This is a genomic window from Streptomyces sp. NPDC039424, assembly GCF_055639495.1.
In genome coordinates this window covers 168717-225572 of sequence record NZ_JBVKAI010000005.1, presented here as the reverse complement: position 1 = coordinate 225572, position 56856 = coordinate 168717, and the positions used below count along the sequence as shown (strand labels likewise).

The 56856-nt window shown below is 69.9% G+C and carries 50 protein-coding genes (2 of these 50 running past the window's edge); 22 read left to right on the top strand and 28 right to left on the bottom strand.

What is annotated here, in order from left to right:
• The 7 genes from trxA to ACZ7L0_RS15300 form a co-directional block, all read right to left on the bottom strand.
• Positions 1 to 115, bottom strand: the 5' end (the start) of a protein-coding gene (gene trxA, locus ACZ7L0_RS15330; RefSeq protein ID WP_471242934.1) for a thioredoxin. It extends 215 nt beyond the left edge of the window; the window shows 115 of its 330 coding nt (coding positions 1-115); the start codon lies at positions 113 to 115; its stop codon lies beyond the left edge, outside the window.
• 41 nt (positions 116 to 156) lie between these two features.
• Positions 157 to 1125: a thioredoxin-disulfide reductase gene (gene trxB / locus ACZ7L0_RS15325; RefSeq protein WP_471242933.1), complete on the bottom strand. Its 969-nt coding sequence runs from the start codon at positions 1123 to 1125 to the stop codon at positions 157 to 159.
• 183 nt (positions 1126 to 1308) lie between these two features.
• Positions 1309 to 2166, bottom strand: a complete 858-nt coding sequence (locus tag ACZ7L0_RS15320; RefSeq protein ID WP_471242932.1) for a hypothetical protein — start codon at positions 2164 to 2166, stop codon at positions 1309 to 1311.
• Positions 2163 to 2852: an RNA polymerase sigma factor SigM gene (sigM, locus tag ACZ7L0_RS15315; protein ID WP_471242931.1), complete on the bottom strand. Its 690-nt coding sequence runs from the start codon at positions 2850 to 2852 to the stop codon at positions 2163 to 2165. Before sigM ends, ACZ7L0_RS15320 begins: the two co-directional genes overlap by 4 nt.
• Before the next feature lie 52 nt (positions 2853 to 2904).
• Positions 2905 to 4599: a protein kinase family protein gene (locus ACZ7L0_RS15310; protein ID WP_471242930.1), complete on the bottom strand. Its 1695-nt coding sequence runs from the start codon at positions 4597 to 4599 to the stop codon at positions 2905 to 2907.
• A gap of 117 nt (positions 4600 to 4716) precedes the next feature.
• The gene (gene murJ, locus ACZ7L0_RS15305; protein ID WP_471242929.1) at positions 4717 to 7089 is read right to left on the bottom strand and encodes a murein biosynthesis integral membrane protein MurJ; all 2373 of its coding nucleotides are present in this window, start codon (positions 7087 to 7089) and stop codon (positions 4717 to 4719) included.
• Between the two features lie 46 nt (positions 7090 to 7135).
• Positions 7136 to 9502: a DUF6049 family protein gene (locus ACZ7L0_RS15300; RefSeq protein WP_471242928.1), complete on the bottom strand. Its 2367-nt coding sequence runs from the start codon at positions 9500 to 9502 to the stop codon at positions 7136 to 7138.
• A 258-nt stretch (positions 9503 to 9760) separates the two neighbouring features.
• On the opposite strand from ACZ7L0_RS15300, the gene ACZ7L0_RS15295 reads away from it, so the two are divergent.
• Positions 9761 to 11203, top strand: coding sequence for a CCA tRNA nucleotidyltransferase (locus tag ACZ7L0_RS15295; protein WP_471242927.1), 1443 nt, complete (start codon positions 9761 to 9763; stop codon positions 11201 to 11203).
• 130 nt (positions 11204 to 11333) lie between these two features.
• Here ACZ7L0_RS15295 and ACZ7L0_RS15290 read toward each other — a convergent pair whose 3' ends face one another.
• From ACZ7L0_RS15290 to ACZ7L0_RS15275, 4 genes are all read right to left on the bottom strand, one after another.
• A complete protein-coding gene (locus ACZ7L0_RS15290) occupies positions 11334 to 11816 on the bottom strand; it encodes an LppU/SCO3897 family protein (RefSeq protein WP_471242926.1) in 483 nt (160 codons plus the stop codon).
• A gap of 135 nt (positions 11817 to 11951) precedes the next feature.
• Positions 11952 to 13214, bottom strand: a complete 1263-nt coding sequence (locus ACZ7L0_RS15285; protein WP_471242925.1) for an MFS transporter — start codon at positions 13212 to 13214, stop codon at positions 11952 to 11954.
• 93 nt (positions 13215 to 13307) lie between these two features.
• The gene (locus tag ACZ7L0_RS15280) at positions 13308 to 14390 is read right to left on the bottom strand and encodes an inositol-3-phosphate synthase (RefSeq protein ID WP_471242924.1); all 1083 of its coding nucleotides are present in this window, start codon (positions 14388 to 14390) and stop codon (positions 13308 to 13310) included.
• 43 nt (positions 14391 to 14433) lie between these two features.
• Positions 14434 to 15117, bottom strand: coding sequence for a PadR family transcriptional regulator (locus ACZ7L0_RS15275; protein ID WP_471242923.1), 684 nt, complete (start codon positions 15115 to 15117; stop codon positions 14434 to 14436).
• A gap of 362 nt (positions 15118 to 15479) precedes the next feature.
• Here ACZ7L0_RS15275 and ACZ7L0_RS15270 point away from each other — a divergent pair, with 362 nt between their 5' ends.
• Both ACZ7L0_RS15270 and ACZ7L0_RS15265 read left to right on the top strand, forming a co-directional pair.
• On the top strand, positions 15480 to 18077 hold the full coding sequence (locus tag ACZ7L0_RS15270; protein WP_471242922.1) for a transglycosylase domain-containing protein: 2598 nt from the start codon (positions 15480 to 15482) through the stop codon (positions 18075 to 18077).
• Between the two features lie 128 nt (positions 18078 to 18205).
• Positions 18206 to 19723: a glycosyltransferase family 87 protein gene (locus ACZ7L0_RS15265; RefSeq protein WP_471242921.1), complete on the top strand. Its 1518-nt coding sequence runs from the start codon at positions 18206 to 18208 to the stop codon at positions 19721 to 19723.
• Positions 19724 to 19815: 92 nt separating this feature from the next.
• On the opposite strand, the gene ACZ7L0_RS15260 is transcribed toward ACZ7L0_RS15265, so the two are convergent.
• From ACZ7L0_RS15260 to ACZ7L0_RS15250, 3 genes are all read right to left on the bottom strand, one after another.
• The gene (locus ACZ7L0_RS15260) at positions 19816 to 20847 is read right to left on the bottom strand and encodes an alanine racemase (RefSeq protein WP_471242920.1); all 1032 of its coding nucleotides are present in this window, start codon (positions 20845 to 20847) and stop codon (positions 19816 to 19818) included.
• Between the two features lie 67 nt (positions 20848 to 20914).
• The gene (gene femX, locus ACZ7L0_RS15255) at positions 20915 to 22036 is read right to left on the bottom strand and encodes a peptidoglycan bridge formation glycyltransferase FemX (protein ID WP_471242919.1); all 1122 of its coding nucleotides are present in this window, start codon (positions 22034 to 22036) and stop codon (positions 20915 to 20917) included.
• A gap of 178 nt (positions 22037 to 22214) precedes the next feature.
• Complete coding sequence (locus ACZ7L0_RS15250; RefSeq protein WP_471242918.1) at positions 22215 to 22529, bottom strand: hypothetical protein; 315 nt, start codon at positions 22527 to 22529, stop codon at positions 22215 to 22217.
• 264 nt (positions 22530 to 22793) lie between these two features.
• Here ACZ7L0_RS15250 and rpsF point away from each other — a divergent pair, with 264 nt between their 5' ends.
• From rpsF to rplI, 4 genes are all read left to right on the top strand, one after another.
• On the top strand, positions 22794 to 23084 hold the full coding sequence (gene rpsF, locus ACZ7L0_RS15245) for a 30S ribosomal protein S6 (protein WP_471242917.1): 291 nt from the start codon (positions 22794 to 22796) through the stop codon (positions 23082 to 23084).
• Between the two features lie 75 nt (positions 23085 to 23159).
• Positions 23160 to 23741 (top strand): single-stranded DNA-binding protein, encoded by a 582-nt coding sequence (locus ACZ7L0_RS15240; RefSeq protein ID WP_471242916.1) that lies wholly within the window; start codon positions 23160 to 23162, stop codon positions 23739 to 23741.
• Positions 23742 to 23798: 57 nt separating this feature from the next.
• Positions 23799 to 24035, top strand: coding sequence for a 30S ribosomal protein S18 (gene rpsR, locus ACZ7L0_RS15235; RefSeq protein ID WP_003949403.1), 237 nt, complete (start codon positions 23799 to 23801; stop codon positions 24033 to 24035).
• Positions 24036 to 24053: 18 nt separating this feature from the next.
• The gene (gene rplI / locus ACZ7L0_RS15230) at positions 24054 to 24500 is read left to right on the top strand and encodes a 50S ribosomal protein L9 (protein ID WP_471242915.1); all 447 of its coding nucleotides are present in this window, start codon (positions 24054 to 24056) and stop codon (positions 24498 to 24500) included.
• 104 nt (positions 24501 to 24604) lie between these two features.
• Here rplI and ACZ7L0_RS15225 read toward each other — a convergent pair whose 3' ends face one another.
• Positions 24605 to 25942: an MATE family efflux transporter gene (locus tag ACZ7L0_RS15225; RefSeq protein ID WP_471242914.1), complete on the bottom strand. Its 1338-nt coding sequence runs from the start codon at positions 25940 to 25942 to the stop codon at positions 24605 to 24607.
• A gap of 459 nt (positions 25943 to 26401) precedes the next feature.
• Here ACZ7L0_RS15225 and dnaB point away from each other — a divergent pair, with 459 nt between their 5' ends.
• Entirely contained in the window at positions 26402 to 27877 is a 1476-nt protein-coding gene (gene dnaB / locus ACZ7L0_RS15220; protein ID WP_471242913.1) for a replicative DNA helicase, read from the top strand.
• Between the two features lie 68 nt (positions 27878 to 27945).
• Positions 27946 to 29331, top strand: coding sequence for a serine hydrolase domain-containing protein (locus tag ACZ7L0_RS15215; protein ID WP_471242912.1), 1386 nt, complete (start codon positions 27946 to 27948; stop codon positions 29329 to 29331).
• A gap of 52 nt (positions 29332 to 29383) precedes the next feature.
• Here the strand turns inward: ACZ7L0_RS15215 and ACZ7L0_RS15210 are convergent, their stop codons facing one another.
• Together ACZ7L0_RS15210 and ACZ7L0_RS15205 are read right to left on the bottom strand one after the other, a co-directional pair.
• Positions 29384 to 29839, bottom strand: coding sequence for a GNAT family N-acetyltransferase (locus ACZ7L0_RS15210; protein ID WP_471242911.1), 456 nt, complete (start codon positions 29837 to 29839; stop codon positions 29384 to 29386).
• A 9-nt stretch (positions 29840 to 29848) separates the two neighbouring features.
• A complete protein-coding gene (locus tag ACZ7L0_RS15205; protein ID WP_471242910.1) occupies positions 29849 to 30307 on the bottom strand; it encodes a MarR family winged helix-turn-helix transcriptional regulator in 459 nt (152 codons plus the stop codon).
• 144 nt (positions 30308 to 30451) lie between these two features.
• Between ACZ7L0_RS15205 and ACZ7L0_RS15200 the strand changes: the two genes are divergently transcribed.
• Complete coding sequence (locus ACZ7L0_RS15200; protein WP_471242909.1) at positions 30452 to 31660, top strand: MFS transporter; 1209 nt, start codon at positions 30452 to 30454, stop codon at positions 31658 to 31660.
• A gap of 53 nt (positions 31661 to 31713) precedes the next feature.
• Positions 31714 to 32133 (top strand): GlcG/HbpS family heme-binding protein, encoded by a 420-nt coding sequence (locus ACZ7L0_RS15195; RefSeq protein WP_471242908.1) that lies wholly within the window; start codon positions 31714 to 31716, stop codon positions 32131 to 32133.
• A gap of 24 nt (positions 32134 to 32157) precedes the next feature.
• Here ACZ7L0_RS15195 and ACZ7L0_RS15190 read toward each other — a convergent pair whose 3' ends face one another.
• On the bottom strand, positions 32158 to 33024 hold the full coding sequence (locus tag ACZ7L0_RS15190) for a GNAT family N-acetyltransferase (RefSeq protein WP_471242907.1): 867 nt from the start codon (positions 33022 to 33024) through the stop codon (positions 32158 to 32160).
• A 193-nt stretch (positions 33025 to 33217) separates the two neighbouring features.
• On the opposite strand from ACZ7L0_RS15190, the gene ACZ7L0_RS15185 reads away from it, so the two are divergent.
• On the top strand, positions 33218 to 33850 hold the full coding sequence (locus ACZ7L0_RS15185) for an HAD family hydrolase (protein WP_471242906.1): 633 nt from the start codon (positions 33218 to 33220) through the stop codon (positions 33848 to 33850).
• Between the two features lie 306 nt (positions 33851 to 34156).
• Positions 34157 to 35590, top strand: coding sequence for a globin domain-containing protein (locus ACZ7L0_RS15180; protein ID WP_471242905.1), 1434 nt, complete (start codon positions 34157 to 34159; stop codon positions 35588 to 35590).
• A gap of 4 nt (positions 35591 to 35594) precedes the next feature.
• Here the strand turns inward: ACZ7L0_RS15180 and ACZ7L0_RS15175 are convergent, their stop codons facing one another.
• The 5 genes from ACZ7L0_RS15175 to ACZ7L0_RS15155 form a co-directional block, all read right to left on the bottom strand.
• The gene (locus ACZ7L0_RS15175; protein WP_471242904.1) at positions 35595 to 36077 is read right to left on the bottom strand and encodes an NUDIX domain-containing protein; all 483 of its coding nucleotides are present in this window, start codon (positions 36075 to 36077) and stop codon (positions 35595 to 35597) included.
• 86 nt (positions 36078 to 36163) lie between these two features.
• On the bottom strand, positions 36164 to 37069 hold the full coding sequence (locus tag ACZ7L0_RS15170) for a LysR family transcriptional regulator (RefSeq protein WP_471242903.1): 906 nt from the start codon (positions 37067 to 37069) through the stop codon (positions 36164 to 36166).
• A gap of 227 nt (positions 37070 to 37296) precedes the next feature.
• Entirely contained in the window at positions 37297 to 38493 is a 1197-nt protein-coding gene (locus ACZ7L0_RS15165; RefSeq protein WP_471242902.1) for a cystathionine gamma-lyase, read from the bottom strand.
• On the bottom strand, positions 38490 to 38981 hold the full coding sequence (locus tag ACZ7L0_RS15160) for a low molecular weight protein-tyrosine-phosphatase (protein WP_471242901.1): 492 nt from the start codon (positions 38979 to 38981) through the stop codon (positions 38490 to 38492). The genes ACZ7L0_RS15165 and ACZ7L0_RS15160 overlap by 4 nt, the downstream gene beginning before the upstream one ends.
• Before the next feature lie 7 nt (positions 38982 to 38988).
• Positions 38989 to 39366 carry a phage holin family protein gene (locus ACZ7L0_RS15155; protein WP_471242900.1) on the bottom strand — a complete coding sequence of 126 codons (378 nt, stop codon included), beginning with the start codon at positions 39364 to 39366 and terminating at the stop codon, positions 38989 to 38991.
• Between the two features lie 59 nt (positions 39367 to 39425).
• On the opposite strand from ACZ7L0_RS15155, the gene ACZ7L0_RS15150 reads away from it, so the two are divergent.
• The 4 genes from ACZ7L0_RS15150 to ACZ7L0_RS15135 all read left to right on the top strand — a co-directional run bounded on the left by ACZ7L0_RS15150 (position 39426) and on the right by ACZ7L0_RS15135 (position 41704).
• The gene (locus ACZ7L0_RS15150; protein WP_471242899.1) at positions 39426 to 39743 is read left to right on the top strand and encodes a cupin domain-containing protein; all 318 of its coding nucleotides are present in this window, start codon (positions 39426 to 39428) and stop codon (positions 39741 to 39743) included.
• 149 nt (positions 39744 to 39892) lie between these two features.
• The gene (locus ACZ7L0_RS15145; RefSeq protein WP_471242898.1) at positions 39893 to 40105 is read left to right on the top strand and encodes a DUF5326 family protein; all 213 of its coding nucleotides are present in this window, start codon (positions 39893 to 39895) and stop codon (positions 40103 to 40105) included.
• A gap of 195 nt (positions 40106 to 40300) precedes the next feature.
• Positions 40301 to 41167, top strand: a complete 867-nt coding sequence (locus ACZ7L0_RS15140; protein ID WP_471242897.1) for an IclR family transcriptional regulator — start codon at positions 40301 to 40303, stop codon at positions 41165 to 41167.
• A 99-nt stretch (positions 41168 to 41266) separates the two neighbouring features.
• A complete protein-coding gene (locus tag ACZ7L0_RS15135; protein ID WP_471242896.1) occupies positions 41267 to 41704 on the top strand; it encodes an SsgA family sporulation/cell division regulator in 438 nt (145 codons plus the stop codon).
• A gap of 93 nt (positions 41705 to 41797) precedes the next feature.
• Here ACZ7L0_RS15135 and ACZ7L0_RS15130 read toward each other — a convergent pair whose 3' ends face one another.
• Positions 41798 to 43171: a YibE/F family protein gene (locus tag ACZ7L0_RS15130; RefSeq protein WP_471242895.1), complete on the bottom strand. Its 1374-nt coding sequence runs from the start codon at positions 43169 to 43171 to the stop codon at positions 41798 to 41800.
• 255 nt (positions 43172 to 43426) lie between these two features.
• Here ACZ7L0_RS15130 and thiC point away from each other — a divergent pair, with 255 nt between their 5' ends.
• Positions 43427 to 45211 (top strand): phosphomethylpyrimidine synthase ThiC, encoded by a 1785-nt coding sequence (thiC, locus tag ACZ7L0_RS15125; protein ID WP_471242894.1) that lies wholly within the window; start codon positions 43427 to 43429, stop codon positions 45209 to 45211.
• 54 nt (positions 45212 to 45265) lie between these two features.
• Here thiC and ACZ7L0_RS15120 read toward each other — a convergent pair whose 3' ends face one another.
• The 3 genes from ACZ7L0_RS15120 to ACZ7L0_RS15110 all read right to left on the bottom strand — a co-directional run bounded on the left by ACZ7L0_RS15120 (position 45266) and on the right by ACZ7L0_RS15110 (position 48780).
• The gene (locus ACZ7L0_RS15120; protein ID WP_471242893.1) at positions 45266 to 46126 is read right to left on the bottom strand and encodes a hypothetical protein; all 861 of its coding nucleotides are present in this window, start codon (positions 46124 to 46126) and stop codon (positions 45266 to 45268) included.
• 183 nt (positions 46127 to 46309) lie between these two features.
• A complete protein-coding gene (locus tag ACZ7L0_RS15115; RefSeq protein WP_471242892.1) occupies positions 46310 to 47389 on the bottom strand; it encodes a metallophosphoesterase in 1080 nt (359 codons plus the stop codon).
• A 278-nt stretch (positions 47390 to 47667) separates the two neighbouring features.
• Positions 47668 to 48780: a LacI family DNA-binding transcriptional regulator gene (locus ACZ7L0_RS15110; protein WP_471242891.1), complete on the bottom strand. Its 1113-nt coding sequence runs from the start codon at positions 48778 to 48780 to the stop codon at positions 47668 to 47670.
• 440 nt (positions 48781 to 49220) lie between these two features.
• Here ACZ7L0_RS15110 and hisC point away from each other — a divergent pair, with 440 nt between their 5' ends.
• The 4 genes from hisC (at position 49221) to cydD (ending at position 56511) form a co-directional block, all read left to right on the top strand.
• Positions 49221 to 50300: a histidinol-phosphate transaminase gene (hisC, locus tag ACZ7L0_RS15105; protein ID WP_471242890.1), complete on the top strand. Its 1080-nt coding sequence runs from the start codon at positions 49221 to 49223 to the stop codon at positions 50298 to 50300.
• 133 nt (positions 50301 to 50433) lie between these two features.
• Positions 50434 to 51942 carry a cytochrome ubiquinol oxidase subunit I gene (locus ACZ7L0_RS15100; protein WP_471242889.1) on the top strand — a complete coding sequence of 503 codons (1509 nt, stop codon included), beginning with the start codon at positions 50434 to 50436 and terminating at the stop codon, positions 51940 to 51942.
• A gap of 27 nt (positions 51943 to 51969) precedes the next feature.
• A complete protein-coding gene (cydB, locus tag ACZ7L0_RS15095; protein ID WP_471242888.1) occupies positions 51970 to 52974 on the top strand; it encodes a cytochrome d ubiquinol oxidase subunit II in 1005 nt (334 codons plus the stop codon).
• 12 nt (positions 52975 to 52986) lie between these two features.
• Positions 52987 to 56511, top strand: coding sequence for a thiol reductant ABC exporter subunit CydD (gene cydD, locus ACZ7L0_RS15090; RefSeq protein ID WP_471242887.1), 3525 nt, complete (start codon positions 52987 to 52989; stop codon positions 56509 to 56511).
• On the opposite strand, the gene ACZ7L0_RS15085 is transcribed toward cydD, so the two are convergent.
• Positions 56480 to 56856, bottom strand: partial view of a Cof-type HAD-IIB family hydrolase gene (locus ACZ7L0_RS15085; protein ID WP_471242886.1) — the 3' end only. It continues 511 nt past the right edge of the window; the window shows 377 of its 888 coding nt (coding positions 512-888); its start codon lies off the right edge, out of view; its stop codon occupies positions 56480 to 56482. The genes cydD and ACZ7L0_RS15085 overlap by 32 nt on opposite strands.

Genomic DNA, 56856 nt, shown 5'->3' with positions numbered 1-56856 from the left:
CGATCTGGCGGCAGGGACCGCACCAGGCGGCCCAGAAGTCCACCAGGACGGGCTTGTCGCTCTTGAGGACGTCCTGCTCGAAGGAGTCGTCGGTCACGTTCTTCAGGTCGGCCACGGGGGGCTCCTAACTGGCTCGTGCGGTGGGGCAGAAGGGGGTCAGACGGCGGTCTTCTCGGGCTCGGCCTGCTCCTCGTCCGCGAGGGCGGAGAGGAAGCGTTCGGCGTCCAGGGCGGCGGAGCAGCCGGTGCCGGCGGCGGTGATGGCCTGGCGGTAGGTGTGGTCGACCACGTCACCGGCGGCGAAGACACCGGTCACGTTGGTGCGGGTGGAGGGCGCGGCGACCTGCAGGTAGCCCTCCTCGTCCAGGTCCAGCTGTCCCTTGAAGAGCTCGGTGCGCGGGTCGTGACCGATCGCGATGAACAGACCCGTCACCGGCAGGTCGGCGAGCTCACCGGTCTTGAGGTTGCGCAGCTTCAGTCCGGAGAGCTTGGGGTCGCCGTGGATCTCAGCGACCTCGCTGTCCCAGATGAACTTGATCTTCGGGTCGGCGAAGGCGCGCTCCTGCATCGCCTTCGAGGCGCGCAGGGTGTCCCGGCGGTGGACGATCGTCACGGACTTGGCGAACCGGGAGAGGAAGGTGGCCTCCTCCATCGCGGTGTCACCGCCGCCGATCACGGCGATGTCCTGGTCCTTGAAGAAGAACCCGTCACAGGTGGCGCACCAGGAGACGCCGCGGCCGGAGAGGGCGTCCTCGTTCGGCAGGCCGAGCTTGCGGTGCTGCGAGCCGGTGGTGACGATGACCGCCTTGGCCTTGTGGACCGTCCCCGAGGTGTCCGTGACGGTCTTGATCTCGCCGGTGAGGTCGACCGAGACGATGTCGTCCGGGATGAGCTCGGCACCGAAGCGCTCTGCCTGGGCGCGCATGTTGTCCATGAGCTCGGGGCCCATGATGCCGTCGCGGAAGCCCGGGAAGTTCTCCACCTCGGTGGTGTTCATCAGCGCACCGCCGGCGGTGACGGCGCCCTCGAACACGAGGGGCTTCAGCGACGCGCGCGCGGTGTAGAGCGCCGCCGTGTAGCCGGCGGGCCCGGAGCCGATGATGATCACGTTACGGACGTCGCTCACGGCTTGATTCCTTGTCTCTGGTCTGCGTCATTCGACCGGTGGGAGCCCCTTTCAGAACTCTCACCCCACCCAACGGATCCTAAGGGGCGCGCATTCCCGGTGTGTCCGGGCACACGGGGATCACCCACGGTACGGAATACCGCGCTGGGGGGAGACGAAGCACAACTGGGTGCGGGGACGTGTTCAGGGACGCGCGAGGGACTGCTTCAGCAGGACCTTGCCCGGCGAGACGGGCTGTCGGCCCACACAGGACGCGTCGACGACATAGGCCGTGACCCGGGTGCGGTCGGAGGTGTCGGACAGCACGACGAGGAAGGCGCTCTTTCCTTCGTATGTGCCTGTCTTGGCGCCGAGGACGTCTCCGCCGCCGTGGATGCCCAGCCGGATGCAGTCCGGGACGGGGACGGAGGTCTGTATCAGGGTGTTGGGGCTTTCCGCCGAACCGGGACTGTTGGGCTGGGACTCGATCCCCTTGCGTGGCTTCTCCGAGCCCCGCTGCGAGCTCTTGCCGGTGGAGAGAAGGCCGTCCACCTGGCTCTCGAGGTCGCTCCCGGAGAAGGTACCGGCGGAGCTGGTCGTGCCGTGGGCGGTCGTGCCGGGCTTGTTGTCGTGGCCGAGTGACTGCAGGAACAGGGTCCCGGCGCCCAGGACGGCGGCCGTGAGGACGGCGCCCAGGACGGCGGTCCTGCGGCGACGCCCACGCCCGCGATCCTTGCGGCCCGGGCCGGTCGCCGCGTGCGGGCGTCCGGCGGGGCGGTCTGCCGGGGCCGGTGTTTCACGTGAAACATGAGTCGGCGGAGCCTCGGCGGCGAGGGCCGCGTCAATGCGGGCGGCGACATCGGCGGGCATGGAGGTCGGCTCCGGCAGGATGCCCAGCAGCCCCCGGATCTCTTCCAGGGAGGTGTGGACGTCGGCACACAGCCCGCACTCCTCAAGGTGCCGCCGTATGTCCTCGGTCCGGGACGGCGGGAGAAGACCCTCGGTGAGGTCGGAGATTTCCGCGACGTCCGGGTGCCCGGCCGTGTCTGTCGTGGAAGTCACGCTCGACCACCTCCGTCCTTCACAGTGTCCTGAGATCCCGCTGCGGGTGGGACGGATGTCCCCTGCGTCCGGTTCCGCTCCTGGACCGGCTCTTTACCGTCCCCGGAGTTTTCCGGCCGCAGGTGGGAGAGGAGTGGCAGGAGTCTGGCTCTGCCTCGGGCGCAACGGCTCTTCACCGTGCCGGTCGGCACGTCCAGGACGCGGGCGGCCTCCGCGACGGGGTAGCCCTGCATGTCCACCAGGACGAGGGCGGCGCGCTGGTCGGGAGGGAGGGTGCCGAGGGCTTCGAGGAGCTGGCGGTGCAGGTCGTTGCGCTCGGCCGGCGCGGAGGCCTCCTCGTGCGGTTCCAGCAGTTGTTCCAGGCGTTCGGTGTCGTCGACGGGAGCGGTCTTGCGTGACGCCGCCTTGCGGGCGCGGTCCAGGCAGGCGTTCACCGTGATCCGGTGCAGCCAGGTCGTGACGGCCGACTGCCCCCGGAAGGTGTGCGCGGCCCGGTAGGCGGACACCAGGGCGTCCTGGACCGCGTCAGCGGCCTCCTCGCGGTCCCCCAGCGTCCGCAACGCCACGGCCCACAGCCGGTCCCGATGCCGCCGCACGATCTCGCCGAAGGCATCGGGGTCACCTCCAACGTGGCGGGCGAGGAGATCCTCGTCCCGTGCGTCGCCGTATCGGGCGCCATCTGCCATCCGCCCCTCCCCTCGGGGCAAACCTTACGGACTTCCCGGCAGGAATCCAGCCTCAGCTGGCCACCTTGATGTCCGCCACCCTGCCACGCCACTTGCCGTCGTCCGGCTGCAACGGCAGCTTGGTCAACCACACGAGGAGGTACCGCGACTTGAGGGACTTACCGGGCTTGAGTTGCACGGTGGTCCCGGATCCCTCGGCGACCTTGGTGAAGGCGTCGAAGGAGGTCGGCCGGGAGCCCGCGTCCGCGCCCGCGCTACGGAGTTCGACCGAGGTGTCCCCCACGAAGGTGACGGTCACCTTCCCGACCTGCTGGACCTTGCCGAGGTCGAGGATGACGCCGACGCCCGACTTCAGGTTGCCGAATTCCGGGCTCAGGTAGAAGTCCGTCTGCCAGTAGGTGGCAGTGCTGTTGTCGTAGACCTTCCCTATGTCGGCCGGTTTCTCGGACTGGTCGGCGAAGGGGTCGAAGTCCCAGGCCTTGCTGATGGTGATCGGCTTGCTGGGCGTCGGCTTCTTGGGGCTCTTGCCGCCCCCGTCCGTGGTCTGCGTGGTCGGCGTGTCCTCGGACTTGTTGCCGTGCATCAGGGCGTCCGCGAGCTGCCAGCTGCCCAGGCCCAGAGCGGCGATGAGAAGGGCGGAGACCGCCCACTTCAGGGCCTTGCCGGTGCGGCTCTGGAGCGGGGGCGGCGGGGTCGTCATCGGCTGGGGGGCGCCGGGGTGCGGGGACGGGCGGCCGTACGTGCCCTGCTGGTAGGTGGTGCGCTGGTACTCGGGCGGCGCCGTGAACGCGGGCTCCGGCGGGCGGATGCGCGGCATCTCGCCGATCGCCTTCACCAGCTCCTCCGGTGTCGTGCACGGCGACTCGTGCCGGGAGGCGGTGGCCCCGTCGTTGGCGAGCGCGCGCATGGCGAGCTCGGACAGCCCGCGGTGGACCCCGGCGCGCACCTGGTCCGGCGGGATCAGACCGATGTCCTTGGGCAGGCCGGACAGGCCGTACGCGTCGTTCTCGTAGGGCCAGCGCTGGGTCAGCGCCGCGTACAGCAGGGCGCCGATCGCCTCGGTGTCGGTGCGCTGCGGGGTGTCGGAGCTGATGCCGCGCAGCGCCGCGTTCACCGCCAGGCCACGGATGCGCCACTGACCGGTCGAGGCGCGCAGCACGGCGTTCGGGTTGAGGCGCAGATGGGCGAGGCCCTCCCGGTGGGCGGCGGCCATGGCGGAGGAGACCTGGCTGACCATCTGGTAGGCGTCGTGCGGCTCCAGCGGCCCGGCGGACAGGAGCGTGGACAGCTCGGTGGCGTCGGGCAGCCACTCGTGCACGACGTACACGAGGTCGTTCTCCTCGACGGCGTCCAGGACCTGGACGAAGCGGGGATCGCCGAGCAGTGCCGAGGAGCGGGCCGCGGCCAGCACCGAACGGGCCCGCGCGTGGTCCGCGGGCAGGACATGGACGCCGACGGCGCGACGGAGTTTCTCGTCCACCGCTCGCCAGCTGCTGAATCCGTCCAGACGGGTGAGGCACTCCTCGAGGCGGTAGCGTCTGGCGAGCTTGTGACCGCTGTGCAGTTCTGGAGGCGATGCCTTTCCAGGACCGTCCGTCCCGCCGTTCACCTCCGCCTCGTCGCTGTCCGTGTCCCGCTCCGGGTCTTGGGCCACCCCGTCGGCCGTGGACTGGTCCGCCTTGGCGGTCAGCGGCTCGTCACCGCTGTTGCCTGCCACGTCGACGGCAGCCGTGCTCCGTTCCGCCACCGTCGTTCCCTGCCTCCCCATCGTTGCACCCTGTCCGACGCCGAAACCAATTGTGCCCACAGTCCGCCGCTATGCACGACACACGATGGCGGACGATGGTTGTGCGCGTACCCCTCCTCAGCGCCCCAGACGCCCGCGCACCATACCCACGAGGGAGTTGAGCTCCTCGATGCGCATGCGTCGGGCGGCCACGAAGAAGACGCCGAGCAGGACGACTCCGCCGGCCAGCAGCGCGGCGAAGGAACCGATGACGCCCTGGCCGAGAGTGTGGCCGATTCCGTAGCAGGCCGCACCACTGAGCAGGGCGGCCGGTACGGAAGCGATGCACAGCCTCGCGTAGGTCCGCAGGACGCGGGCGCCGTCCAGGTCGCCGCCGAGCCGCTTGCGCAGCCGCTTCCAGGCGACGCCCACGCCGATCGCGTAGGCGAGACCGTATGCGGCGGCCATGCCGGCCACGGCCCAGCGGGCGGGAAGCACGAAGTAACAGGCCGCCGACACGCCCGCGTTGACCGCGGCCACGATGACGGTGTTGTAGAAGGGGGTGCGGGTGTCCTCGTAGGCGTAGAAGGCGCGCAGGACGACGTACTGCACCGAGTACGGGATCAGGCCGAGGCCGAAGGCCATCAGCATGTAGCCCATGTTGGTGGCCTCGCTGGTGCCCGAGGAGCCGAAGATCAGCGTGCACATCGGGATGCCGAGCGAGAGGAAGCCGAAGGCGATGGGCACGATCGCGACCGCGGTCGTGCGCAGACCCTGGGAGATGTCGTCGCGGACGGCGCCGCCGTCGCCCTCGGCGGCCGAGCGCGAGATGCGCGGCAGCAGGGCGGCCATCAGGGAGACGGTGATGATGGCCTGCGGCAGGCCCCAGATCAGCTGGGCGTTGGCGTAGGCGGCGAAGCCGGTGCCCGCGACCCCGGCGTCCTTACCGGCGGCGGTGGACAGCTGGGTCACGATCATGGCGCCGGCCTGGTTGGCGAGGACGAACAGCACCGTCCACTTGGCGAGCATCGCGGCCTTGCCCAGGCCGTGGCCCTTCCAGTCGAAGCGCAGCCGCAGCCGGAACCCGGTCTCGCGCAGGTACGGGATCATGGCCAGGGCCTGGACGACCAGACCGAGCAGCACGCCGACACCGAGCAGCCGCTGGCCCTCCGCCGGGATGTTGGTGACGGTCATGTGGGAGTTGGCGGCGCTGCCGTACACCCAGATGAACATGCCGAGCGTCACGATGATGACGATGTTGTTCAGGACCGGGGTCCACATCATCGCGCCGAACTTCCCGCGCGCGTTGAGGATCTGACCCATCACCACGTGCACGCCCATGAAGAAGATCGAGGGCAGGAAGTAGCGGGTGAAGGTGACCGCCACATCGTTGGCGGCCGGATTGGTGGCGACCGGGTTGGACAGCATCCGCACCAGCAGCGGAGCGGCGAACATCGCGAGCCCGGTGAGCGCGGCCAGGGCCACCATGACGAGCGTCAGCAGGCGGTTGGCGTACGCCTCGCCGCCGTCGTCGTCCTCCTTCATCGCCCGCACCAGCTGCGGTACGAAGACGGAGTTGAGGCCACCGCCGACGGTGAGGATGTAGATCATGGTCGGCAGCTGGTAGGCGACCTGGAAGGAGTCGCCGAGGAAGCCGAGGCCCAGTGCGGAGACGATCAGCGCGGAGCGGACGAAGCCGGTGAGCCGGGAGACCATCGTGCCCGCCGCCATGACGGCGCTGGACTTCAGCAGACCGGCGGCCTTGCCGCCCTTCTTGGCGGGCGGAGCGGCGGGAGCGGCGGCCTCGGAGGCGGCGGGGCCGGTGGGGCCGGACGGGCCGGTGGGAGCGGCATGAGCGGGCCCGGACCCGGAGGCGTCGGCCGTGGGCGGAGCCGGGGGGTACGAGGCCGAGGCGTAGGGACCCGCGGAGTGGGCCGCGGCGGGGTACGGGGACGCCGGGTGCTGCCCCATGGGCTCCTGGGTACCGCCGGCACCGCCCGGCGCGGCGGCCGGGCCGGGTACGGACGGGGAGTCCATCGAGGGCTGCCCGCCGCCCTGCTGCTGGTCGCGGAAGAGGTGCGCGAAGGCGTCCGGCTCGTGGTACTCCTCGCCGGAGTGCGAGACCAGGTCGTCGACGCCCACGAACTGGGTCGTACGGGGGTCGTCGCCGTACGGCAGGTACTGCGTCGGGCCCGACGGCTCCGGCGGCGGGGTCTGCGCCCACACACGCGGGTCGGGGGCGTACGGCGACTGGGCCGGCTGCGCGTACGGCTGCTGCTGCGGGTACGTGCCGGGCGGCGGCGGGGGATGCGCGGCACGGTCGTAGAGCGCCTCGGCGACCGGGTCCTGGGCGGAGAGGTCCTGCGCCCGGTAGGGGTCCTGCTCGTAGGCGTCCTGGAGGTACATGTCCGCCGCGTGCTGCGGCGGCACCTGGCCGGGCTCGGGCGGCGGCTCGGGGTAGCCCGAGCCGGCCGCGGCCTGGCCGCGGTCACCGTCGTACGGCGAATTCATGGTTACCCCACCTCATCGTCCCCGGGCCCACCGGCCACGACATCGCTCAACGGTCCACTCTCTCACCCGTCGAGGACGGGTCGGTGCTTTCCGGTGCGGTGTCCGGTGTCGGGTCACTCGGCTGCTCCGGGTCGCCTGCCCGGGAGCGGGCGTCGGACTCCTGCGTGAGACGGTCGCCGGGGCCCTCGGGGTTCTCCGGTCCGTCGGTGTCCTCGCCCGCCTCGTCGGGGCCGTCGTCCTCGGCCTGCCGGGCGGCGGCGCGCTTGCGCTGGGTGTACATGCGGAATCCGGCGAGGACGAGCAGCAGGACACCGCCGCCGATGACCAGCATCACGGTGGGCGTGACCTCGGTGACCTTCACGTCGAACTGCACCGCTTCGCCGTACTCCTGCCCGTCCTCCGTGTACAGCTGGGCGATCACCGTCACCCGGCCGTTGGCATTGGCCGCGGTGGTGAACTTCACGGACTGGGCGTGTCCGCCGGAGACCTCGACGGGCTGCTCCATATAGGCCTTGCCGCCGATCTTGAGGCGGGTCGGCATCGTGGAGGTGAGCCGCAGGCGAAGGTGGTCGACACCCTGCACGAGGTTGTTCTGGACGGTCACCGGGATGGTGGCGCTGCGGCCGGAGAGCTTCGTCTCCGACTTGTCGATCAGCTTGACCTGCTCGGCGAGGTCGTCGAGGTAGGTCTCCACGCCCTGCCGGAAGCCGGCCGCCGAGCCGCTGCGGTCCCGCCACGACGTGGACATCTCACGGTTTATGGCCCGTCCGAAGGGGGTCACCACCCGGGACTCGTCGGTGAGGATCACCTTGAAGTTCTCGAGCTTGTCCTCGGTGCGCGCGATCTGCTCGAAGGCCGACCGCGGCAGCTCGCGCTTGCGCAGCGCGGAGGGGTATGCGGATGTCGACGGGATCCTGGTGGTGGCGCCGGGGTCCGGTTTGGCCTTGGCGGCCGCGGTGAGCTCCTGCGACTGCGTCCAGTTGCCGCCCTGGAGCGCCTTGACGGCCTGGGCCATGGCCTGGGCCTGGGCGGCGGACGGCATGCGCTGCGGGGCGACGACGACGCTGCGCTGCTTGTCCGTCTGGTGGTCGAGCTCCAGGCTCTGGGCCAGGAACTGCTGCACGGCGAGCGTGGCCGAGCCCGCCTTCGTCAGGTCGCCCTCGAACGCCGTGGACATCCGGGCGTCCGCGTCCACCGCCGTGGTGCCCCCGCCGACCGGGCGGGCCGCGGAGGGCGTGTAGGGCAGGCCACCGGTCTCCCGGAGGCTGTCGCTGCGGGCGATCACTTTGTCCGCGCCGGCCGAGGTGGCGACCTTCATGATCGAGGGGTCGACGGCGCCGTCCACGGGCCAGGCGAAGTCGTTGCTCGGTGTGACGTGCAGCACGGACTTCACCGTGGTGGCGGCGACGTCGGTGGCGTCCTTGAGGTGACTCAGCGACCCGGTGACGCTCGTGCCGGTGTGGGCGAGGGAGGCCAGGTCCGGGTCGGCGAACGGCAGGGCGACGACCTCCTTGCCGGCGACGGCCTTCTGCAGGTCGGCGAGCCACTGCTTGGCGACGGCCTGATGGGTACCGGGCGTCGTGGTGTCGCCCGCGCCCTGGACCTTGTAGGTACGCGTCATCGCGTCGACGGAGGCCAGCAGGTCCGGGTCGATCACCCAGGTGACGTCGAGGTCCTTGCCCAGCGCCAGCATCTGAGCCAGACGGCCGCCCGGGGCGATGTCCGTGGCCAGATCGTCGTTGAGGAAGACGGGCGGCTGCTGATCCCCGGCGCCCGTCCTCGCCGTCACATGGGCGGTGGAGACCAGCGGCCAGAGATACGTGGTCCTGGTCCTGGTGTCGGCCTCGTCCGGCTGCCACGGCAGGAACGTCCGCTGGATGCCGAGCACCTGGTCCCACGGCCGGGCGGAGGTCCGGCCGGAGAGCGAGACACCGAACTCGTAGACGCCGTCCTGACCGAGGTCGAGCTTGTCGACCGGTACGGAGATGCTGAAGTGCTGGGCGACGCCCGGGGTGAGCTTGGGGAACTTCTGGACGTACTTGCCGCCGACCTCGGAGGCGACGGAGGTCTGGAGGTCGTCGGAGTGACTGGCGGTGGTGTCGATCGCCGACCTGGTGTCCAGCAGGGAGCCCACCCGCAGACCGACGTGGGCGTCGGTGACCGCCTGCTTGCCGTGGTTGGTCACCGTGCCGGAGACGGTCAGCGTGTCCCCGTCGGTGGGGGCGTTGGGGCTGAGGGTGTCCAGGGAGACGTCCACCGTGTCCGAGGCGGCGGCGGCCTGGGCAGGCGCGGCGGCGGGCAGCTGGAACAGGCCGGCCAGCAGCGGCGCCCCGGCGAGCAGTGCTCCGGTGCGCCGCAACCAGCGGCGGGCAGGTGAGGGAGTCATCCCCTGGAAGTCTGCCGCCTCGGCCACGCGCTCGCCCGTCCCTCGTCGTCGTCAGTGGTCGTCGGAATGTGCGTCCACGCATGGTAACGATGTGCGCTGAGGGGAAGTGCCGCGGTCTGGTCCGCAAGATCGGCGGGAGAGCCTCGGACGGCCCCGTATTTCCGGTATAGAGAGGAGAACGGACGTAAATGCCGAAGGCGGGCTTTGTGAGGAAACGCATGCCTCTGTTCTCGTGCGCTTAATGGGGGCGCTGCCGGGCGCCCGGGCCACGTACCCTCTTCTGTTGTGCCGAACGCCAACGAAGACACTCCCAACGCCCTGAGTCAGGCGCAGCAGCGCGCGGTGAGCGAACTGCTGCGGGTGGCTCCCGTCGCCGACGACCTCGCCCGCCGCTTCCAGGAGGCCGGGTTCTCGCTCGCTCTGGTCGGCGGCTCGGTGCGGGACGCGCTGCTCGGCCGACTCGGCAACGACCTGGACTTCACCACCGACGCCCGCCCCGAGGACGTACTGAAGATCATGCGGCCCTGGGCGGACGCGGTCTGGGAGGTCGGGATCGCCTTCGGCACGGTCGGGGCGCAGAAGGACGGCTACCAGGTAGAGGTGACCACCTACCGGTCGGAGGCGTACGACCGCACCTCGCGCAAGCCCGAGGTGTCGTACGGCGACTCCATCGAGCAGGACCTCGTCCGTCGAGACTTCACGGTGAACGCGATGGCCGTCGCGCTGCCGGAGAAGGAGTTCGTCGACCCGCACGGCGGACTGCAGGATCTGGCGGCGCGGGTGCTGCGCACCCCGGGGACACCCGAGGACTCCTTCTCCGACGACCCGCTGCGGATGATGCGGGCCGCGCGCTTCGCCGCCCAGCTCGACTTCGAGGTGGCCGACGAGGTCGTCACCGCGATGAACGAGATGGCCGGGCGTATCGAGATCGTGTCGGCCGAGCGGGTCCGGGACGAGCTGAACAAGCTGATCCTCTCCACGCAGCCGCGCAAGGGACTGTCCCTGCTGGTCGACACCGGCCTCGCGGACCGTGTGCTGCCCGAGCTGCCCGCCCTGCGCCTGGAGAGCGACGAGCACCACCGGCACAAGGACGTCTACGAGCACACGCTGATCGTGCTGGAGCAGGCGATCGCGCTGGAGGAGGAGGGCCCCGACCTGACCCTCCGCCTGGCCGCGCTGCTGCACGACATCGGCAAGCCGCGCACGCGCCGCTTCGAGAAGGACGGACGGGTCTCGTTCCACCACCACGAGGTGGTCGGGGCGAAGATGACCAAGAAGCGCATGACGGCCCTGAAGTACTCCAACGAGCTGGTGAAAGACGTCTCCCGGCTGGTCGAGCTCCATCTGCGCTTCCACGGCTATGGCACCGGCGAGTGGACGGACTCGGCGGTCCGGCGCTACGTCCGCGACGGAGGCCCGCTCCTGACCCGTCTGCACAAGCTGACCCGTTCCGACTGCACGACACGGAACAAGCGCAAGGCGGCCGCACTGTCCCGCGCCTACGACGGTCTGGAGGAGCGCATCGCCCAGCTCCAGGAGCAGGAGGAGCTCGACGCGATCCGCCCGGACCTCGACGGCAACCAGATCATGGAGATCCTGGGGGTCGGCCCCGGCCCGGTCGTGGGCAAGGCCTACAAGCACATGCTGGAGCTGCGCCTGGAGAACGGGCCCATGAGCCACGACGACGCGATGGCGGCGCTCAAGGAGTGGTGGGCCGAGCAGAGCTGAGGCCATGGAGGAGGAGCATGTTTCACGTGAAACACGCTCCTCCGATGCGGCCGGCACATGAAGAGGGGCGGTGTTTCACGTGAAACACCGCCCCTCTCGGCATCGGCATGGTTGCCGGCCTTCCTCGGTCTTACTTGTCCTTCAGGCAGAGCAGGAAGTCGCTGCCGTCACCGGACTCGGTGTACGTGTACTGGAAGTCCTTCGCCGCGGCCTCGCACTTGCTCGAGGCCATGGTCTCCGTCGCGTACAAGCCCTTGATCTTGGCGAGCACGACGTACTGCGCCTTCGACGAGCCGCAGTCCACGACCTCGAGGTCCGGGTCGGTGTCGCTCGTGCTGCCGCGGTGCATGCAGTCGCCGACCTTCGCCGTGTCGGCGTCGTCCTGGCTGGCTATGTAGCCGCCGATGGCCATCCCGGCGACGGCCAGCACGAGGACGATGTTCTTGATCGTCTTAAAGCTGACCTTGCGCTTCGGGGCCTCCGGCGGCACCGGGGCGTAGGGGGCGGTGGCCTGCTGCGGGAAGCCGGGCTGGGGCGGGTACGGGGCCTGACCCTGCTGCGGGCCGCCCTGCGGCGGGTACGGAGCCTGGCCCTGCGGCGGCGGAGTAGTCACTCGGGGTCCCCCTGGAACGTGGATGCGCATGGCTGGAACGTGGATGCGCATGGCGCGAAATAAGACCCACGTAAGTTAGCGGCTCCCACTGACAACTCTCTAACCGAGAGGGCCTCTGTGTCCTTGATGTGACACTCACCGGCACCCAAAGCGGGCCATAGTCGCAGCAACCACTCCGTAGATCAGGGCGACCAGAACCACCAGGACCGCTGAACGGCCGTCCGGTGGAAGCATCAGGGCGGCCACCCCCGCGGCGCCGACGAAGGCGACGTTGAAGAGCACGTCGTACACGGAGAAGATCCGCCCCCGGAAGCCGTCGTCGACGGACGACTGGACGACGGTGTCGGTGGCGATCTTCGCGCCCTGCGTGGTCAGCCCCAGGACGAAGGAGGCGGCCAGCAGGGGCACGGTGGCGAAAGGCAGGCCGAGAGCCGGTTCCAGGAACGCGGCGGACGCGGCGCACACCACGATCCAGCGTCCTGGGCCGAGCCGTCCGGCCGCCCAGGGGGTCACCACGGCCGCCGCGAAGAAGCCCGCACCGGAGATCCCCAACGCCAGCCCCAGCAGGCGCAGTCCGTCTTCCGGGTTCGAGGAGAGGGCGTACCGGCACAGCATCAGCAGCATGACCAGGAGCGCGCCGTAGCAGAAGCGCATCAGCGTCATCGACAGCAGCGCCCAGGCGGCCTCCCGGCGCGGGGGCGACGCGAGGTGGCGCACCCCCGCCAGCAGCTCCCGCGCGGTGCCGGCGAGCACCGCGCCCAGGTGTTGCCGTGGCACCTTCCGATCGGGGCCGAGCAGCCCGGCGGCCATGGTCAGCGACGCGAGGGCCGCGCACAGGTACAGCAGGGCACCCAGCAGGACCACCGCGGCATCGGAGTCGGACACCGCCAGCCGTACGGTGAAGGCGAGGCCGCCGCCGGCGGTCGCGGCGAGCGTTCCGGCGGTCGGGGAGAGGGAGTTGGCCATGACCAGGCGCTCGGCGTCGACCACACGGGGCAGTACGGCGGACAGGCCGGCGAGGACGAAGCGGTTGACGGCGGTGACGCACAGCGCGGAGACGTAGAACAGCGCGTCCGGGACGCCGTCGAGCATCAGCAGGGCGGTGGCCGCCGCCAGCAGGGCGCGCAGCAGGTTGCCGTACACGAAGACCTGGCGGCGCCGCCAGCGGTCCAGCAGGACCCCGGCGAAGGGGCCGACCAGCGAGTACGGCAGCAGCAGTACCGCCATCGCCGAGGCGATCGCGGCGGCCGAGGTCTGCTTCTCCGGGGCGAAGACGACGTAGGTGGCGAGCGCGACCTGGTAGACACCGTCGGCACCCTGGGAGAGCAGGCGTACGGCGAGCAGGCACCGGAAGTTCCGCAGGCGCAGCAGGACACGCAGGTCACGCACGACGGGCATGGGGCCCAGCCTCACACAAGGGAGGGTCCCCGGGCCGTAGAACCCGGGGACCCTCTCAGCCCTGGCAGGAGCGTTTTCGGCGTGGCCGGTCGGCTAGCGCTCGACCTCGCCGCGGATGAACTTCTCGACGTTCTCGTACGCCTCGTCGTCGAAGTACTGAACCGGCGGGGACTTCATGAAGTACGAGGAGGCCGACAGGATCGGGCCGCCGATGCCGCGGTCCTTAGCGATCTTCGCGGCGCGCAGGGCGTCGATGATGACACCGGCGGAGTTCGGGGAGTCCCAGACCTCGAGCTTGTACTCCAGGTTCAGCGGGACGTCGCCGAAGGCACGGCCCTCGAGGCGGACGTACGCCCACTTGCGGTCGTCCAGCCAGGCCACGTAGTCGGACGGACCGATGTGGACGTTCTTCTCGCCCAGGTCACGGTCCGGGATCTGCGAGGTGACGGCCTGGGTCTTCGAGATCTTCTTGGACTCGAGGCGGTCGCGCTCCAGCATGTTCTTGAAGTCCATGTTGCCGCCGACGTTGAGCTGCATGGTGCGCTCGAGACGGACACCGCGGTCCTCGAACAGCTTCGCCATCACACGGTGCGTGATGGTGGCGCCGACCTGCGACTTGATGTCGTCACCGACGATCGGGACGCCCGCCTCGGTGAACTTGTCCGCCCACTCCTTGGTGCCGGCGATGAAGACCGGAAGGGCGTTGACGAAGGCGACCTTGGCGTCGATGGCGCACTGGGCGTAGAACTTCGCCGCGTCCTCAGAGCCGACGGGCAGGTAGCAGACGAGGACGTCGACCTGCTTGTCCTTGAGGATCTGGACGACGTCGACCGGCTCCTCGGCGGACTCCTCGATGGTCAGGCGGTAGTACTTGCCGAGACCGTCGAGGGTGTGGCCGCGCTGGACCGTGACGCCCTTGTTCGGGACGTCGCAGATCTTGATGGTGTTGTTCTCGCTGGCACCGATGGCGTCCGAGAGGTCGAGGCCGACCTTCTTCGCGTCGACGTCGAAGGCGGCGACGAACTCGACGTCACCGACGTGGTAGTCGCCGAACTGGACGTGCATCAGGCCGGGGACCTTGGACGCCGGGTCGGCGTCCTTGTAGTACTCGACTCCCTGAACCAGCGACGCCGCGCAGTTGCCCACGCCGACGATGGCTACGCGAACCGAACCCATTCCGGTTGCTCCCTGTGTGTACGAGTGAGGCCCTGAGTGGGACTCACGTGGCGGTGTCGCCGGACGGATCCGGCCGGGGGTCGTCCCCCGGCCGGGGCAGGCCGCCCGACGCTCCAGATGTGGTGTCCTGCTGAGCGGTCCCCCCGGAGGCGGAACCCTTGAGGTCCCGTCCGGCCCGCTCGCTCTCGATGAGCTCGTTCAGCCAGCGCACTTCGCGCTCCACGGACTCCATCCCGTGGCGCTGGAGCTCGAGCGTGTAGTCGTCGAGGCGCTCCCGGGTGCGCGCCAGGGAGGCGCGCATCTTCTCCAGGCGCTCCTCCAGTCGGCTGCGGCGGCCCTCCAGCACGCGCATGCGTACGTCGCGCGACGTCTGCCCGAAGAAGGCGAAGCGTGCGGCGAAGTGCTCGTCCTCGTACGCGTCGGGGCCGGTCTGCGAGAGCAGCTCCTCGAAGTGCTCCTTACCTTCCGCCGTCAGCCGGTAGACGATCTTGGCGCGGCGTCCGGTGAGCGAAGCGGCGAGGGCGTCCTCGGGCGTGCTGCCCGGTTCCTCGATCAACCAGCCGTTGGCGACCAGCGTCTTGAGGCAGGGGTACAGCGTTCCGTAGCTGAAGGCGCGGAACACACCCAAGGACGTATTGAGTCGTTTGCGCAGCTCATAGCCGTGCATCGGTGATTCGCGGAGCAGACCGAGTACGGCGAACTCCAGGATCCCGGAACGCCGGCTCATGGTCGCCTCCCCTCTCCGCTTCTCGCTTATCTCGCGCTGATGTATCGACTCGATACATCCAGACGATAGAACGGCCTTCCGCATGCGACAAGAGGGGGGACGGTGAACGGGATCACATCACCGATTCGTAGGAGGCGAGTTGCCCGGTTTGGTATGAACTTCGGGGCTAGACGGGTTTTGACGGTGCGTAGTCTGTGCGGCATGGATACCGCCGGGAACCAAGTGACGCCTGGGGAGTGTCATCGTCCTCGGTGCGGTACGGATGAATGCAGGAACCACCGCATCCGTACTTCGGGGGGACCGGAAACCAGCCGCCGTTTCCAGGCGCGCACGGGTGCGCCTGCCCGAGGAGTAATCGTTCGATGAGCGAGCACCGTCGCAAACAGCCGCAGCCGCAGGAGGGCGGACGTGCCGCGGCCCGACGCGGCCAGTCCGGCTCGTCCTCCGGCCGCCGTGCGGCTCCGCGTGGCGCCACCGGGTCTCCTTCCGACGCCTATGGGCCGGGAGGTGATGACCGCCAGTACGGGAGCCGCGCCGAGGCCCGCCGGGCGGCGCAGAGAAGCCAGGGCGGCCGCCGCAGAACCCCGGACGCCGCGGGGGCGGCCGGTCCCGGGCGGGGCCGGGCGAGCGGACCACCTCCCAAGAAGCGGTTCATCGACTACCCCCGAGCGGGCAAGTGGGGCTGGCGCCGCTGGACGCCCTCCTGGAAGCTCGTCTCCGGGCTGTTCATCGGCTTCGTCGGCAGCCTGGTCGCCCTGTTCGGCGTCGGCTACTTCATGGTGGGCGTCCCGAGCGAGAACATCGCGGCCCAGTCGCAGAACAACGTCTACTACTGGTCCAACGGCAAGCAGATGGTGGCCACCGGTACGGGGGTCAACCGGCAGAACGTCACCATCGACCAGATCCCCGAGGCCATGCAGTGGGCGGTGATCTCGGCCGAGAACAAGAGCTTCTACTCGGACTCCGGCGTGGACCCCATGGGTATCGCCCGGGCCCTGGCCAACATGGCGCGGGGTGGTGATACGCAGGGTGGTTCGACGATCACCCAGCAGTTCGTCAAGAACACGTATCTCAGCCAGGAGCAGACGGTCTCCCGGAAGTTCAGGGAGATGCTCATCTCCGTCAAGGTGGGGACGAAGTTCAAGAAGAAGCAGATCCTCCAGGGCTACCTGAACACCTCGTACTACGGCCGCGGCGCCTACGGCATCCAGGCCGCCGCCCAGACGTACTACGGCAAGGACGCGGTCAAGCTCACGCCGAGCCAGTGCGCCTTCCTCGCGGCGCTGCTCAAGGGACCGACGTACTACGACCCGGCGGGCAACCCGGACCTCGACAAGGCGGCGTCGCAGGAGGCCAACACCAAACGCTCCGAGTACCGCTGGCGCTGGATCCTCGGTGAGATGCACAAGGACAAGCACCTCAGCGATGCCGACTACCAGGAGGCGGTCAAGGAGTACCCCAAGCCCCAGGGCCGCAAGGCGACCAAGGGCATGACCGGCCAGATCAGCTACCTGGCCGACACGGCGAAGAAGTACGTCCTGGCGCACTCCGACATCACGGAGGCGCAGTTCGACAAGGGCGGCTACCAGATCTACACGACCTTCGACAAGGACAAGGTCAACGCCCTGAGCGCGTCCGTGAAGAAGATCGAGAAGCAGCGCCTCGACCCGAAGACGCGGAAGCTCGACAAGTACGTCCAGTTCGGCGCGGCCTCGGTGGTGCCCAAGGACGGCGCGATCGTGGCGCTCTACGGCGGTGCCGGTTACGAGAACGAGCACTTCACCAACAACGCCGACACCCAGGGTGTCCCTGTCGGTTCGACGTGGAAGCCGTTCGTGCTGGCAGCGGCCATGGAGTACGGCACGTACAAGACCGACGGCGTGGGCGTCTCGCCGCTGAGCAAGTACAACGGCAATGACCACCTCAAGGTGAAAAAGCCGGACGGCTCGTACTACCTGAACAAGGACAACTCGTACTTCTTCCAGAACAACGAGAGTGACCACCCCTGGGGCTACATCTCCCTGCGCAAGGCGATGGAGCAGTCCATCAACACGCCGTTCGTTCAGCTCGGTGTGGATGTGGGGATGACGCACGTGCGCGATGTCGCCAAGGCGTCCGGCATCCTGAGCGACACCATGGCGCAGGATCTCAATCCGTCGTTCGCCATTGGTACGTCGACCCCCAGCGCGATCCGCATGGCCGACGCCTACGCGACCTTCGCCGCCTCCGGCAAGCACGTGGACCCGTACTCGGTGACCGGGGTCAAGAAGGACGGGCAGGAGCTGCCCGGCTTCACGAAGCCGAAGATCAGCACGGCCATGGACCCGAACGTGGCGCACAACATCACGGACACGCTGGAGAACGTCATCCAGAACGGTACCGGTCAGAACGCCAAGGCCCTGGGCCGTACGGCGGCCGGCAAGACCGGTACCACCGACAGCAACAAGTCGGCCTGGTTCGTCGGCTACACCCAGCAGTTGTCGACGTCGGTCGCGATGTTCCGGGAGAACCCCAAGGACCACAAGCTGCTGTCCATGAACGGCACGGCGGGAGCGGACTCCATCCACGGTGGTGACATCCCGACCTTGGTGTGGACCGAGTACATGAAGGCCGCGCTCAAGGGCAAGTCCGACCCGGGCTTCCCGGAGGCGGAGGAGATCGGTGAGATCGCGGACGAGGCGGGTGTTCCGTCGCCGACGCCGTCGGTCAGCATCACGCCGCCGAGCGAGACCCCGACCCAGTCCCCGAGCCCCACGCCCAGCGAGACGCCGACCACCGCGTCGCCCACGCCGACCGAGTCCTGCCAGTTCGGCTGGGGCAACTGCTCCGACACCGGCGGCACCGACGGGGGCAACACGGACGGAGGCGTGACCTCCTCGCCGACAGCCACGGAAACCACCGGAAACGGCAACACCAGAGGCAACGGCAATGGAGGCATCTTCGCCGGGCAGACCGGCTAGACCGGAGCTCCGACCGGTTGGCGGTCATTTCGCCCGCCAAGGGTGTTTCACGTGAAACACGGGCCGCCGCACCACCAGGTGCGGCGGCCCTCGGCGTATTCCTAGGCTGGTACGGCAGGATGTGCCCCATGCCCAGCGCAGAGACGACGCCCGCGAGCGTGCACGAGTCCGAGCCGGTGCGGCCGACCAAGGAGGACGAGGTCGCCGCGGCCGGCAGTGAGCTGATCGGCGGCCCCCTAGGGCGGCGCGCCCTGCTCGGGACGTCCTGGTGGACTCCCGTACGGGTCGTGGCGCTCGTGGCGATCGGCATGTTCGCCCTCGGCCTGGTCCAGAAGGCCCCCTGCTACAACGGCGCCTGGTTCTTCGGCGCCAGTTCGCAGTACACGCACGCGTGCTACTCGGACATCCCGCACCTCTACCAGGGGCGTGGCTTCGCCGACGGACTGGTGCCGTACTTCGACAAGCTCCAGGGCGATATGCAGTACCTCGAATACCCGGTGCTGACCGGTGTGTTCATGGAGGTGGCCGCATGGCTCACGCCCAGCAGCGGCAGCATCCAGCACCAGGAGCAGTGGTACTGGTTCGTCAACGCCGGGATGCTGATGGCGTGCGCCGCCGTCATCGCCGTCTGCGTCGCCCGCACCCACGCCCGGCGCCCCTGGGACGGCCTGCTGGTCGCCCTGGCGCCCGCGTTCGCGCTGACCGCCACCATCAACTGGGACCTGCTGGCGGTGGCCCTGACGGCCGCGGCGATGCTGATGTGGGCGCGGGGACGCTCCGTCGCCTTCGGTATCCTCCTGGGGCTCGCCACGGCCGCGAAGCTGTATCCCGTCTTCCTCCTCGGCCCGCTGTTCGTCCTGTGCTGGCGCGCGGGCAGGTGGCGGGCGTACTTCACTGCGGTGGGCGGCGCGGTGGTGGCCTGGCTCGCCGTGAACCTGCCGGTGATGTACTTCGCCTTCGACGGCTGGTCGAAGTTCTACACCTTCAGCCACGACCGGGGCGTCGACTTCGGCTCCTTCTGGCTGATCTGGGCCCAGAACTCGAGCAACCCGCCCAGCACCGACACGGTCAACTTCTTCGCCACGCTGCTGGTGGTGCTGTCGTTCCTGGGTATCGCGGTGCTCACCTTCACGGCCCCGCGCCGGCCGCGCTTCGCGCAGCTCGCCTTCCTGATGGTGGCGGCCTTCATCCTCACCAACAAGGTCTACTCACCGCAGTACGTCCTGTGGCTCGTCCCCCTGGCCGTGCTCGCCCGGCCGAAGTGGCGGGACTTCTTGATCTGGCAGGCGTGCGAGGTCGCGTACTTCCTGGGCATCTGGATGTACCTCGCGTACACGACCAGCGGGGACGCTCACAAGGGCCTGCCGACGCACGGCTACCAGTGGGCGATCGCGCTTCACCTGCTGGGCACCCTGTACCTGTGCGCCATCGTGGTGCGGGACATCCTCATGCCGGAGCGGGACGTGGTGCGCCGCTCCGGCGACGACGACCCCTCGGGCGGGGTGCTCGACGGTGCGGAGGACGCGTTCGTGCTCGGTCCGGCGGCCCACCCGCCGCGGCACGCCGCGCACCTCGACGGGCCGTACGGCGCCCAGGTGGAGTGGGGCAACCGGGAGCAGCTACCTCCTGGAGGCAGTTCGCTCTGAGCGAACAGGGCGTGGGCCAGGCGCGCGAAAGGCCGTACACGGACGGGTCCGGGAGGACCCCGTGTACGGCCTTTCGGCTGCCGGGGGGCTGGTCAGCGGTCGACGATCCGGTCGAACTGGGTGGTGGTGTGCCGCAGATGGGCCACCAGCTCCTCGCCCACCTTCGGCTCGGGCGCGTCCGACGGAACGAACAGGATCGACACCTGCATGTGCGGCGGCTCCGCGAACCAGCGCTGCTTGCCGCCCCAGACGAACGGGGAGAGGTTCCGGTTCACCGTGGCGAGACCGGCCCGTGCGACGCCCTTGGCACGCGGCATGACGCCGTGCAGGGCCTTCGGGGCCTCCAGGCCCACCCCGTGCGACGTACCGCCCGCCACGACCACCAGGAAGCCGTCCGAGGCCGCCTTCTGCTGGCGGTAGCCGAAACGGTCACCCTTGGCGACGCGCGTGACGTCCAGGACCGCTCCGCGGTACTCGGTGGCATCGTGGTCCCCCAGCCACAGCCGCGTGCCGATCCGGGCGCGGAAGCGGGTCTGCGGGAACTGCTGCTGGAGCCGGGCGAGGTCCTCGGCCTTGAGGTGGCTGACGAACATCGTGTGCAGCGGCAGCCGGGCCGCGCGCAGCCGGTCCATCCAGCCGATGACCTCCTCGACGGCGTCCGAGCCGTCGGTGCGGTCCAGCGGCAGGTGGATGGCGAAGCCCTCCAGCCGGACGTTCTCGATGGCGGAGTGGAGCTGCGGCAGGTCCTGCTCGCTGATGCCGTGCCGCTTCATCGAGGACATCACCTCGATGACCACACGGGCGCCCACGAGGCCGTACACGCCGTCGATGGACGACACCGAACGGATGACCCGGTCGGGCAACGGGACGGGCTCCTCGCCCCGTCGGTACGGCGTCAGCACCAGCAGGTCACCGCCGAACCAGTCCTTGATGCGCGCGGCCTCGTACGTCGTGCCGACGGCGAGGACGTCGGCGCCCAGCCGCGTGGCCTCCTCCGCCAGGCGCTCGTGCCCGAAGCCGTAGCCGTTGCCCTTGCAGACCGGGACGAGCCCCGGGAACTGCTCCTGCACGTGCTTGTGGTGCGCCCGCCAGCGCGCGGTGTCGACGTAGAGCGTGAGCGCCATGGCCGGACCTGGACCCTTTCTCGTGGCTGCGGTGTAGCAGAGATGTGGAAGCGAACAGCGAGAGACGTCAGCGGCGCGACATGTAGATGTCGAGCGCCTTGTGGAGCAGCTTGTTCAGCGGGAAGTCCCACTCGCCGAGGTACTCGGCCGCCTGGCCGCCCGTGCCCACCTTGAACTGGATCAGGCCGAAGAGGTGGTCGGTCTCGTCCAGCGAGTCGGAGATACCGCGCAGGTCGTAGACGGTCGCGCCGAGCGCGTAGGCGTCGCGGAGCATCCGCCACTGCATGGCGTTCGAGGGCCGGACCTCGCGGCCGATGTTGTCGGAGGCGCCGTAGGAGTACCAGACGTGCCCGCCGACGATCAGCATCGTCGCCGCCGACAGGTTCACGCCGTTGTGCCGGGCGAAGTACAGCCGCATCCGGTTGGGGTCCTCGGTGTTGAGGGCCGTCCACATGCGCTGGAAGTACGACAGCGGGCGTGGCCGGAAGTGGTCGCGCACGGCCGTGATCTCGTACAGCCGCTGCCATTCCTCGAGGTCCTGGTAACCGCCCTGGACGACCTCGACGCCCGCCTTCTCGGCCTTCTTGATGTTGCGGCGCCACAGCTGGTTGAAGTTCTTGTGGACCTCTTCCAGGGAGCGGTTGGCGAGGGGCACCTGGTACACGTACCGGGGCTGTACGTCGCCGAAGCCGGCGCCGCCGTCCTCGCCCTGCTGCCAGCCCATCCGGCGCAGCTTGTCGGCCACCTCGAAGGCGCGCGGCTCGATGAAGTCGGCCTCGATGTCGCGCAGGCGCTTCACGTCCGGGTTCTGGATGCCCTGCTTGATGGAGTTGGCCTCCCAGCGCCGGATGATCACCGGGGGGCCCATCTTCACGGAGAACGCGCCCTGCTGCTTGAGGTGCGCCAGCATCGGCTGGATCCAGTCGTCCAGATTCGGCGCGAACCAGTTGATGACCGGGCCCTCGGGAAGGTAGGCGAGGTAGCGCTTGATCTTGGGCAGCTGGCGGTAGAGGACCAGGCCCACGCCGACCAGCTGGCCGGTCCGCCCGTCGAACCAGCCGAGGTTCTCGGAGCGCCACTCCGCCTTCACATCAGCCCAGGCCGGGACCTGCATGTGGCTCGCCGACGGCAGGCTCTGGATGAATGCCAGATGCTGCTCTCGGCTGATGGTCCTCAGGGTCAGGCTCATTCGGGGCGCTCCTCGGGCTGGTGTGTCCCCATGGGTACAGGGGCTCCTGGCTCTCGCGCCGAAGCCTACTGCGCCTCGCGAGCGCCCTGACTGGGCGTACGGCACCTTCGCCCCGGCCTGTAGGCCGCCGGGACGTCCGGGAGTTGTGTCGAGGTGCCGGATGGACAGCGTACGGGGGTCAGCCGAAGAGCCCGCCGAACAGGCCGCCGTGCGCCATGCCGAGCCCGAAACCGACGCCCGAGGCACCGAGACCCAGGATCAGACCGAAGCGCTCACGCGTGGTCTCCGAGATCCACTGTCCGTACGCGCCGACGACGATCCCCACCAGGCCGGCCCAGGAGCTGAGCAGGTGGAGGCCGCTGAAGAACGACGTGATGAAGGCCGTCAGGCCGAGCACCAGCGTCACCGCCGTCAGGGCGTCCTGGAGCGGATGGGGCTTGCCGTCGGTGGCGAAGAGGGATCCGGCGGTGTTGGGTCGCAATGCCTGTGCCATGGGGCACCTCCTGCGGAAGGCGGCGCACGGTAGCGCCGTACACACCCGATGTGTACAGATTGGCGGTCCACCCGGCCTGATTTCAACCGGAAGCACGGGTGCGGGTACTCTGTACCGTCTGCACCGGTGTCTGCCCACGTCACGGCAGGGGATCCCCCGAGGAGCCCCCGATTGTCAGTGGCGGCCGATACCGTTGCGTACGCATCACAACCCTCCTGCCACGGAACGACCGTGGCCGCTGAGTCCAAAGGAGGTGGGTTCCACATGCGTCACTACGAAGTGATGGTCATCCTCGACCCCGATCTCGAGGAGCGCGCTGTCTCCCCGCTGATCGAGAACTTCATGTCCGTCGTCCGTGATGGCGGCGGCAAGGTGGAGAAGGTCGACACCTGGGGCCGTCGTCGTCTCTCGTACGAGATCAAGAAGAAGCCCGAGGGCATCTACTCGGTCATCGACCTGCAGGCCGAGCCTGCGGTCGTCAAGGAGCTCGACCGCCAGATGAACCTGAACGAGTCGGTCCTCCGGACCAAGGTCCTCCGTCCCGAGACCCACTGAGCTCTCCCGCTCAGCTGATCCCGGGATTCGAGTAGCACCAAGCAGCCAGCAGCAAACCCGCCGAGAGGTTCCCCCATGGCAGGCGAGACCGTCATCACGGTCGTCGGCAATCTTGTCGACGACCCCGAGCTGCGCTTCACCCCGTCCGGTGCGGCGGTCGCGAAGTTCCGTGTCGCGTCCACCCCCCGCACCTTCGACCGCCAGACGAACGAGTGGAAGGACGGCGAGAGCCTCTTCCTGACCTGCTCGGTCTGGCGTCAGGCGGCGGAGAACGTCGCCGAGTCGCTCCAGCGAGGCATGCGCGTCATCGTGCAGGGCCGGCTGAAGCAGCGGTCCTACGAGGACCGCGAGGGCGTCAAGCGCACGGTCTACGAACTGGACGTCGAGGAAGTCGGCGCCAGCCTGCGCAGCGCCACGGCCAAGGTCACCAAGACCGCCGGCCGCGGTGGCCAGGGCCAGGGTGGTTACGGCGGCGGCGGCCAGGGTGGCGGCGGCTGGGGCGGCGGCCCCGGTGGCGGCCAGCAGGGCGGCGGCGCTCCCGCCGACGACCCGTGGGCGACCGGCGCTCCCGCCGGTGGCCAGCAGGGCGGCGGCGGTGGCTGGGGCGGTGGCTCCGGCGGCAGCGGCGGCGGCTACTCGGACGAGCCCCCCTTCTAGGCCTTCGGGCCAAGGGTGGGCCGTACCCACACTTCTTGATCACACAGGAGAATCACCATGGCGAAGCCGCCTGTGCGCAAGCCGAAGAAGAAGGTCTGCGCTTTCTGCAAGGACAAGGTCACGTACGTGGACTACAAGGACACGAACATGCTGCGGAAGTTCATTTCCGACCGCGGCAAGATCCGTGCCCGCCGCGTGACCGGCAACTGCACGCAGCACCAGCGTGACGTCGCCACGGCCGTGAAGAACAGCCGTGAGATGGCGCTGCTGCCCTACACCTCCACCGCGCGATAAGGGAAGGGTGACCGACAAATGAAGATCATCCTCACCCACGAGGTCTCCGGCCTCGGTGCCGCGGGCGACGTCGTCGACGTCAAGGACGGTTACGCTCGCAACTACCTGATCCCGCGGAAGTTCGCTATCCGCTGGACCAAGGGTGGCGAGAAGGACGTCGCGCAGATCCGTCGCGCTCGCAAGATCCACGAGATCCAGACCATCGAGCAGGCCAACGCTGTGAAGGCCCAGCTCGAGGGCGTCAGGGTCCGTCTGGCCGTCCGCTCCGGCGACGCCGGTCGTCTCTTCGGTTCCGTCACCCCGGCCGACATCGCGTCCGCGATCAAGGCTTCCGGTGGCCCCGAGGTCGACAAGCGCCGCATCGAGCTGTCCGCTCCGATCAAGACCCTGGGCGCCCACGAGACGTCCGTGCGTCTGCACCCCGAGGTTGCCGCCAAGGTCAACATCGAGGTCGTCGCGGCCTGATCGCTGCGCTCGGCTTGAACAGCTGAGAGAAGGGGCCGCACCCCAACGGGTGCGGCCCCTTCTTCGTTGTGTTTCACGTGAAACGTCGGTTTCACGTGAAACGGTCAGAGCGTCGCGCCGGTCACGATCCACCGGCCGGAGCGGGCGCGCCTCCAGAGCGTCAGCATGCGTACCGTCATCATCAGCGTCATCGCTCCCCAGAGTGCGGTGAGGCCGCCGCCGAGGGCGGGGACGAGCAGCGCCACGGGAGTGAAGACCGCCAGAGTGAGCACCATCGCCCAGGCGAGGTACGGTCCGTCGCCCGCTCCCATCAGGACTCCGTCCAGGACGAAGACCACTCCGCAGACCGGCTGGCAGAGCGCCACCACGAACAGGGCCGGCAGTGCGGTGTCCTTGACGACACCGTCACTGGTGAACAGCGGCAGGAAGAGCGGTCTGCTGATCACCACCAGCAGGGCGAGTACGGCACCGGCTGCGATGCCCCACTCCACCATGCGGCGGCAGGCGTCCCGGGCGCCCTGGGGGTCGTCGGCACCGAGGTAGCGCCCGATGATGGCCTGCCCGGCGATGGCGATGGCGTCGAGAGCGAAGGCGAGCAGGCTCCACAGGGAGAGGATGATCTGGTGCGCTGCCATGTCGGCGTCTCCGAGGCGGGCCGCGACAGCCGTGGCGATCATCAGGATCGCGCGCAGTGACAGCGTCCGTACCAGAAGCGGCACGCCGGCTTGGGCGGAGGCCCTGATCCCGGCGGCGTCGGGGCGCAGCGAGGCGCCGTGCCGGTGAGCTCCGCGAACGACCACCGTGAGATAGACCGCGGCCATGCCGCACTGGGCGATGACGGTTCCCCAGGCGGAGCCCGCGATGCCGAGGCCGGCGCCGTAGACGAGACCTGCGTTGAGGGCACCGTTGGCGACGAAGCCTCCGACGGCGACGTAGAGGGGGGTCCTGGTGTTCTGCAGTCCGCGCAGCACACCGGTCGCGGCGAGTACGACGAGCATGGAGGGAATGCCGAGTGCCGAGATCCGCAGATAGGTGATCGCGTACGGGGCTGCCGTGTCCGAGGCACCGAAGAGCTCCACGAACGCCGGTGCCGTGGGCAGGACGAGGGCGATGACGGCGGCGCCGAGCAGCAGCGCCAGCCAGATACCGTCCATGCCCTGGCGGATGGCGGCTCCGAGGTCGCCGGCTCCGACGCGGCGGGCGACGGCTGCCGTGGTGGCGTAGGCGAGGAAGACGAAGACGCTCACGGCGGTGGTGAGGAGGGCGGACGCCACCCCGAGGCCGGCGAGCTGGGCGGTGCCGAGATGACCGACGATCGCGCTGTCGGCCATGACGAACAGCGGCTCGGCGACGAGTGCGCCGAAGGCTGGGACGGCCAGCGCGACGATCTCGCGGTCGTGCCGTCGCCGGCCGGCCCTGGGGATCACGGAAGCCTGTGGCATGAGCACTAATCTAATCGTCCACAGGTAAGAGATGCAAGCCGCCTGCACCCCTTACTGATCGTCTTGTTCCGGTTGCTTCCGCACACCGTTCGAAGCGATCTTGGTCCGACTGGGGAAGTTTTTCTTCTGCACAGCCAGTGGACGGTAAACGTGCAGGTCAGAGCGGTTCGAGTGAAAGAATCGAGGGCTTGTTCACAGGGCTGTCCACCGGGTCGTGCACAGGTTTCGGCGGGTTCTCCACAGCATCGGGGCCGTCGTCCACATGGCCTGTGGATAACCAGATTGGCTGACGGTGCCGACGGGCCTACCGTTGTCCGGCGCCCGCTCCTTTCGCCGGCCTCGGAAAGCTCACAAAACCGACGCGGCGGAACCGGAGTTGGGTCTCTTTAGTTGTCAGTGCCGTGCCGTAGAAATGAGGGCACGGCGAGGTCCGCCGTGCGGACGGGAGGAGGTGGCTCGGTGAGCATTTCCGAGCCCTTGGACGATCCGTGGGCCGACAGCGGTCCCAGTGATCGTCTGCCCGCCTCCCGTCGGAGCAACGGCGGCCGGGGCCGTGACGAGCAGCACGACCGGGGTGGCGACGGCGGCGGGTGGGAGGGCGGTGGTTCGTCCTTCGAGCGCGTTCCGCCGCAGGACCTCGGTGCCGAGCAGTCCGTGCTCGGCGGCATGCTGCTGTCCAAGGACGCCATCGCCGACGTCGTCGAGGTCCTCAAGGGCCACGACTTCTACAAGCCCGCCCACGAGACGATCTACCAGGCGATCCTCGACGTCTACGCCAAGGGCGAGCCCGCCGACCCCATCACCATCGCCGCCGAACTCACCAAGCGCGGTGAGATCAACAAGATCGGCGGAGCGGCGTATCTGCACACCCTCGTCCAGACGGTGCCGACGGCCGCCAACGCCGAGTACTACGCCGAGATCGTCCACGAGCGCGCGGTGCTGCGCCGCCTGGTCGAGGCCGGCACACGCATCACGCAGATGGGATACGCGGCCGACGACGACGTCGACGAGATCGTCAACCGCGCCCAGGCCGAGATCTACGCCGTCACCGAGCAGCGCACCAGCGAGGACTACCTCCCGCTCGGCGACATCATGGAGGGCGCCCTCGACGAGATCGAGGCGATCGGCTCGCGCAGCGGCGAGATGACGGGCGTACCCACCGGGTTCACCGACTTCGACTCGCTGACGAACGGCCTGCACCCGGGCCAGATGATCGTCATCGCGGCGCGTCCCGCCATGGGTAAGTCGACGCTGGCCCTGGACTTCGCGCGGGCCGCCTCCATCAAGCACAACCTGCCGAGCGTGATCTTCTCGCTCGAGATGGGCCGCAACGAGATCGCGATGCGTCTGCTGTCCGCCGAGGCCCGCGTCGCCCTGCACCACATGCGCTCCGGCACGATGACCGACGAGGACTGGACCCGGCTGGCCCGCCGTATGCCGGACGTCTCGGCCGCCCCGCTCTTCATCGACGACTCCCCGAACCTGTCGATGATGGAGATCCGCGCCAAGTGCCGTCGCCTCAAGCAGCGCAACGACATCCGGCTGGTCGTCATCGACTACCTCCAGCTGATGCAGTCCGGCGGCTCCAAGCGGGCCGAGAACCGGCAGCAGGAGGTCTCGGACATGTCGCGTAACCTCAAGCTGCTCGCCAAGGAGCTGGAAGTCCCGGTCATCGCGCTCTCCCAGCTCAACCGTGGCCCCGAACAGCGCACCGACAAGAAGCCGATGGTCTCCGACCTGCGTGAGTCCGGCTCCATCGAGCAGGACGCCGACATGGTCATCCTGCTGCACCGCGAGGACGCCTACGAGAAGGAGTCGCCCCGCGCGGGCGAGGCCGACCTGATCGTCGCCAAGCACCGTAACGGCCCTACGGCGACGATCACGGTCGCCTTCCAGGGCCACTACTCGCGCTTCGTGGACATGGCTCAGACCTGAGGCGGAGGGCGTCCCGCCCTCGGTGAAAACAACTCGACGGGCGCTGCCCCACCGGATGGACTGAGGGCATGACGACATCTCCTGAAGAACTGCTTCCCGCCACCCGGCGGGCACTGCTGCACCGGATCGCCGTGGCGCAGGCCGAAGGGCGGGCACCCTCGCTGGTGGCAGCGGTGGTACGGGACGGGCGGGCCGTGTGGCACGGGTCGCGGACCTCGGTGGACGGACACGGACCGGACGAGAACGTCCAGTACAGGATCGGGTCGATCACCAAGACGTTCACCGCCGTTCTGGTGCTGCGGCTGCGCGACGAGGGCGTGCTCGATCTCGGCGACCCGCTGGAGAAGCATCTGCCGGGCACCGGTGCCGGGGAGGCCACCGTCGCCGAACTGCTCGCGCACACGGGCGGGCTGGCGGCGGAGTCGCCCGGACCCTGGTGGGAGCGCACCCCGGGCTCGCTTCGCCCCGAGCTGAGCGATGTGCTGGGTGCGCAGCCCCTGCTGCATCCGGTCGGCAGGCGGCACCACTACTCGAACCCCGGCTACACGCTGCTGGGCGCACTGGTGGAGGAGATGCGCGGCGCTCCCTGGGAGGAGGTGCTCCGGCGCGAGGTCCTGGAGCCCCTGGGCCTGCACCGCACGAGTGGTCGGCCGCAGGCACCGCACGCGGGTGGCTGGGCGGTTCATCCGTGGGCCGACGCGCTGCTGCCCGAGCCGGTGGAGGATCTCGGTCGGATGGCACCCGCCGGTCAACTGTGGTCCACCACCGGTGACTTGGCCCGGTTCGCCGTCTTCCTGGCCCAGGGGGACGACCGGGTGCTGAGCGCGGAGTCGGTGCGGGAGATGCGGACGCCCGCGGCGCCGGCCGAGGCCGCGGACGTGATGGACGGTGCCACCTACGGTCTGGGCCTGCAGATCCAGCGTCGCGACGGCAGGCTGCTGGTGGGGCACTCCGGCTCGCTGCCGGGCTTTCTGGCGAACCTCACCATCAGCGTGGCGGACGATATCGGTGCCGTGGTGCTGGCCAACTGCACCTCGGGCCCGCTGCTGTCCGCAGTGGGCGCCGACCTCGTCCGTATCGTCGCCGAAGCCGAGCCGCGGATCCCCGAGCCATGGCGGCCGCTGCCCGAAGTCGACCCGTCCGTGCTGGAGTTGGCCGGGCAGTGGTACTGGGGCACGCACGCGTTCGCCCTGCGGGTGACGGCCGACGGGTTCGTATCCCTGGGGCCGCTGTCCGGCAACGGCCGCAGCTCGCGCTTCAGGGCCCATGGTGACGGTACCTGGACGGGCCTGGAGGGCTACTACGCCGGAGAGCTCCTGCGGGCCGTACGGCGCTCGGACGGAGCCCTCAGCCATCTGGACCTCGGATCGTTCGTGTTCACGCGCCAGCCGTACGACGAGGAGGCTCCTGTGCCCGGTGGTGTGGACCCCGAGGGCTGGCGGGGGATCCGCTAACCGGCTCCGACCCTGGCGGCCTGTTTCACGTGAAACAGGCCACCTCTGGTGCTCAGAGCGAGAGCTTGAGGCCCACGTGCGAGGCCGTGAAGCCGAGCCGCTCGTAGAAGCGGTGGGCGTCCGTCCGCGTGTTGTCGGACGTCAGCTGCACCAACTGGCAGCCCAGGCGCCGGGATTCGTCGATCGCCCACTCGATGAGCCGCGTGCCCAGACCGCTGCCGCGCTCGTCCGCGTGGATGCGGACACCCTCGATGACCGACCTGGTGGCCCCGCGCCTGGACAGCCCGGGGATGATCGTGAGCTGGAGCGTGCCGACGACACGGCCCCCGCGTGCCGCGACGACCACCCGCTGGTTGGGGTCGGCGCTGAGCCGCTCCAGCGCGGTCAGATACGGGGCCAGGTCGTCCGGTGACTCGCGCTGGGCGCCCAGCGGGTCGTCGGCGAGCATGCCGACGACGGCGGGGATGTCATCGGCGACGGCGGCGCGTATCTCGAAATGATCTCCCATGGGCGCACCCTACGCGGGCACGTTCAGAGACTCCACCACGCGCACCAGCGGCGCCAGTTCGGGGTTTCTGGCCGCCGTGTCGAGGGCGTCCCGGAGGGCGGCGTCATTGGTCGGCCGTGCCTCTTCGAGCAGCTTGAGGCCTGCCTCGGTGACGTTGGTGTAGATGCCCCGGCGGTCGGTGGGGCACAGGTAGCGCTCGAGCAGACCTCGGTCCTCGAGCCGGGTGACCAGCCGGGTGGTGGCGCTCTGGCTGAGGACGACCGCGTCGGCGACCTGCTTCATCTGCAGATGACCTCCTTCGCCCTCGTGCTGCCGGCTGAGCACGTCCAGCAGGGAGTACTCGCGCACGCTCAAACCGTGCCCGTTCTGCAGCGCGCGCTCGATGTGCGCCTCGATCCTCCCGTGCAGCAGGGAGAGGGCGCACCAGCCCTGGGCGAGAGCGGTGAGCGCGGGGTCCGTCGCTGTCATGAGGCTTTCTCCTCCGTCCCGGAGCGGCTGAGTCCCAGGATAGAGCAGCGCCGCAATAGACCGCGTTTGCATATAGCCAGCGTCTGCAACTATTGTGAACGCACGCAAAGCGCTCCTGCAATCGTCTGGGAAGGTGTACCCCACATGCCTCTCGCGCTTCTGGCCCTCGCGATCGGGGCCTTCGGAATCGGCACGACCGAGTTCGTGATCATGGGCCTGCTGCCCGAGGTCGCGGGTGACTTCGGGGTTTCCATCCCCACCGCGGGCCTCCTGGTCACCGGCTACGCGCTCGGTGTGGTGCTGGGCGCCCCGCTGATGACCGTGCTCGGCACCAAGGTCTCGCGCAAGCGGATGCTGATGCTGCTGATGGGCCTGTTCATCGCCGGAAACCTGCTGTCCGCCGTCGCCCCCGTCTTCGCGGTCATGCTGATCGGACGTGTGGTCGCGTCCCTGGCGCACGGCGCCTTCTTCGGCATCGGCTCGGTGGTCGCGGCCGACCTGGTGGCCCCGGACAAGAAGGCCGGTGCCATCGCCATGATGTTCACCGGTCTGACCGTCGCCAATGTCGTCGGCGTCCCGCTGGGCACGCTCGTCGGGCAGCACGTCGGCTGGCGCGTCACCTTCGGCGTCGTCGCGGCCCTCGGTGTGGTCGGTCTTGGCGGCATCGCCAAGCTGGTCCCCGAGATACCCAGGCCGCAGGGCACGCACCTGCGCCACGAGCTGGCCGCCTTCAAGAACGCCCAGGTCCTGCTCGCCATGGCGATGACCGTCCTCGGCTTCGGCGGCGTCTTCGCGGCCATCACCTACATCGCGCCGATGATGACCCACGTCGCCGGCTTCGCCGACGGCTCCGTCACCTGGCTGCTGGTTCTGTTCGGCCTCGGCATGGTCGGCGGCAACCTGGTCGGCGGCAGGTTCGCCGACCGCGCGCTGATGCCGATGCTGTACGTCTCCCTGGGAGCCCTGTCCGTCGTCCTCGCGCTCTTCACGCTCACCGCGCACAACAAGATCGCGGCAGCGGTGACCATCGCCCTGATCGGCGCTCTGGGCTTCGCGACCGTCCCGCCCCTGCAGAAGCGGGTCCTGGACCAGGCGCACGGCGCCCCGACGCTGGCGTCGGCCGTGAACATCGGTGCCTTCAACCTGGGCAACGCCCTCTCCGCCTGGCTGGGCGGCATGGTGATCGCGGCCGGCTTCGGTTACACCGCGCCCAACTGGGTCGGCGCCGTACTCGCCGCGGCGGCCCTGGTCCTGGCCCTGCTCTCCGCGGCCCTCGAGCGCCGTGACACCGCCCGCGGCACCGTGGTGGCGTCCGGCACGCCCACCGGGCGGCGGACGACCGTCCACCACTGAGCCACCGCACCACCGAGCACGACCTCTGTGACACCGCTAGGAGAAACCCCCGCATGACCACCACCACCGCCGCCCCGCTGACCGCCCCCGACGCCGAGACCCTCGTACACGCGGCCCGTGCCGCGGCCGAGGCCGCTGGAGCCGCCGTGAGCATCAGCGTCCTGGACGCGGGCGGCCACCTGCTGGCCTTCCGTCGGGACGACCGGGCCGTGCTGATCTCCGGCGAGACCAGCACCCGCAAGGCCTATACGGCGCTTCAGCTGAACGCCCCCACCGCCGATCTCGTCGACGCCGTCCAGCCCGGCGCTCCCTTCCACACCCTGCCCACCGCGCTGGACCGGCCGCTGCTGTTCATCGCGGGCGGCATCCCGGTCCACCGTGACGGCCGCCTCATCGGTGCGATCGGCGTCGGCGGCGGCACGCCGGAGCAGGACCACGGCTTCGCCCTCGCCGCCGTGGCGGCGCTCGCCTGATCCCGCTCCCCGTACGCCGGTCGCTCAGCCCGCCGCCACCGTCAGTGGAGCGAACCGGCGGGTCCAGTCCCCGGGCAGATCCGTGACGCCGTACGTCATGACGGAGTTGAAGGCGACGGACTCCAGCCCGCGCTCCTTCGCCCACGCCAGCAGTGCCTCGTGCCGTACGTCGATGTCGGTGCGCAGCGGCCGGTCGGTGTGGGCGGCCAGCGAGGCGAGGAGGGCCTTCGCCGTCTCCGTGTCCCGGGCGATCAGGGGGCCGACGACCTGGGTGTCCATATTGGGCCAGGCCCCCGCGTACCCGATGATCCGGCCGTTCTCCTCGGCGACGCGCAGCTGGTCGGCGAAGGCGGGCAGCCGCGTGACGATGTGCGTGCGGTCGGCGCCGAACACCTCCTCGTCGAGCCGGAGGATCGAGGTGAGGTCCTCGGCGGTGGCCGCACGCGTCGTGACCCGGTGTTCCGGCCCGCCCGGCGTGAAGTGCCCCGTGAGCATCTCGGCCCGGCCGGTGACCTTGAAGCCCAGCTCCTCGTAGAGGGGGCGGCCGTACGGCGTCGCGTGCAGGGTCAGGGGGGTGGTCCCCATGGCGGAGACGATGTGGCGCATCAGCCGGCGCCCGACGCCCTGGCGGGCATGCCGCTCGGCCACCAGGACCATGCCGATGGCACCCAGATCGGGGCGGTCCTGCGGGCCGTACTCCGTGACGACGCACGCGGCGACCAGTCCGCCGGCGGGGTCGTCGATGCCGTAGCCCCGACCGGCCGTGAGGAGGAAGCCCCACTTGTGTTCCTCCCGTGGCCACCCCCGGTCTTCGGACAGGTCGGCGCAGGCGGTGAGATCGCGCAGCGTCAGGCGGCGGATGGGCAGAGCGGCGAGGGATGGAGTCGGCACGCAGGTCAGGCTGTCCGACCAGTGGCCTCGGCGTCCACCTGTTTCGGGGCACACGCACGTGCTTTTGGCCATGCCGTGGTCATCTGCACAGCGCGCGGACAGACACCGGCTGTTTCACGTGAAACATCGGCGAACGGCGAGCGTCCGGCAGGCCGCCGAAAAGCGGCGCGGCTGTCCCATTAGCCTCTGCGCCATGGCGAGGCTTCATCTCTTCGATCTCGACGGCACTTTGCTGCACGGCACCACCGCACCCGTGGAAATTTCCCGCCAACTCGGCTTGGAGGCCCAGGCGGTGGCGCTCGACCGGGAGATCGCGGCGGGGCGAATCGGACCGCCGGAATACGCGACCCATGTGCGGGCGCTGTGGGCGGAGCTCACCGAGTCGCATGTGGTGGCCGCTTTCGAAGGTGCTCCCTGGCTCGCCCGCATCCGTGATGTCTGGGCGGAGATCCGGAGCACGGGTGACTATTGCGCGGTGGTGTCGCTCTCGCCCTCCTTCTTCGTGGAGCGGCTTCTGGACTGGGGAGCGCATGCCGCGTTCGGGTCCCGCTTTCCCGCCGTGCCGTTCACCGAGCCCGTGGACCCGGCCGGCGCCCTCAACTCCGCGGCAAAGGTACGGATCGCGGACCGGTTGTGTGAGGAGTTCGGGGTGACGCGCGCCGACTGTGTCGCCTACGGAGACTCGATGTCGGACAAAGACCTGTTCAGCGCGGTGCCGGTATCGGTCGCGGTCAATGCGGACGGGCATCTCTCCGGTCTCGCGACACACTCCTACACGGGCCGGGATCTGTGGGAGGCCTACCAATTGGTCGGCCCCGCCCGGTAATTGAGGGAATCGCTGGTTCCACCCCGGCCGGATTCGTGGGGGAGCGAGGGGGGACTTGTGTGCACGGCGGCGGCCGGTAGGGTCGACTCCGGTTCACGCCCGGGGCGAGGTGCATACCTCCCGTGCGTGCCGGGAGCAGGGCCAATGCAGCCTAACGAGACGGAAAGATCGAAGACCCGCATTTCCGGGTATGCGGCCGGGGTATCCGCGCGAGCGGGATGCTGCAGCTGTCCACGGGGGAAGCAGGCACCTTCCGATTCCGGAAGTGCGCAGACCGACCGAAAGATGTTCGAGGCGAGGCACACCATGGACGCTCCGACCACCACGTCGGCGGACAACGGCACATCCGGCGGAAGCGGCTGGTTCACGCCGCGCAACCCGTCGGCCGTGCCTGAGGACGGTGATCGGGAGACGACCGCCCCCGTGACGCCGAACGACCTCCCCACCGCCGTGAGCGGAGCCCCGGCGGCCCAGGAGCGCATACCGGAGACCGGACCGTCCGCCCCGCCGCCCGCCACCTCGACAGCTCCGCCGCCGGCCGCCCAGGCCGCCCCCGCCCCACCGCCCGGACCGCACTTCGAACCCCACCTCCCCGGCCAGCGCGCCGCGCCCGACGCCGAGGACGCCTCCCCGGACGCCCTCCTCATCCGCCGGACCATGGCCGAGGTCGCCCCCGTCGCCGACAAGGTCACCTCGTACTTCTACGCGCTGCTCTTCGTGCGCCACCCCGACCTGCGGTCGCTGTTCCCGCCCGCGATGGACACCCAGAGGGACCGGCTGCTCAAGGCACTGCTCACCGCGGCCGAGCACATCGACAACACCCCCGTCCTCGTCGACTACCTGCAGAACCTCGGCCGCGGCCACCGCAAGTACGGCACCAGGGCCGAGCACTATCCGGCCGTCGGCGAGTGCCTCATCGGCGCCCTGAGCAAGTACGCCTCCGCCGTCTGGGACGCGGAGGCGGAGGCCGCCTGGGTGCGGGCGTACACGAAGATCTCGCAGGTCATGATCGACGCCGCGGCGGCCGACGAGCTGCGGGCGCCGGCCTGGTGGTACGCGGAGATCGTCACGCACGACCTCAGGACGCCGGACGTCGCGGTCCTCACCGTCCGCCCGGACCAGCCCTACCCCTTCCTCGCCGGGCAGTACACCAGCGTGGAGACACCCTGGTGGCCCCGTATCTGGCGGCACTACTCCTTCGCCTCCGCGCCCCGCTCCGACGGGCTGCTGACCTTCCATGTGAAGGCCGTCCCCGCGGGCTGGGTCTCCAACGCCCTGGTGCACCGCGCCCGCCCCGGCGACGTCATCCGGCTCGGCCCGCCGACCGGCTCGATGACCGTCGACCACACCACCGACAGCGGCCTGCTCTGTCTCGGCGGCGGCACCGGTATAGCGCCCATCAAGGCGCTGGTCGAGGACGTCGCCGAACGCGGTGAGCGCCGTCCGGTCGAGGTCTTCTACGGCGCCCGCACCGACCACGACCTGTACGACATCGACACCATGCTCCGGCTGCAGCAGAGCCACCCCTGGCTCTCCGTCCGCGCGATCGTGGACCAGCTGGCGCACCTCCAGCTTCCCGACGCCATACGCGAGTACGGCCCCTGGAACGCGTACGACGCCTATCTCTCGGGCCCGCCCGGAATGATCCGCAGCGGCATCGACGCGCTCAGGGACGTCGGTATCCCGTCGGAGCGGATCCGCCACGACTCGGTCGAGGAGCTCGTGGTCGTCGGGAACTGAGCCGTCACCCCAGGTCGGGGGCGTGCATGGCGCGTACGCCCTCGATGTTGCCGTCCAGATAGTGCCGCAGCGACAGCGGGACGAGATGCACGGAGGCGATGCCCACCCGGGTGAAGGGCACGCGGACGATCTCGTACTCGCCCGCGGGCTCGTCCACTTCGGGGCCGTGGCGGAGTGAGGGGTCCATGGACTCCAGCCGGCAGACGAAGAAGTGCTGCACCTTCACGCCGGTCGCGCCGCCGTCCTCCCCGATGTGCTCCACGGTGTCCACGAAGCAGGGCACCACATCGGTGATCTTGGCGCCGAGCTCCTCGTGCACCTCGCGGTGCAGGGCGTCGACGACGGTCGTGTCGCTCGGTTCGACCCCGCCACCTGGAGTGACCCAGTAGGGATCGACGCCGGGCTTGGTGCGCTTGATCAGGATCAGGTTGTCACCGTCGAGCAGAACGGCACGGGCGGTGCGCTTGACCACGGGTCGGACGGTCATGGGAGAAATGTGGCCCGGTTGGTTCCACGTGAAACATCGCAAAGCGCCACCGTCCGACCGCACCTCGTGACAGCGGCACCCACCGGTCAGCACCAGTCGGCCGCCGCCCGCTGGAGCCACTCGTGCGCCCGCGCCACATGGGGCATCGCCAGCGTGCCGGTGCGCACCACCAGGAAGTACGTCCGCAACGGGGGCACGGCGGGGTCGTGCAGTGCGATGACCTCACCCCGCTGGACGGCGGTGGCGCACAGATAGCGGGGCAGCACCGCCAGCCCGGCCCCCGCGGTCGCGCAGGCCAGGACCGCGCGCAGGTCGGGGACGATGACGGTGCCCGAGGCGGAAGGGTGGGAGTCGAAGACGGAGGCCCAGTAGCGGGAGACGAAGGGCAGCGACTCGTGGACCTCGACGACGGGCAGGTTCTCCAGGGCTGCCGCGCCCTTGCGGCGGCACTTTCCCGCGCCGATCCGCTCGGCCCAGCGCGGGGCTGCGATCAGGACGTGCTCCTCGTCGCACAGCGGAGTAGCCGTGAGCAGAGCACCGCGCGGACGGGCGGTACTGATGGCCAGATCATGATGTCCGGCGGCGAGCCCTTCCAGTGCCTCCTCGGCGGTCCCGAAGGAGGCGCGCAGCTCGAAGCCCTGGCCGTCGTCGCCGGTGAGCTCGGTGAGGGCGGGGAGCGCGCGTTCGGCGGTGAACTCGGGCGGGCCGGCGAGGTGCAGGGTGCGGGACGAGGACTCGTCGTCGAGCCCGGTCTCGGCTATCTCCACCAGCGCGTCCAGATGCGGCGCGGCCTTGTGGGCGAGCTCGTCGCCGATGGTCGTGGGCGTCACCCCGCGGGCCTGGCGCAGGAACAGCGGGCGGCCGAGTTGTCTCTCCAGGGTGCGGATCTGGGAGGTGACGGCCGGCTGGGAGAGGCCGAGGAGCGCTGCGGCGCGGGTGAAGGAACCGGCCCGGTGCACGGTCACGAAGGTGCGCAGCAAGGCCAGATCCATGGAACGCCGTCCCCTTTCCCTGCCCCTTCCCGGCCCCCAGGCAGGGACCAACTATAAATAAGTCGATAGGTCTCTGTCGCTAGCGTGATTGGACACTGACAGAGAGTCAACTAGCCTGGGTCGCGCGGTTCTTCGCGCGCGGAACCGGGACGGTCCGAGCCAAGAGGGGGGAGGCTCGGACCGTCCGCCGTGCGGAGCCGAACCCCCGGCCGGCATGCGCCACGCGGTCAGTGGGCCGACTCGTCCAGCGCCCGGAGCACATCCGCCACCAGGTCCTCGGGGTCCTCGGCGCCGACCGACAACCGGATGAAGCCCTCCGGCACCGCGTCCCCGCCCCAGCGTCCGCGCCGTTCGGCCGTGGAGCGCACCCCGCCGAAGCTCGTCGCTTCGTCCACCAGCCGCAGCGCGCCCAGGAAGCGGTCGGCACGCGCGCGCGTGGGCAGCGTGAAGGAGACGACACATCCATGGCGCCGCATCTGCTGTGCGGCGATCTTGTGCGAGGGGTCGTCGGACAGCCCCGGATACCGCAGCCCGGTCACCTCCGGCCGCTCCCGCAGCACCTCGGCGAGCGTCAGGGCGGTGGCGTTCTGCCGGTCCACCCGCAGCTGGAGCGTGGCCAGGGAGCGGTGCGCGAGCCAGGCCTCCATGGGCCCGGCGATCGCCCCGACGATCTTGCGCCAACGGCGTACGGCGGCCATCGCCTCGCCGTCCCGGCCGGCGACGTATCCGAGCAGGAGGTCCCCGTGCCCGGTGAGCTGCTTGGTGCCGCTGGCCACGGAGAAGTCGGCGCCCAGCGCCAGCGGACGCTGCCCGAGCGGTGTCGCGAGCGTGTTGTCGACGGCGACCAGGGTGCCACGCGCGTGTGCCGCCCGGACGAGCCGCCGGATGTCGCACACGTCGAGACCGGGGTTGGACGGCGACTCGATCCACAGCAGCCTCGCGCCGTCGAGAACGTCGAGCTGGGCGTCGCCGCCGGTGGGCGCGGTGCGCACCTCGATGCCGTACGCCTCCAGCTGGTCGCGGACCAGCGGCAGCGCCTGGTAGCCGTCGCTCGGCAGCACGACCGCGTCCCCGGCGCGCAGCTGGGAGAACAGCACGGCCGAGATGGCCGCCATGCCGGAGGAGAAGACCAGCGTCTCCACGCCGTCCCGCCCCGGGGCCTCCAGCTCGCCGATGGCGCGCTCCAGCAGGGTCCAGGTCGGGTTCTCGTCGCGGCCGTAGGTGTACGGGCCAGTGGGGTCCCCGGGAAGGTGGAAGTGGGCGGCGAACACCGGGCCGGGCAGGGTCGGCTCGTGCCTGACCGGCTCGGGCAGCCCGGCGCGCACCGCGCGCGTGCCCTCACCGGCGCCGGAGAGGCCGTGCTCGGCGCCCCTGGTGCCGTCCTGCGCGCCCGTACCGCCGCCGTCCGCACCCGACTCGCTCATGCGGCCCGTCCCTCCACCTCGTCGCGTACCGCGGCGAGCAGACCGGTGCTCGCCGCCTCCACCATCTCAAGGCACTCCTCGAAGCCGTCCAGGCCCCCGTAGTACGGGTCGGGGACGTCGAGGTCGTCGCCCGCGGCCGGGTCGTAGGAACGCAGCAGCCGCACCTTCGCCGCCTCCTCCGGCGTGGGCGCGAGGCGGCGCAGGGCCTTGAGATGGCCGGTGTCGAGGGCTATCAGCAGGTCGACGCGGTCGAACCAGGACGCCTGGAACTTGCGGGCGGTGTGGGCGCTGTCGTAGCCGTGCTCCTCCAGGACGGAGACGGTGCGCGGGTCGGCGCCGTCGCCCTCGTGCCAGCCGCCGGTGCCGGCGCTGTCGACCTCGACGAGGTCGCCGAGCCCGGCCTCCGCCACGCGCGCGCGGAAGACGGATTCGGCCATCGGGGAGCGGCAGATGTTGCCGGTGCAGACGAAGCAGACGCGGTAGGTCATGGCGGGCTCAGTCCTCGTCGGGCAGGACGACGTGCAGCGCCCAGGAGACGATCGAGATGATCAGGCCGCCGAGTACGGCGGTCCAGAAGCCCTCCACGTGGAAGCTCAGGTCGAGCTTGTCGCACACCCACGAGGTGAGCAGCAGCATCAGCGCGTTGACCACCAGGGTGAACAGGCCGAGCGTGAGGATGAACAGCGGGAAGGTCAGTACCTGCAGGATCGGCTTGACGAGCCAGTTCACCAGGCCGAACACCAGGGCGACGATGATCAGTGTGGCGATCTTCTTACCGGTGCTGTCACCGGTCAGGGTGATCTTGTCGAGCAGCCATACGGCGACCGCCAGGGCGCCCGCGTTGGCGATCGTCTTGACTACGAAATTCTTCATGTGTCTGATCGTGGCAGACGAGATCGGCTGCGAGCAGTGGGGCGAGGGCGGCAAGAAATATGAAGGCATTCCGGCTGGACGAACTGGAGGCGGAGCGCGCCGCCAACGAGGGTGCCTACCTTCAGTTCCTGCGGGAGCGGAACATGTCGGTCGGCCTGTACGCCCTGAACGCCGGAGAGCACGACCCGCAGACGCCGCACCGTCAGGACGAGGTGTACTTCGTCGTCAGCGGCCGTGCCTCGATCACCGTCGGCCTGGAGACCACGCAGGTGGCGCGCGGCAGCGTGGTGTACGTGCCGGCCGGGGTCGCCCACAAGTTCCACCACATCAGCGAGGACCTCAGGGTCCTGGTGGTGTTCTCTCCCCCCGAAGCCTGAAGCCGGCCCCGGTGATTCCCTAGGGGATCGATCAGGGGAGGACAAGGGATGCGAGGCCCCCGCGGGCCCCGGTCCCGGACCTAGCATCGAGGCAGGACTTCGAGGACACGACTTCGAGATCACGACTTCGAGAGCAAGGGACAAGGGCAATGCGAGAGATCTTCGCGGGTCTGCCGTGGTGGGTGAAGTGGGTCGCGGTGCCGGTCATCGCCCTGGTGGTTTTCGGCAGCCTGATAGCCACCGTGGTCGGGATCGTGATCGGACTGCTCTTCAAGGCGCTGGTCTTCGTGGCCCTCGTCGGCGGACTCATCTACGTGGTGCGCAAGTTCATGGCGGGCTCCTCCTCCCGCAGCGACTGGTGAGCCGTAGCGGGAGCCGGTGCCGGTAACAGGAATCACCGGTTCCCTCGGGGGAGGGAAGTTTCGGTACGGACGGTCCGCGGGCGGTGGCGGACGGTTAGAGTCCGGAATTCGTCGCGGGGACCAGCCCCGCGGGCGGCGTACCCCACCCGTGTTCTCCCCGCACGGGCTGCCCCCTCGCGCTTCGGGAGTGACCTCTTGGCCACGGTCGACACCGCACCCCCAGAACCACACGCACCCCCCACTCAGCCCCAGCGGCGCACCGCCACACCCCCGGCCCAGCGGCCGCCCTCCACGGCGATCCCCCAGCAGCCGCACTCGGCCACCCTCATCGGCTCCGTGCAGCGTGCGCTGCGCCTGCTGGAAGCCGTCGCCGAGCACGAGTACGGCGCCCCCGCCAAGCAACTGGCCCGCGAGACCGGGCTCGCCCTGCCCACGGCGTACCACCTGCTGCGCACCCTGGTGCACGAGGGTTACCTGCGCCGCGACAAGGGCCTGTTCTTCCTCGGCGAAGCGGCCGAGCGGCTGAGCAGCAGCGGGGCACAGCAGAAACGTCGCAGCACGGTCGCCGACGCGCTCGCCCACTGCCGGGACTCGATCGGCGTACCGGTGTACTACGCCATGTACCGCGAGGGTGAGATCGAAGTCATGTGCGTCTCCGACACCCCGGGCAACCCGGCGGTCGAGGAATGGGCCGACTTCAGCGAGACCGGGCACGCACACGCGATCGGCCAGTGTCTGCTGTCCCAGCTGGACGAGGACGCCCGCCGCGACCACCTCGACCGCTATCCCGTGCAGTCCCTCACGCCCTACACGGTGCGCGACGACCACGCCCTGCTGCGGCGCCTGGAGCGGAGCCGGCGCATGGAACCCGTGACGGAGCGGCAGGAGTACGCGCTGGGGACGGTCTGCGCCGCGATCCCGATCACCGTCGGCACCACGGCGGCCACGATGGCCATCTCCCTGCCGTCCCACGAGGCCGATCGGCTGCTGCCCGCGGCCCGGCAGCTTCAGACGGAGGTCGGCCGGCACCTCGGCTCGATCGCCATCTCTATCAGTATCTGAAAACTCACTCCTTGTGATCTAGTGTGTACTTTCAGCAAGATTTCCTCATTGTCAAAGGGGTCATTCCCGGCCAGTCGGTGTCCTATGACGGGATGGGCGATGCGCGAGTCCGTACAGGCAGAAGTCATGATGAGCTTTCTCGTGTCGGAGGAGCTCTCCTTCCGCATCCCGGTGGAGCTGCGATACGAGACCTGCGATCCCTATGCCGTGCGGCTGACCTTCCATTTGCCCGGTGACGCCCCGGTGACCTGGGCGTTCGGACGCGAGCTACTGATCGACGGGGTGGGCAGACCGTGCGGGGACGGCGATGTGCGCATCGCGCCCGCCGATGCCGACACGCTGGGCGAGGTGCTGATCCGGCTTCAGGTCGGTGCCGACCAGGCTCTGTTCCGTTCCTCGACGCCCCCGCTGGTGGCCTTCCTCGACCGCACGGACAAGCTGGTGCCGCTGGGGCAGGAGGGAGCGCTCGCCGACTTCGACGCCCACCTCGACGAGGCCCTGGACCGCATCCTGGCGGAGGAGCAGAGCGCGGGCTGAAGCGTTACGGCAGGGGCGCCAGGTGCCCCGCCGCACCACTCGGAACGCTGCAGTAACGCTTTTCCGCGGCCCCGGTCGGGACTCCGACCGGCATCACCGCTTCCGGCGCCGGCCCCGGCCGCCGCGCGCCGGAGCCGGTGCGGCACCCGTGGCCGCGGCCGTCTCCCGCTCCGGGCGGTCGGCCGCCACCACCAGGGCCGCGAGCGCCGTGGTGACCGGTACCGAGGCCACCAGACCGATCGAGCCCACCAGCGTGCGCACGATCTCTTCGGCCACCAGCTCGCTGTTGGCGACCGTGCCCACGCCGCTCTGCGCGATGGAGAACAGCAGCATCAGCGGCAGCGCGGCACCCGCATAGGCCAGGACGAGCGTGTTGACCACGGACGCGATGTGATCCCGGCCGATGCGGATGGCCGCCCGGTACAGCCCGCGCGGGCCCATCGAGGGGTTGGCCTCGTGCAGCTCCCAGACGGCCGAGGTCTGGGTCACCGTCACATCGTCCAGGACGCCGAGCGAACCGATGATGACGCCGGCGAGCAGCAGACCGCTCATGTCGATCGACGGGTACAGGCCGTGGATCAGGCCGGTGTTGTCGTCGGTGTTGCCGGTGAGCGCGGCCCAGTCGATGAACAGTTTGCCGAGGACACCGATCAGCGACAGTGAGATCAGCGTGCCCAGGACCGCCACCGAGGTACGGGCCGACAGACCGTGGCACATGTAGAGCGCGATCAGCATGATGGCGCTCGACCCGACCACCGCCACGACCAGCGGGTCCGATCCCTGCAGTATCGCGGGCAGGACGAAGAAGTTGAGCACCAGGAAGCTGATGGCCAGCGCGATCAGCGCCATGACGCCGCGCATCCGCCCGACGAGCACGACGGCGAGCGCGAAGATCCCGGCGAGCAACGCCATCGGGAAGCGCCGGTTGACGTCCGTGACCGAGTACTGCAGGTCCTTCGGCGCCGAGGGCTCGTAGGCGACCACGACCTTCTCGCCCTCGTGCAACTGCCGTGACTGGTCAGGCTGCACGATCTCGGTGAACGTACGGCCCTTGTCCTTGCCGGTCTCGACGCGGACCGTCGCCTTCTTGCAGGTGCCGTCCGCCTCCTGTTGCGCGGAGCTGCCCTCGGCGGTGGAGGTGTCGCCGGTCGGGGTCTCCCCGGAGGCGTTCACCGACTTGCAGCTGACCTCGACGACCTTGGAGACCGTGGCCTGCTGCGTCTGCCGGTCGAGGCCGACCCCCGTCCGCTCGTGCGAAGGGGCTCCGCCGGGCCAGAGCACCGCGAGCCCGACCACGACCGCCGCCGCGAACGGGATCAGGACGGCCGCGATGACCTTGCGCAGATGCCGGGAGACAGGGGCGGCGGGTGCGTGGCCGTGACTGTGTGAGTGCCCGTGCCCGTGGTCGTGCCCGTGCCCGGCAGGCGGCTCGGGGGGCGGGAACGGGGGCTGCTGTGTCGTGGTCACCGCCCGATCATCGCAAGAACGGGAGAGGCCCACTGTTCACCGCGCCACAGATGACGCTAGCGTGGAGCTGCCTTTGCACACGCGGGAGCTCGGAGCACCGGGCTGAGAGGGCGCTGACCTCCGTCTTCGCGATGTTTCACGTGGAACGGCACTCGTTTTTCGAGTGATGTCTCACAGGAAACGTCGGCAGACGGAAATCGCTGCGTCGACCGCCGAACCTGTTACCGGGTAATGCCGGCGTAGGGAGTAGGTCTCATGACCAACAAGGACGCACGCACGCCTGCCTCCGCGCAGATCTCCAGCGACGGGGAGGCCGGGAAGTCCATCGGCTGGCACAAGGGGTACCTGGAGGGCTCGCGCCCCGACCTCCGTGTGCCGGTCCGTCAAGTGCACCTCACCAACGGGCAGTCGGTCACGCTGTACGACACCTCCGGCCCGTACACCGATCCACTCGCCCATACCGACGTCCGCAGGGGGCTCTCGCCGCTGCGGGAGAACTGGATCATCGCCCGCGGCGACACCGAGGAGTACGCGGGCCGTCCCGTCCGCCCGGAGGACGACGGGATCAAGCACACCTCGCCCCGGGGCGGTCTGCGCAACCTCGACGCGGTCTTCCCCGGCCGGCCGCGCCAGCCGCGCAGGGGCCGGGACGGCACGGCGGTCACCCAGCTCGCCTACGCCCGGCGCGGAGAGATCACGCCCGAGATGGAATTCGTGGCCCTGCGGGAGAACGTCTCCCCGGAGGTCGTCCGCGAGGAGATCGCGGCGGGCCGCGCCGTACTGCCCGCCAACGTCAACCACCCGGAGATCGAGCCGATGATCATCGGCAAGCGTTTCCTGGTCAAGGTCAATGCCAACATCGGCAACTCGGCGGTGACGTCCTCCATCGAGGAGGAGGTCGAGAAGATGACCTGGGCGACCCGCTGGGGCGCCGACACGGTCATGGACCTGTCCACCGGCCGCAACATCCACACCACCCGTGAGTGGGTGCTGCGCAACTCCCCCGTCCCCATCGGCACGGTGCCGCTCTATCAGGCACTGGAGAAGGTCGACGGCAGGGCAGAGGAACTGACCTGGGAGATCTACAAGGACACGGTCGTCGAACAGGCCGAGCAGGGCGTGGACTACATGACCGTCCACGCCGGCGTCCGCCTGGCGTACGTCCCGCTGACCGCCCGCCGCAAGACCGGCATCGTCTCGCGCGGCGGCTCGATCATGGCCGCCTGGTGCCTGGCGCACCACAAGGAGTCGTTCCTGTACGAGAACTTCGAGGAACTCTGCGAGATCCTCGCCGCCTACGACGTCACGTACTCGCTGGGCGACGGCCTGCGCCCGGGTTCGATCGCGGACGCCAACGACGAGGCCCAGTTCGCGGAACTGCGAACTCTCGGGGAACTCAACCGGATCGCGAAGCGTTTCAACGTACAGACCATGATCGAGGGCCCCGGACACGTCCCGATGCACAAGATCAAGGAGAACATCGACCTTCAGCAGGAGATCTGCGATGAAGCTCCGTTCTATACGCTCGGCCCGCTGACCACGGACGTCGCGCCGGCGTACGACCACATCACCTCCGGCATCGGTGCCGCGATGATCGCCTGGTGGGGCACGGCCATGCTCTGCTATGTCACGCCCAAGGAACACCTGGGCCTGCCCAACCGCGATGACGTCAAGACCGGCGTCATCACCTACAAGATCGCCGCCCACGCAGCCGACCTCGCCAAGGGGCACCCAGGGGCGCAGGAGTGGGACGACGCGCTGTCCGACGCGCGGTTCGAGTTCCGGTGGGAGGACCAGTTCAACCTCGCCCTGGACCCGGACACCGCGCGGGAGTTCCACGACGAGACACTTCCGGCCGAGCCGGCCAAGACGGCCCACTTCTGCTCCATGTGCGGGCCGAAGTTCTGCAGCATGAAGATCTCGCAGGACATCCGGCGCGAACACGGCGGCAGCCAGGCCGAGATCGAGGAGGGTATGGCGCAGAAGTCGAAGGAGTTCGCGGCGGCGGGCAACCGGGTCTATCTGCCGATCGCGGACTGAGCGGGGCCGGGCCGCGTGTCCGGCTTGCGCCCCCGCCGGGGGCGCAAGCCGGGGTCATTCCGGCTGGTGCTCCGGGCCTCCGAAGTCCGGGCTCGTGTAGTCCGGGCTGCTGAAGCTCGGGCGCGGGCCGGGGGTGGAGCCGTCGTCGGGGCTGCTGAAGCCGGGGCGGTCGTAGCCGAGGCGAGGCATGCGACCGGACGGTGGCGCCGTGCGGTGCGGTGCGGCCGTGCCGGGGTCGGCGAGCGCGTCCCCCAGGAACGGCAGGATGCCGCGCTCCAGCAGTGCCTCGCGCCAGGCCTCCCTGGCCCGGGCCACTTCCTCGCCGGCCTCCCCCTGGGGTCCGCCGTCGAGCGAGGGGCTGTTGCGCAGTGCGGTGAGGAGCAGACCGGCGGCGGCGACCAGGATCGCGGCCGCCGTCACGGCGCCGAACACCCAGCCGGTAGTGATCATGGTCTGGGCGAAGGCCGGTGCCGGGTCCAGCATCTTCAGGATGTAGCCGACGAGCAGGAAGATCGCCGCCGAGGTGCCTGCGAGGACGGGGGCGAGGACCGCGACGACGGCGACGGCGCCCGCGCCGGTGGCCTCGGCTGCCTCGCCGAGGGAGGCGGCGAGGCCCATCGGGTCCGTGTCCGGCTGCGCGGAGCCGGACACGGAGAGGGACGACGGGGTGGACGGCGCCGGGCGGCGCAGTTCCTCGCGGACCTTCACGTAGTGCTGGTATTCGGCCGCCGCGGCGGCCGTGATGAGTGCGGTGGCGTTGAGCGCCATGGTGCGCAGTTGTTCGGGGTTGAGCCGCTGTCCGACAGCGGCCAGTTCCGGGCGGTGTGGTGCGGAGCGCAGCACCTCATCGAGGATCCGCTCGTATTCCTGGCGGTCCTCGCTCAGCAGGTGCTGCGGAACGCTGTTCATGTGCATCCCCCGATGCTCCGTAGGGCTTGGGGCTCGCACGTCGACGAGCCGTCGGGCAGAAACGGAGGGGAGCCTGCTACGGATAAACCGATGGTAGAGCCGCGACGGCGCGCGGTGACAGGGGGTTGTCGGAAATTGGCTGCCTGCCTGCGACGAACGCCGCCGGGGGGATGCCTGCCGAGCGAACGCTCAGGCACCCAGGGGCAGTTGCTGGACCAGCAGTTTTCCGGCCATGGTTACTCCGCCGTCCATCGCGATGGCCAGTCCGCCGGCGTAGACGTGCGGTCCCTCGACCACGGGGCCGGTGCCCTCGTCGTCGTCCTCCTCGGAGCCGGTCTCGCCCAGCAGGTAGGGAATGGGGCTGTGGCCGTGAACGATGCGGGTGCCGCCGTACGTATCGAGCAGGGAGCGCACGGCGTCGGCGCCGCCCTCGTCGCGGAAGGAGAAGCGCTTGGTGAACTTGCGGAACAGATCCCAGACTTCGTCCGCGTCATTGCGCGTGATCGTCTCGCGGACGGTGTCGTTGACCTCTTCGATGGAGTCGCCGTAGTCGAGATAGGCGGTGGTGTCCGAGTGCACGAGCAGATGGCCGTCGACCTCCTCGACGGCGTCCAGGCGGGCCATCCACTGCAGGTGGTGGTCCTGGAGGCGGTCCATGTCGGTCTTCTGGCCGCCGTTGAGCAGCCAGGCGGCCTGGAAAGTGGCGGTGCCCGCACCGGAGTTGACCGGGGTGTCGCCGAACCGCTTGGCGCCGAGCAGCAGCAGCTCGTGGTTGCCCATGAGCGCCTTGCAGTAGCCGCCGGCCGCGGCGGCCTCGGCCGACAGCCGCATCACCAGGTCGATGACGCCGATGCCGTCCGGGCCGCGGTCGGTGAAGTCGCCGAGGAACCACAGCCGGGCGGTGCCCGCGCACCACTGCCCCGCGGCGTCGATCAGGCCCTTCTCCTGGAGGGCCGCGATCAGCTCGTCGAGATAGCCGTGCACGTCCCCGACGACGTACAGCGGGCCCTGGCCGGTGGTGGGCTGGGCGGCCGGTGCGGGCGTCGGATCGACGGAGACCTGGAGCGTGTCGCCGCGATTGATGACGGGCAGGTCGCGCTCGGTGGGCGTGTACCCCTCGGGGTACGCCTCCTCGGCGTGCGGGACGGCGTCGCCGGCGTGGGTGCTGTGGCCGTACGGACCGGTCTCGTGCACATACGCGGGCACCCGGAAGTCGCGCAACGTCGCCGTCCGCTCCACCTCGGGTCCCTGACCGGCCCCCTGAGTCATCAGACCCCTCCACCATCGCGCCGCATCTGCACCGCTTCGGACTGCCTGGTCGCAGCGGCCCGCGGTGTCGTGGGCCCATCATAGGAATGCGGATCGCGCCATGTGATGACCCAGGGGTGGTGAATCGGCACGAGACTCCGGTTCACCGCGGCATTCGCCCCGTTTGGGCAGGGGTTCGGCCGACCGCTGACTCTGTTGCCGGCCGCCTGCCGTCCCCTTCGGGCCTCGTCGGCGCTCCCCCGGTCGCTCCGCCTCGGCCGCGCCGTCCGGACCGGCTGTCAGGCCCCTTCCGGGGCGCGCGGCGGGCTGACGGTCGTGCGGGGCGGGCGTCGCTGGGAGGACGTGCGCACGATCAGCTCGGTCGGTATCACCTGCTCCACCGGCTGGTCCGACTCCACGCCCTCGATGGCGTCGATGAGCAGTTGCACCACGGCCGTGCCGATGCGACGGGGCTTCAGGGAGAGCGTGGTGATGGGCGGCTCGGTGGTGGCGTACACGGTCGACTCGCTGCAGCACACCAGGAGCAGATCGTCCGGGACGCGCAGCCCGTAGCGGCGGGCTGCGGCGAGTAAGTCGGTGCCGTTGGGGTCGAACAGCCCGTACACGGCGTCCGGCCGGTCGGGGCGGGCGAGCAGCCGGTCGGCGGCGACGGCGCCCGCGCAGGGGTCGTGGGCCGGGTAGGCCTCGTACACCGGGTCCTGGCCGACCCGCTCGCACCAGTGCAGGTAGGCGGTGGTCGACAGGTGAGTGTAGGTGTCGGTGGTCGTCCCGGTGAGCAGGCCGATCCGGCGGGCGCCGGCGGCGGCGAGGTGGTCGAGGATGCCGAGGACCGCGGCCTCGTGGTCGTTGTCGACCCAGGCGGTGACCGGGAGGGATCCGGCGGGGCGGCCGTCGGAGACGACCGGCAGGCCCTGCCGGACCAGCTCGCTGACCACGGGGTCCTGGTCGGAGGGGTCGATGACGACCGTGCCGTCCAGGGCCACGTTCGACCACACGTCGTGGCGGGAGGTCGCGGGCAGGATGACGAGGGCGTAGCCGCGGGCGAGCGCGGCCGAGGTGGCGGCGCGGGCCATTTCGGCGAAGTACGCGAACTCGGTGAAGGTGAAAGGTTCATCCCCGTACGTCGTCACGGTCAGGCCGATCAGGCCGGACTTGCCGGTACGGAGGGTGCGGGCGGCGGCCGAGGGGCGGTACCCCAGCCGGTCGGCGACCTCGCGGACATGGCGGCGGGTGGCGTCCGGGAGCCGGCCCTTGCCGTTGAGGGCGTCGGAGACGGTCGTGATGGAGACTCCGGCGGCGGCGGCCACGTCTCTGATGCCCGCCCGGCCCGGCCGACTGCCTCGACGTGAGGTTTCCGCGCGGCTCACCTGGTGCTTCCCTGCTGCTGTCATGGCGAGCCGATAGTAGGGCTCATGCGGTGGGGTAGTGCGGACGCATATGCACCCATTGACAGGCACGTTTCTGCATGGTCATGGAGCATCAACCGCCTTTGAAACAAAGGTAGTTGAACGATCCAATGGTAAGACGTGTCTTGTCGGCGCGGATGGACCTGCCAAGTGTCCGATGTCTCGAAGAGGTCTCAACTCACCTGCACGGGGGATGCGCGCCACGGCGTGAACTACCGGCGCGTAGATATATGTGAGGCGCGCCCCCCGATACGTACGCCTTCGCGTGGTGATGCCCGTGATGCCGGTGTGGCGGATGTGATTCTTCCGCTCTTGGTACGAGGTGACCGCTCACCTGTACGCAGGCGCATCGAATCCTCATAAGGTGAGGAGTATTGGAAGCCGGCGGCGCAGACGGTCCGCCGGTGGTCGCGAGGAGGACTGCGGTGAGCGAGACGAGCCCCAAGCTGCGCGCCGAGCTGGCGGGGATCCCCACCTACAAGCCGGGCAAGCCCGCCGCGGCCGAGGGACCGGTCGCGTACAAGCTCTCCTCCAACGAGAACCCGTACCCGCCGCTGCCCGGGGTGATGGAGACCGTGACCGCGGCGGCCTGCTCCTTCAACCGGTACCCCGACATGGCGTGCACCGGCCTGATGGACGAGCTGTCGGACCGCTTCGGCGTCCCGGTCTCCCACCTGGCCACCGGCACCGGCTCCGTCGGCGTCGCCCAGCAGCTGATCCAGGCCACCAGCGGACCCGGCGACGAGGTCGTCTACGCCTGGCGGTCCTTCGAGGCGTACCCGATCATCACCCAGATCAGCGGCGCGCGGTCGGTGCAGGTGCCGCTCACGCCGGGCGATGTGCACGACCTGGACGCCATGGCGGACGCGATCACCGACCGGACCCGGCTGGTCTTCGTCTGCAACCCCAACAACCCGACCGGCACGGTCGTACGCCGGGCCGAGCTGGAACGCTTCCTCGACCGGGTGCCCCGGGATGTGCTGGTGGTGCTGGACGAGGCCTACCGGGAGTTCATCCGGGACCCCGAGGTGCCCGACGGCGTCGAGATCTACCGGAAGCGGCCGAACGTCTGCGTCCTGCGCACGTTCTCGAAGGCGTACGGCCTGGCCGGGCTGCGCGTCGGTTTCGCCATCGCCCATGAGCCGGTGGCCGCGGCGCTGCGCAAGACGGCGGTGCCCTTCGGTGTGAGCCAGTTGGCGCAGGAGGCGGCGATCGCCTCGCTGCGCGCCGAGGACGAGTTGCTCGGCCGGGTCGGCTCGCTGGTGTGCGAGCGCACGCGGGTGGTCGACGGGCTGCGCGCCCAGGGCTGGAGGGTGCCCGAGACCCAGGCCAACTTCGTGTGGCTGCGGCTGGGGGAGCGCACGGTCGAGTTCGCGCAGGCGTGCGAGCGGCACGGGGTCGTGGTCCGGCCGTTCCCGGGTGAGGGTGTGCGGGTGACGGTCGGGGAGACCGAGGCGAACGACATCTTCCTGAAGGTCGCGGAAGGGTTCCGCAAGGAGCTCTAGGGCGCGGAACGGGCTCGCGGGGCGGCATCCGCCTCGCGAGCTCTCACCGAGGGACCCCCCACCCTCCGGGGTCGAATGCGCATGCGGCATACTTGCTTGTGAATGTGAACGCGTTCACAAGCAAGGAGCTGACGTGGATCTCGCTCTGGCGCCGGAGACCCTGGCGCGATGGCAGTTCGGTATCACCACCGTCTACCACTTCCTCTTCGTCCCGCTGACGATCTCGCTTGCCGCGCTCACCGCCGGGCTGCAGACCGCCTGGGTGCGGACCGAGCAGGAGAAGTACCTCCGGGCGACGAAGTTCTGGGGCAAGCTGTTCCTGATCAACATCGCGATGGGTGTGGTCACCGGCATCGTGCAGGAGTTCCAGTTCGGCATGAACTGGTCGGACTACTCCCGCTTCGTCGGCGACATCTTCGGCGCCCCGCTCGCCTTCGAGGCCCTGATCGCGTTCTTCTTCGAGTCCACCTTCATCGGACTGTGGATCTTCGGCTGGGACAAGCTGCCCAAGAAGATCCACCTGGCGTGCATATGGATGGTCTCGATCGGCACGATCCTGTCGGCGTACTTCATCCTCGCGGCCAACTCGTGGATGCAGCACCCCGTCGGCTACCGGATCAACAAGGCGAAGGGACGCGCGGAACTCACCGACTTCTGGGCGGTGCTGACTCAGAACACCGCGCTCAGCCAGGTCTTCCACACCCTCTCCGCGGCCTTCCTGACCGGCGGCGCCTTCATGGTCGGTATCGCCGCCTTCCACCTGTCCCGCAAGAAGCACATCCGGGAGATGAAGACCTCGCTGCGGCTCGGCCTGGTCACGGTGGTCATCGCGGGCCTGCTCACCGCGGTCAGCGGTGACGTCCTCGGCAAGGTGATGTTCAAGCAGCAGCCGATGAAGATGGCCGCGGCCGAGGCGCTGTGGGACGGCCAGAAGCCGGCACCCTTCTCGATCTTCGCCTACGGCGATGTGGAGAAGAGCCACAACACCGTCGCCATCGAGATCCCGGGCCTGCTGTCCTTCCTCGCCAACGACGACTTCAGCTCGTACGTCCCCGGCATCAACGACGTCAACAAGGCCGAGCAGCAGAAGTTCGGGCCCGGTGACTACCGGCCCAACATCCCCGTCACCTTCTGGGGCTTCCGCTGGATGATCGGCTTCGGTATGTCGTCCTTCGCCATCGGCCTGGCCGGGCTGTGGCTGACCCGGAAGAAGTTCCTGCTGCCTCAGCACCTGCGCGTGGGCGAGGACGAGGTGCCGCGTCTGGCCCTGCTGCCGAACAAGGCACTCGGCCCCAAGCTCACCACCTGGTACTGGCGCATCGCGATCTGGACGCTGGCCTTCCCGCTGATCGCCAACTCCTGGGGCTGGATCTTCACCGAGATGGGCCGCCAGCCGTGGGTCGTCTACGGCGTCCTGCAGACCCGCCAGGCGGTCTCCCCCGGTGTCTCCCAGGGCGAGATCCTCACCTCGATGATCGTCTTCACCGCGCTGTACGCCGTCCTCGCCGTCGTCGAGGTCAAGCTGCTCGTGAAGTACGTCAAGGCCGGCCCGCCCGAGCTCACCGAGGCCGACCTCAACCCGCCCACGAAGATCGGCGGCGACACCCGTGACGCCGACAAGCCGATGGCCTTCTCGTACTAGGCCTCGGGCCAAGGGAGCTGCACAGTCATGGAACTTCACGACGTCTGGTTCGTCCTGATCGCCGTCCTGTGGACCGGCTACTTCTTCCTGGAGGGCTTCGACTTCGGGGTCGGCATCCTCACCAAGCTGCTCGCCCGTGACCGGCCCGAGCGGCGCGTGCTGATCAACACCATCGGTCCGGTCTGGGACGGCAACGAGGTGTGGCTGCTCACGGCGGGCGGTGCGACCTTCGCCGCCTTCCCCGAGTGGTACGCCACGCTGTTCTCCGGCTTCTATCTGCCGCTGCTGGTCATCCTGGTCTGCCTGATCGTCCGGGGCGTCGCCTTCGAGTACCGCGCGAAGCGGCCCGAGGAGCACTGGCAGCGCAACTGGGAGACGGCGATCTTCTGGACCTCGCTGATCCCGGCCTTCCTGTGGGGCGTGGCCTTCGGCAACATCGTGCGGGGCGTGAAGATCGACCGCCACTTCGAGTACGCCGGGACCCTCGTGGACCTGCTCAACCCGTACGCGCTGCTCGGCGGACTGGTCACCCTGACGCTGTTCACCTTCCACGGCGCGGTGTTCACCGCCCTCAAGACCCTCGGGGACATCCGGGCGCGGGCACGGAAGCTCGCCCTGCGGGTCGGCCTCGTCGCGGCCGTGCTGGCGTCTGCCTTCCTGCTGTGGACGCAGGCCGACAGCGGTGACGGCAAGAGCCTGGTCGCCCTGATCGTGGCGGTCGCGGCGCTGGTCGCGGCGCTGGTGGCGAACCAGGCCGGACGCGAGGGCTGGTCGTTCGCCCTGTCCGGGATCACCATCGTGGCGGCCGTCGCGATGCTCTTCCTGTCGCTCTTCCCGAACGTCATGCCGTCGACGCTCAACGGGGACTGGAGCCTCACGGTCACCAACGCCTCGTCGAGCCCGTACACCCTGAAGATCATGACCTGGTGCGCGGCGATCGCCACGCCGGTCGTCCTGCTCTACCAGGGCTGGACCTACTGGGTGTTCCGCAAGCGGATCGGTACGCAGCACATCGCTGAAGCAGCGCACTGAGGTGTGTTTCACGTGAAACCAATCGATCCGCGTCTCCTGCGGTACGCCCGTGCCACCCGGCTCTTCCTGGTGGCGGTCGTCGGCCTGGGCGCCATCGGAGCGGGCCTGGTCATCGCCCAGGCCATGCTCGTCGCCGAAGTGGTGGTCGGCGCCTTCCGGCACGGCCGGTCGGCCGGTGAACTCGGCACCCCCCTGCTGCTGTTGGTGGCCGTCGCGATCGGCCGGGCGCTGGTCTCCTGGCTCACCGAACTGGCCGCGCACCGGGCGAGCGCGGCGGTGAAGTCGGAACTGCGCGGGCGGCTCCTCGAACGGGCGGCGGCGCTGGGTCCCGGGTGGCTGGGCGGACAGCGGACCGGTTCGCTGGTCACACTGGCCACACGGGGTGTCGATGCCCTGGACGACTACTTCTCGCGCTATCTGCCGCAGTTGGGGCTCGCGGTGGTCGTGCCGGTCGCGGTGCTGGCGCGGATCGTCACCGAGGACTGGGTGTCGGCGGCGATCATCGTCTGCACGCTGCCGCTCATCCCGCTCTTCATGGTGCTGATCGGCTGGGCCACCCAGTCCCGGACGGACCGTCAGTGGCGGCTGCTGTCCCGGCTGTCCGGGCACTTCCTCGACGTCGTGGCCGGGCTGCCCACGCTGAAGGTGTTCGGGCGGGCCAAGGCGCAGGCCGACTCCATCCGGCGGATCACCGGCGAGTACCGGCAGGCGACCATGCGGACCCTGCGGATCGCCTTCCTCTCCTCCTTCGCGCTGGAACTGCTGGCGACGCTGTCCGTGGCGCTGGTCGCCGTGACGATCGGCATGCGGCTGGTCCACGGCGACATGGACCTGTACATCGGGCTGGTCATCCTGGTGCTGGCGCCGGAGGCTTATCTGCCGCTGCGCCAGGTCGGTGCGCAGTACCACGCGGCTGCGGAGGGGCTGGCGGCGGCCGAGGACATCTTCGCCGTGCTGGAGACGCCGGTTCCGGCGTCCGGGAGCGGAGCGGTGCCGTCGGGCGCGGTGGCCTTCGAAGGCGTGACCGTCCGCTACCCCGGGCGGTCGGCGGACGCCGTGACGGACGTGTCCTTCACGGTCGAGCCCGGTGAGACGGTGGCGCTGACCGGGCCGAGCGGCGCGGGCAAGTCGACGCTGCTGAACGTGCTGCTGGGTTTCGTGCGGCCGGACGCGGGGCGGGTGCGGATCGGGGGAGCCGATCTCGCCGGCCTCGACCCCGGGCAGTGGCGGTCGCGGATCGCGTGGGTGCCGCAGCGCCCGCATCTGTACGCGGGGACGATCGCGGAGAACGTACGGCTGGCACGGCCCGGGGCGGACGACGTCGCGGTACGGCGGGCGCTGCGGGACGCGGGGGCGCTGGAGTTCGTGGACGCGCTGCCCGAGGGCGCCGCGACGGTGCTCGGCGAGGACGGGGCGGGGCTGTCCGCCGGTCAGCGCCAGCGGCTCGCGCTGGCCCGCGCCTTCCTCGCCGACCGGCCCGTGCTGCTGCTGGACGAGCCGACGGCCGCGCTGGACGGGGCGACCGAGGCCGATGTCGTGGCGGCGGTGCGGCGGCTGGCGGTGGGGCGGACCGTGCTGCTGGTGGTGCACCGGCCGGCGTTGCTGGGCATCGCGGACCGGGTGGTGCGGCTGGCGGAGACCGAAGCACCGGCATCCATGGCTTCCCGGCCCCGTACCACCGAGGCGACCGCGGCGGAGCAGACGCCGGACGCCATCTTCGCGGAGCACGACTCGGAAGCGGACCTCCCGGCGTCCACAGGCGCGGTCCTCGGCCGCGTCCGCGCCCTCTCCGGCCCCCGGCGCGGGCGGCTCGCGCTCGCGGCGCTGCTCGGCTGCCTGGCGCTCGGCAGCGCCGTCGGGCTGATGGCGACCTCCGGGTGGCTCATCTCGCGGGCCTCGCAGCAGCCGCCCGTGCTGTACCTGATGGTGGCCGTGACGGCGACGCGGGCCTTCGGCATCGGACGGGCGGTGTTCCGGTACACGGAGCGGCTGGTGTCGCACGACGCCGTGCTGCGGATGCTGGCCGACGCCCGGGTCGCCGTGTACCGGCGGCTGGAGCGGCTGGCCCCCGCCGGACTGAGGCGGACCCGCCGGGGCGACCTGCTGACCCGGCTGGTCGCCGACGTGGACGCGCTCCAGGACTACTGGCTGCGCTGGCTGCTGCCCGCCGGTGTCGCGGTGGCCGTGTCCGCCGCCACCGTCGGCTTCACGGCGTGGCTGCTGCCCGAGGCCGGGGCCGCGCTCGCCGCGGGCCTGCTGGCGGCCGGGGCGGGTGTACCGCTGCTGACCGGCGCCGTGGCCCGGCGCGCGGAGCGGCGGCTGGCGCCGGCCCGCGGAGTGCTCGCGACCCGGGTGACCGACCTGCTCACCGGCACCGCGGAACTGACGGTCGCCGGAGCCCTCCCCGCTCGTACGGACGAGGCGCGGCGGGCCGACGGCACGCTGACCCGGATCGCGCGCCGGGCCGCCACGGCCACCGCGCTCGGCGACGGGCTCACCGCCCTGTGCTCCGGCCTGACCGTGGCCGCCACCGCCCTGCTGGGCGCCCAGGCGGTCGCCGGGGGCCGGCTGCACGGCGTGGCGATGGCCGTGGTCGTCCTCACCCCGCTGGCCGCCTTCGAGGCCGTCCAGGGCATGCCGCTCGCCGTGCGGTACCGGCAGCGGGTGCGCCGCAGCGCGGAGCGCGTGTACGAGGTGCTGGACGCGCCCGAGCCCGTACGGGAGCCGGAGCGGCCCCGGCAGGCACCCGGGTCGCCGTTCCCGGTCGTCGTCGAGGGACTGGCCGCCCGGCACGCCGGGCAGCACCGGGAGGCGCTCGCCGGGTTCGGTCTGAGGCTGGAGAAGGGGCGCCGCGTCGCCGTGGTCGGGCCGTCCGGGTCCGGCAAGACCACCCTCGCCCAGGTGCTGCTGCGGTTCCTCGACCCGGAGGCGGGCTCCTACACGCTCGCCGGTGTCGACGCCCGGGCGCTCGACGGCGACGACGTACGCCGGCTGGTCGGGCTGTGCGCCCAGGACGCGCACCTCTTCGACAGCTCGGTGCGCGAGAACCTGCTGCTGGCGAAGAAGGACGCCACCGAGGCCGAGTTGCGGGACGCGCTCGCCCGGGCTCGGCTGCTGGACTGGGCGGACGGACTGCCCGACGGGCTGGACACGCTGGTCGGTGAGCACGGGGCGCGGCTGTCCGGCGGGCAGCGGCAGCGGCTGGCGCTGGCCCGGGCGCTGCTGGCCGACTTCCCGGTGCTCGTGCTCGACGAGCCCGCCGAGCACCTGGACCTGCCGACGGCCGACGCGCTCACCGCCGACCTGCTGGCCGCCACCGAGGGCCGTACGACGCTGCTCATCACGCACCGGCTGGCCGGCCTCGACGCCGTGGACGAGGTGCTCGTGCTGGACGGGGGACGCGTGGTGCAGCGCGGCCCGTACGCCGAGCTGGCGGCCGTGGACGGTCCGTTGCGCGCGATGGCGCGGCGCGAGGCGGCGGCGGACGCGCTGAGCCGGGCGCGTGTTACAGCCGCTGTGCCAGCATCCGCTCGATGACGACGGCGACCCCGTCCTCGTTGTTGGCGACCGTCCGTCCCGAGGCGGCGGCCACGGCGGCCGGGTGGGCGTTGCCCATGGCGTACGACTGGCCGGCCCAGGTCAGCATCTCGACGTCGTTGGGCATGTCACCGAAGGCGACGACCTCCTCGTGCGAGATACCGCGCTCGGCGCAGCACAGGGCGAGCGTGCTGGCCTTGGAGACACCGGGGCCGCTGATCTCCAGCAGGGCGCTGGGGCTGGAGCGGGTGACGGTCGCCCGCTCGCCGATGGCGAGGCGGGCGGCGGTGAGGAAGGCGTCGGGGTCCAGCGTGGGGTGGTAGGCCAGGATCTTCAGGACCGGCT

What these genes read in the sequence shown, in the direction of transcription:
- sigM (WP_471242931.1), bottom strand. Translation starts at nt 2,852, where the DNA reads ATGGCAGATGGCGCCCGATACGGCGACGCACGGGACGAGGATCTCCTC.
- murJ (WP_471242929.1), bottom strand. Translation starts at nt 7,089, where the DNA reads ATGAATTCGCCGTACGACGGTGACCGCGGCCAGGCCGCGGCCGGCTCG.
- ACZ7L0_RS15285 (WP_471242925.1), bottom strand. Translation starts at nt 13,214, where the DNA reads ATGCCCGTCGTGCGTGACCTGCGTGTCCTGCTGCGCCTGCGGAACTTC.
- ACZ7L0_RS15280 (WP_471242924.1), bottom strand. Translation starts at nt 14,390, where the DNA reads ATGGGTTCGGTTCGCGTAGCCATCGTCGGCGTGGGCAACTGCGCGGCG.
- ACZ7L0_RS15275 (WP_471242923.1), bottom strand. Translation starts at nt 15,117, where the DNA reads ATGAGCCGGCGTTCCGGGATCCTGGAGTTCGCCGTACTCGGTCTGCTC.
- ACZ7L0_RS15270 (WP_471242922.1), top strand. Translation starts at nt 15,480, where the DNA reads ATGAGCGAGCACCGTCGCAAACAGCCGCAGCCGCAGGAGGGCGGACGT.
- ACZ7L0_RS15265 (WP_471242921.1), top strand. Translation starts at nt 18,206, where the DNA reads ATGCCCAGCGCAGAGACGACGCCCGCGAGCGTGCACGAGTCCGAGCCG.
- ACZ7L0_RS15260 (WP_471242920.1), bottom strand. Translation starts at nt 20,847, where the DNA reads ATGGCGCTCACGCTCTACGTCGACACCGCGCGCTGGCGGGCGCACCAC.
- femX (WP_471242919.1), bottom strand. Translation starts at nt 22,036, where the DNA reads ATGAGCCTGACCCTGAGGACCATCAGCCGAGAGCAGCATCTGGCATTC.
- ACZ7L0_RS15250 (WP_471242918.1), bottom strand. Translation starts at nt 22,529, where the DNA reads ATGGCACAGGCATTGCGACCCAACACCGCCGGATCCCTCTTCGCCACC.
- rpsF (WP_471242917.1), top strand. Translation starts at nt 22,794, where the DNA reads ATGCGTCACTACGAAGTGATGGTCATCCTCGACCCCGATCTCGAGGAG.
- ACZ7L0_RS15240 (WP_471242916.1), top strand. Translation starts at nt 23,160, where the DNA reads ATGGCAGGCGAGACCGTCATCACGGTCGTCGGCAATCTTGTCGACGAC.
- rpsR (WP_003949403.1), top strand. Translation starts at nt 23,799, where the DNA reads ATGGCGAAGCCGCCTGTGCGCAAGCCGAAGAAGAAGGTCTGCGCTTTC.
- rplI (WP_471242915.1), top strand. Translation starts at nt 24,054, where the DNA reads ATGAAGATCATCCTCACCCACGAGGTCTCCGGCCTCGGTGCCGCGGGC.
- ACZ7L0_RS15225 (WP_471242914.1), bottom strand. Translation starts at nt 25,942, where the DNA reads ATGCCACAGGCTTCCGTGATCCCCAGGGCCGGCCGGCGACGGCACGAC.
- ACZ7L0_RS15215 (WP_471242912.1), top strand. Translation starts at nt 27,946, where the DNA reads ATGACGACATCTCCTGAAGAACTGCTTCCCGCCACCCGGCGGGCACTG.
- ACZ7L0_RS15210 (WP_471242911.1), bottom strand. Translation starts at nt 29,839, where the DNA reads ATGGGAGATCATTTCGAGATACGCGCCGCCGTCGCCGATGACATCCCC.
- ACZ7L0_RS15205 (WP_471242910.1), bottom strand. Translation starts at nt 30,307, where the DNA reads ATGACAGCGACGGACCCCGCGCTCACCGCTCTCGCCCAGGGCTGGTGC.
- ACZ7L0_RS15200 (WP_471242909.1), top strand. Translation starts at nt 30,452, where the DNA reads ATGCCTCTCGCGCTTCTGGCCCTCGCGATCGGGGCCTTCGGAATCGGC.
- ACZ7L0_RS15195 (WP_471242908.1), top strand. Translation starts at nt 31,714, where the DNA reads ATGACCACCACCACCGCCGCCCCGCTGACCGCCCCCGACGCCGAGACC.
- ACZ7L0_RS15185 (WP_471242906.1), top strand. Translation starts at nt 33,218, where the DNA reads ATGGCGAGGCTTCATCTCTTCGATCTCGACGGCACTTTGCTGCACGGC.
- ACZ7L0_RS15180 (WP_471242905.1), top strand. Translation starts at nt 34,157, where the DNA reads ATGGACGCTCCGACCACCACGTCGGCGGACAACGGCACATCCGGCGGA.
- ACZ7L0_RS15175 (WP_471242904.1), bottom strand. Translation starts at nt 36,077, where the DNA reads ATGACCGTCCGACCCGTGGTCAAGCGCACCGCCCGTGCCGTTCTGCTC.
- ACZ7L0_RS15170 (WP_471242903.1), bottom strand. Translation starts at nt 37,069, where the DNA reads ATGGATCTGGCCTTGCTGCGCACCTTCGTGACCGTGCACCGGGCCGGT.
- ACZ7L0_RS15165 (WP_471242902.1), bottom strand. Translation starts at nt 38,493, where the DNA reads ATGAGCGAGTCGGGTGCGGACGGCGGCGGTACGGGCGCGCAGGACGGC.
- ACZ7L0_RS15160 (WP_471242901.1), bottom strand. Translation starts at nt 38,981, where the DNA reads ATGACCTACCGCGTCTGCTTCGTCTGCACCGGCAACATCTGCCGCTCC.
- ACZ7L0_RS15155 (WP_471242900.1), bottom strand. Translation starts at nt 39,366, where the DNA reads ATGAAGAATTTCGTAGTCAAGACGATCGCCAACGCGGGCGCCCTGGCG.
- ACZ7L0_RS15150 (WP_471242899.1), top strand. Translation starts at nt 39,426, where the DNA reads ATGAAGGCATTCCGGCTGGACGAACTGGAGGCGGAGCGCGCCGCCAAC.
- ACZ7L0_RS15145 (WP_471242898.1), top strand. Translation starts at nt 39,893, where the DNA reads ATGCGAGAGATCTTCGCGGGTCTGCCGTGGTGGGTGAAGTGGGTCGCG.
- ACZ7L0_RS15135 (WP_471242896.1), top strand. Translation starts at nt 41,267, where the DNA reads ATGCGCGAGTCCGTACAGGCAGAAGTCATGATGAGCTTTCTCGTGTCG.
- thiC (WP_471242894.1), top strand. Translation starts at nt 43,427, where the DNA reads ATGACCAACAAGGACGCACGCACGCCTGCCTCCGCGCAGATCTCCAGC.
- ACZ7L0_RS15120 (WP_471242893.1), bottom strand. Translation starts at nt 46,126, where the DNA reads ATGCACATGAACAGCGTTCCGCAGCACCTGCTGAGCGAGGACCGCCAG.
- ACZ7L0_RS15115 (WP_471242892.1), bottom strand. Translation starts at nt 47,389, where the DNA reads ATGACTCAGGGGGCCGGTCAGGGACCCGAGGTGGAGCGGACGGCGACG.
- ACZ7L0_RS15110 (WP_471242891.1), bottom strand. Translation starts at nt 48,780, where the DNA reads ATGACAGCAGCAGGGAAGCACCAGGTGAGCCGCGCGGAAACCTCACGT.
- cydB (WP_471242888.1), top strand. Translation starts at nt 51,970, where the DNA reads ATGGAACTTCACGACGTCTGGTTCGTCCTGATCGCCGTCCTGTGGACC.